General features: G+C 69.0%; 51 protein-coding genes (1 of these 51 only partly in view). 33 read left to right on the forward strand and 18 right to left on the reverse strand.

Annotation, left to right across the window (positions count from 1 at the left end):
- On the reverse strand, positions 1-192 hold the start of the coding sequence (locus tag KDK82_RS24290; RefSeq protein ID WP_013800015.1) for a LysR family transcriptional regulator. The gene continues 768 nt to the left of window position 1, outside the view; 192 of the gene's 960 nt are visible here — the first part of the coding sequence; it begins with the start codon at positions 190-192; its stop codon lies beyond the left edge, outside the window.
- A 141-nt stretch (positions 193-333) separates the two neighbouring features.
- Here KDK82_RS24290 and KDK82_RS24295 point away from each other — a divergent pair, with 141 nt between their 5' ends.
- Entirely contained in the window at positions 334-753 is a 420-nt protein-coding gene (locus KDK82_RS24295) for a hypothetical protein (RefSeq protein ID WP_047472899.1), read from the forward strand.
- A gap of 142 nt (positions 754-895) precedes the next feature.
- On the opposite strand, the gene KDK82_RS24300 is transcribed toward KDK82_RS24295, so the two are convergent.
- From KDK82_RS24300 to KDK82_RS24305, 3 genes are all read right to left on the reverse strand, one after another.
- Positions 896-2761, reverse strand: a complete 1866-nt coding sequence (locus KDK82_RS24300) for a phosphoenolpyruvate carboxykinase (GTP) (RefSeq protein ID WP_088166460.1) — start codon at positions 2759-2761, stop codon at positions 896-898.
- 325 nt (positions 2762-3086) lie between these two features.
- Positions 3087-3236: a hypothetical protein gene (locus KDK82_RS32875; protein ID WP_013800017.1), complete on the reverse strand. Its 150-nt coding sequence runs from the start codon at positions 3234-3236 to the stop codon at positions 3087-3089.
- Positions 3237-3341: 105 nt separating this feature from the next.
- A complete protein-coding gene (locus KDK82_RS24305; protein WP_065344929.1) occupies positions 3342-4541 on the reverse strand; it encodes a threonine ammonia-lyase in 1200 nt (399 codons plus the stop codon).
- Positions 4542-4676: 135 nt separating this feature from the next.
- On the opposite strand from KDK82_RS24305, the gene KDK82_RS24310 reads away from it, so the two are divergent.
- Together KDK82_RS24310 and KDK82_RS24315 are read left to right on the forward strand one after the other, a co-directional pair.
- The gene (locus tag KDK82_RS24310; RefSeq protein ID WP_088166461.1) at positions 4677-5705 is read left to right on the forward strand and encodes an AraC family transcriptional regulator; all 1029 of its coding nucleotides are present in this window, start codon (positions 4677-4679) and stop codon (positions 5703-5705) included.
- A gap of 146 nt (positions 5706-5851) precedes the next feature.
- The gene (locus KDK82_RS24315; RefSeq protein ID WP_088166462.1) at positions 5852-6979 is read left to right on the forward strand and encodes a siderophore-interacting protein; all 1128 of its coding nucleotides are present in this window, start codon (positions 5852-5854) and stop codon (positions 6977-6979) included.
- A 33-nt stretch (positions 6980-7012) separates the two neighbouring features.
- Here KDK82_RS24315 and KDK82_RS24320 read toward each other — a convergent pair whose 3' ends face one another.
- Positions 7013-8533: a class I adenylate-forming enzyme family protein gene (locus KDK82_RS24320; RefSeq protein ID WP_088166463.1), complete on the reverse strand. Its 1521-nt coding sequence runs from the start codon at positions 8531-8533 to the stop codon at positions 7013-7015.
- Between the two features lie 45 nt (positions 8534-8578).
- Entirely contained in the window at positions 8579-10285 is a 1707-nt protein-coding gene (locus KDK82_RS24325) for an acyl-CoA dehydrogenase family protein (protein ID WP_088166464.1), read from the reverse strand.
- 96 nt (positions 10286-10381) lie between these two features.
- On the opposite strand from KDK82_RS24325, the gene KDK82_RS24330 reads away from it, so the two are divergent.
- Positions 10382-10984, forward strand: coding sequence for a TetR/AcrR family transcriptional regulator (locus tag KDK82_RS24330; protein ID WP_256974546.1), 603 nt, complete (start codon positions 10382-10384; stop codon positions 10982-10984).
- A 26-nt stretch (positions 10985-11010) separates the two neighbouring features.
- On the opposite strand, the gene KDK82_RS24335 is transcribed toward KDK82_RS24330, so the two are convergent.
- From KDK82_RS24335 to KDK82_RS24345, 3 genes are all read right to left on the reverse strand, one after another.
- Positions 11011-12189, reverse strand: a complete 1179-nt coding sequence (locus KDK82_RS24335) for a cell wall metabolism sensor histidine kinase WalK (RefSeq protein ID WP_012202061.1) — start codon at positions 12187-12189, stop codon at positions 11011-11013.
- Positions 12174-12899, reverse strand: coding sequence for a response regulator (locus tag KDK82_RS24340; protein WP_088166466.1), 726 nt, complete (start codon positions 12897-12899; stop codon positions 12174-12176). Before KDK82_RS24340 ends, KDK82_RS24335 begins: the two co-directional genes overlap by 16 nt.
- Before the next feature lie 133 nt (positions 12900-13032).
- On the reverse strand, positions 13033-14037 hold the full coding sequence (locus tag KDK82_RS24345; protein WP_088166467.1) for a fimbrial protein: 1005 nt from the start codon (positions 14035-14037) through the stop codon (positions 13033-13035).
- Positions 14038-14381: 344 nt separating this feature from the next.
- On the opposite strand from KDK82_RS24345, the gene KDK82_RS24350 reads away from it, so the two are divergent.
- From KDK82_RS24350 to KDK82_RS24390, 9 genes are read left to right on the forward strand one after another with little or no spacing between them, the layout of a single operon-like run.
- Positions 14382-15854 (forward strand): efflux transporter outer membrane subunit, encoded by a 1473-nt coding sequence (locus KDK82_RS24350; protein WP_088166468.1) that lies wholly within the window; start codon positions 14382-14384, stop codon positions 15852-15854.
- Positions 15851-17005, forward strand: coding sequence for an ABC transporter permease (locus tag KDK82_RS24355; protein WP_012202065.1), 1155 nt, complete (start codon positions 15851-15853; stop codon positions 17003-17005). Before KDK82_RS24350 ends, KDK82_RS24355 begins: the two co-directional genes overlap by 4 nt.
- A gap of 15 nt (positions 17006-17020) precedes the next feature.
- Positions 17021-17779, forward strand: coding sequence for an ABC transporter ATP-binding protein (locus KDK82_RS24360; protein ID WP_013800028.1), 759 nt, complete (start codon positions 17021-17023; stop codon positions 17777-17779).
- A complete protein-coding gene (locus tag KDK82_RS24365; RefSeq protein ID WP_088166469.1) occupies positions 17776-18720 on the forward strand; it encodes an HlyD family secretion protein in 945 nt (314 codons plus the stop codon). The genes KDK82_RS24360 and KDK82_RS24365 overlap by 4 nt, the downstream gene beginning before the upstream one ends.
- Positions 18713-19417 carry an MtnX-like HAD-IB family phosphatase gene (locus KDK82_RS24370; protein WP_088166470.1) on the forward strand — a complete coding sequence of 235 codons (705 nt, stop codon included), beginning with the start codon at positions 18713-18715 and terminating at the stop codon, positions 19415-19417. The genes KDK82_RS24365 and KDK82_RS24370 overlap by 8 nt, the downstream gene beginning before the upstream one ends.
- Positions 19414-20355, forward strand: a complete 942-nt coding sequence (locus tag KDK82_RS24375) for a carboxylesterase (RefSeq protein WP_088166471.1) — start codon at positions 19414-19416, stop codon at positions 20353-20355. Before KDK82_RS24370 ends, KDK82_RS24375 begins: the two co-directional genes overlap by 4 nt.
- Positions 20345-20713: an EamA family transporter gene (locus KDK82_RS24380; protein WP_012202070.1), complete on the forward strand. Its 369-nt coding sequence runs from the start codon at positions 20345-20347 to the stop codon at positions 20711-20713. The genes KDK82_RS24375 and KDK82_RS24380 overlap by 11 nt, the downstream gene beginning before the upstream one ends.
- 1 nt (position 20714) lies before the next feature.
- A complete protein-coding gene (locus tag KDK82_RS24385) occupies positions 20715-21209 on the forward strand; it encodes a multidrug efflux SMR transporter (protein ID WP_012202071.1) in 495 nt (164 codons plus the stop codon).
- A complete protein-coding gene (locus KDK82_RS24390) occupies positions 21202-22428 on the forward strand; it encodes a DegT/DnrJ/EryC1/StrS family aminotransferase (RefSeq protein ID WP_088166472.1) in 1227 nt (408 codons plus the stop codon). The genes KDK82_RS24385 and KDK82_RS24390 overlap by 8 nt, the downstream gene beginning before the upstream one ends.
- Here the strand turns inward: KDK82_RS24390 and KDK82_RS24395 are convergent.
- The 4 genes from KDK82_RS24395 to KDK82_RS24410 all read right to left on the reverse strand — a co-directional run bounded on the left by KDK82_RS24395 (position 22391) and on the right by KDK82_RS24410 (position 27138).
- Positions 22391-23713: a cyclopropane-fatty-acyl-phospholipid synthase family protein gene (locus KDK82_RS24395; RefSeq protein WP_088166473.1), complete on the reverse strand. Its 1323-nt coding sequence runs from the start codon at positions 23711-23713 to the stop codon at positions 22391-22393. The genes KDK82_RS24390 and KDK82_RS24395 overlap by 38 nt on opposite strands.
- Before the next feature lie 77 nt (positions 23714-23790).
- On the reverse strand, positions 23791-24702 hold the full coding sequence (locus tag KDK82_RS24400) for an arginase family protein (protein ID WP_088166474.1): 912 nt from the start codon (positions 24700-24702) through the stop codon (positions 23791-23793).
- Complete coding sequence (locus KDK82_RS24405) at positions 24684-25757, reverse strand: GNAT family N-acetyltransferase (protein WP_088166475.1); 1074 nt, start codon at positions 25755-25757, stop codon at positions 24684-24686. Before KDK82_RS24405 ends, KDK82_RS24400 begins: the two co-directional genes overlap by 19 nt.
- 7 nt (positions 25758-25764) lie before the next feature.
- Positions 25765-27138 carry an aspartate aminotransferase family protein gene (locus KDK82_RS24410; RefSeq protein WP_034397609.1) on the reverse strand — a complete coding sequence of 458 codons (1374 nt, stop codon included), beginning with the start codon at positions 27136-27138 and terminating at the stop codon, positions 25765-25767.
- A gap of 278 nt (positions 27139-27416) precedes the next feature.
- On the opposite strand from KDK82_RS24410, the gene KDK82_RS24415 reads away from it, so the two are divergent.
- From KDK82_RS24415 to KDK82_RS24435, 5 genes are all read left to right on the forward strand, one after another.
- Positions 27417-29843 (forward strand): TonB-dependent hemoglobin/transferrin/lactoferrin family receptor, encoded by a 2427-nt coding sequence (locus KDK82_RS24415; protein ID WP_088166476.1) that lies wholly within the window; start codon positions 27417-27419, stop codon positions 29841-29843.
- 172 nt (positions 29844-30015) lie between these two features.
- Positions 30016-30504 (forward strand): hypothetical protein, encoded by a 489-nt coding sequence (locus KDK82_RS24420; RefSeq protein ID WP_012202078.1) that lies wholly within the window; start codon positions 30016-30018, stop codon positions 30502-30504.
- Between the two features lie 6 nt (positions 30505-30510).
- Positions 30511-31320, forward strand: coding sequence for a DUF4198 domain-containing protein (locus tag KDK82_RS24425; RefSeq protein WP_088166477.1), 810 nt, complete (start codon positions 30511-30513; stop codon positions 31318-31320).
- 80 nt (positions 31321-31400) lie between these two features.
- Positions 31401-31763: a type II toxin-antitoxin system RelE/ParE family toxin gene (locus KDK82_RS24430; protein WP_065344914.1), complete on the forward strand. Its 363-nt coding sequence runs from the start codon at positions 31401-31403 to the stop codon at positions 31761-31763.
- A complete protein-coding gene (locus KDK82_RS24435) occupies positions 31763-32083 on the forward strand; it encodes a helix-turn-helix domain-containing protein (protein ID WP_016452227.1) in 321 nt (106 codons plus the stop codon). Before KDK82_RS24430 ends, KDK82_RS24435 begins: the two co-directional genes overlap by 1 nt.
- A gap of 7 nt (positions 32084-32090) precedes the next feature.
- On the opposite strand, the gene KDK82_RS24440 is transcribed toward KDK82_RS24435, so the two are convergent.
- The 3 genes from KDK82_RS24440 to KDK82_RS24450 form a co-directional block, all read right to left on the reverse strand.
- Complete coding sequence (locus tag KDK82_RS24440; RefSeq protein WP_179217971.1) at positions 32091-34022, reverse strand: RecQ family ATP-dependent DNA helicase; 1932 nt, start codon at positions 34020-34022, stop codon at positions 32091-32093.
- Positions 34023-34242: 220 nt separating this feature from the next.
- Positions 34243-35394, reverse strand: coding sequence for an acyl-CoA dehydrogenase family protein (locus KDK82_RS24445; protein ID WP_088166479.1), 1152 nt, complete (start codon positions 35392-35394; stop codon positions 34243-34245).
- Between the two features lie 10 nt (positions 35395-35404).
- Entirely contained in the window at positions 35405-36646 is a 1242-nt protein-coding gene (locus KDK82_RS24450) for a CaiB/BaiF CoA-transferase family protein (protein WP_013800041.1), read from the reverse strand.
- Positions 36647-36740: 94 nt separating this feature from the next.
- Here KDK82_RS24450 and KDK82_RS24455 point away from each other — a divergent pair, with 94 nt between their 5' ends.
- The 13 genes from KDK82_RS24455 (at position 36741) to hutG (ending at position 51547) form a co-directional block, all read left to right on the forward strand.
- The gene (locus tag KDK82_RS24455) at positions 36741-37631 is read left to right on the forward strand and encodes a LysR substrate-binding domain-containing protein (RefSeq protein ID WP_034397621.1); all 891 of its coding nucleotides are present in this window, start codon (positions 36741-36743) and stop codon (positions 37629-37631) included.
- A gap of 274 nt (positions 37632-37905) precedes the next feature.
- Entirely contained in the window at positions 37906-38880 is a 975-nt protein-coding gene (locus tag KDK82_RS24460) for an ABC transporter substrate-binding protein (protein WP_013800043.1), read from the forward strand.
- 63 nt (positions 38881-38943) lie between these two features.
- The gene (locus tag KDK82_RS24465) at positions 38944-39783 is read left to right on the forward strand and encodes an ABC transporter permease (RefSeq protein WP_088166480.1); all 840 of its coding nucleotides are present in this window, start codon (positions 38944-38946) and stop codon (positions 39781-39783) included.
- Positions 39783-40562, forward strand: coding sequence for an ABC transporter ATP-binding protein (locus KDK82_RS24470; RefSeq protein ID WP_012202086.1), 780 nt, complete (start codon positions 39783-39785; stop codon positions 40560-40562). Before KDK82_RS24465 ends, KDK82_RS24470 begins: the two co-directional genes overlap by 1 nt.
- An 81-nt stretch (positions 40563-40643) precedes the next feature.
- Positions 40644-41360 carry a histidine utilization repressor gene (gene hutC, locus KDK82_RS24475; protein WP_034397623.1) on the forward strand — a complete coding sequence of 239 codons (717 nt, stop codon included), beginning with the start codon at positions 40644-40646 and terminating at the stop codon, positions 41358-41360.
- Between the two features lie 113 nt (positions 41361-41473).
- Positions 41474-43045 carry a histidine ammonia-lyase gene (gene hutH, locus KDK82_RS24480; protein WP_088166481.1) on the forward strand — a complete coding sequence of 524 codons (1572 nt, stop codon included), beginning with the start codon at positions 41474-41476 and terminating at the stop codon, positions 43043-43045.
- A 39-nt stretch (positions 43046-43084) separates the two neighbouring features.
- Complete coding sequence (gene hutU / locus KDK82_RS24485) at positions 43085-44818, forward strand: urocanate hydratase (protein ID WP_088166482.1); 1734 nt, start codon at positions 43085-43087, stop codon at positions 44816-44818.
- A 23-nt stretch (positions 44819-44841) separates the two neighbouring features.
- Positions 44842-45402 carry a HutD family protein gene (locus tag KDK82_RS24490; protein WP_088166685.1) on the forward strand — a complete coding sequence of 187 codons (561 nt, stop codon included), beginning with the start codon at positions 44842-44844 and terminating at the stop codon, positions 45400-45402.
- 30 nt (positions 45403-45432) lie between these two features.
- Complete coding sequence (gene hutI / locus KDK82_RS24495) at positions 45433-46728, forward strand: imidazolonepropionase (RefSeq protein ID WP_043823309.1); 1296 nt, start codon at positions 45433-45435, stop codon at positions 46726-46728.
- Between the two features lie 10 nt (positions 46729-46738).
- Positions 46739-48127 carry an FAD-binding oxidoreductase gene (locus KDK82_RS24500; protein ID WP_088166483.1) on the forward strand — a complete coding sequence of 463 codons (1389 nt, stop codon included), beginning with the start codon at positions 46739-46741 and terminating at the stop codon, positions 48125-48127.
- Complete coding sequence (locus KDK82_RS24505; protein ID WP_088166484.1) at positions 48124-49269, forward strand: histidinol-phosphate transaminase; 1146 nt, start codon at positions 48124-48126, stop codon at positions 49267-49269. Before KDK82_RS24500 ends, KDK82_RS24505 begins: the two co-directional genes overlap by 4 nt.
- Positions 49266-50666 carry a formimidoylglutamate deiminase gene (locus KDK82_RS24510; RefSeq protein ID WP_088166485.1) on the forward strand — a complete coding sequence of 467 codons (1401 nt, stop codon included), beginning with the start codon at positions 49266-49268 and terminating at the stop codon, positions 50664-50666. The genes KDK82_RS24505 and KDK82_RS24510 overlap by 4 nt, the downstream gene beginning before the upstream one ends.
- Positions 50667-50722: 56 nt before the next feature.
- A complete protein-coding gene (gene hutG / locus KDK82_RS24515) occupies positions 50723-51547 on the forward strand; it encodes an N-formylglutamate deformylase (protein WP_088166486.1) in 825 nt (274 codons plus the stop codon).
- Here hutG and soxR read toward each other — a convergent pair whose 3' ends face one another.
- Positions 51548-52051, reverse strand: coding sequence for a redox-sensitive transcriptional activator SoxR (gene soxR / locus KDK82_RS24520; RefSeq protein ID WP_088166487.1), 504 nt, complete (start codon positions 52049-52051; stop codon positions 51548-51550). It lies immediately after the preceding gene.
- Between the two features lie 223 nt (positions 52052-52274).
- On the opposite strand from soxR, the gene KDK82_RS24525 reads away from it, so the two are divergent.
- Positions 52275-52658 carry a hypothetical protein gene (locus tag KDK82_RS24525; protein WP_088166488.1) on the forward strand — a complete coding sequence of 128 codons (384 nt, stop codon included), beginning with the start codon at positions 52275-52277 and terminating at the stop codon, positions 52656-52658.
- Positions 52659-52688: 30 nt separating this feature from the next.
- The gene (locus KDK82_RS24530; RefSeq protein WP_034397632.1) at positions 52689-53522 is read left to right on the forward strand and encodes an AraC family transcriptional regulator; all 834 of its coding nucleotides are present in this window, start codon (positions 52689-52691) and stop codon (positions 53520-53522) included.
- Positions 53523-53542: 20 nt separating this feature from the next.
- Here KDK82_RS24530 and KDK82_RS24535 read toward each other — a convergent pair whose 3' ends face one another.
- Complete coding sequence (locus tag KDK82_RS24535; protein WP_088166489.1) at positions 53543-55519, reverse strand: reverse transcriptase family protein; 1977 nt, start codon at positions 55517-55519, stop codon at positions 53543-53545.
- Between the last annotated feature and the right edge of the window lie 190 nt (positions 55520-55709).

A 55709-nucleotide genomic window follows, 5' to 3' on the forward strand; every position in this document is an offset into this window, starting at 1 on the left:
CTCCACGCCCTGGCCCTGGCGCACCAGGAGCTCGTCGCCCAGGGCCTCGCGCAGGCGGCGCAGGGCGTTGCTCACGGCCGGCTGGGTGATGGCCAGCTTGTGGGCCGCCCGCGTCAGGCTGCGCTCTGCCATCACCTCGTCGAAGACGCGCAGCAGGTTCAGATCCAGTGTGCGGAAGTTCAGGGCAGACATGGCGGCGGGCGCTGAGTCATCACTGGCGTGAATGCTACAGATTCAAGATATAAATTTGAAGAGCTCTAGGGTAAACCCTATAGTTACACCTAGTCGCCCGCCACGCCGTCAAAAGCGGCTATTTAACTGGGTTTATCTGCCATGAGCAACTTCATTTACAACTCCTACTGTGTCGAGCACCCTGGTGTGGTGCATGTCTATCAAGCCGCCGATGACCGCAAGAGCGCTGCCAAGCGTTTCTCCGGCAAGCGTGGCGCCAGCGCCCTGCTGCTCGCTGCCCTGGTGGCCGCGCTGATGGTGGTGGTCAACGAGGTCGCCCACAACTGGACCGACGGCCACATGCTGGGCGCCTGGGTGGTGCTGTGGGTCGCCGCCTTCATGGGCTTGGCCCTGTTCTCCGCTCCCGCCCGCCGCGCTGCCATGATGGCCCGCGCCGGCTACCGCGCCTGGACCGAGAGCCGCCAGCAGGCCGCTGCCGACGAGCGCATCTGGAATGCCGCCCTGCAGGACGCCCGTCTGATGGCCGATCTGGCCCGCGCCATGGATCGTCAAGGCAACTGATCTCTGCCTGGGGCGCCTTTCGGCGATCCTCCAAAAAGGCCGCTGCCCACAAGGCGCGGCTTTTTTGTTGTCTGGGGGGCGTCGTTGAAACGCCACAAAAAAGCCTCGCACTGCGAGGCTTTTTCTATGGGCTGGCGCCGGATCAGGCCGCCAAGCGCTTTTCGAGTTCGGCCTTGGTCACCAGCAGCTCCTGGGGCAGCTTGTGGGCCAGCTTGTCGAAGTGCTCGGTGTGCAGCTGCATTTCCTCGGCCCAGGCGGCCTTGTCGATGCTGGTCACGCTGGCGAACTGGTCTGCGGAGAAGTCCAGGCCGGTCCAGTTGATCTCGGCGTACTGGGGCGCAATGCCGAAGGCGGTCTGCTCGCCCTGTGCCTGGCCTTCGAGGCGGTCGATCATCCACTTCAGGACGCGCATGTTCTCGCCGTAGCCGGGCCAGACGAACTTGCCGTCGGCGTTCTTGCGGAACCAGTTGGTGGTGAAGATCTTGGGCAGGACGGCGCCCTGACCTTCGATCTTGGCGCCCAGCGTGAGCCAGTGCTGGAAGTAGTCGCTCATGTTGTAGCCGGCAAACGGCAGCATGGCGAAGGGGTCGCGGCGCACCACGCCCTGGGCGCCGAAGGCGGCGGCCGTGGTTTCCGAACCCATGGTGGCGGCCATGTAGACGCCTTCGGTCCAGTTGCGGGCCTCGGTCACCAGCGGCACGGTGGTGGAGCGGCGGCCGCCGAAGATGATGGCGTCGATCTTCACGCCCTTGGGATCGTCCCAGGCTTCGTCCAGCGCGGGGTTGTTGGTCGCGGCCACGGTGAAGCGGGCGTTGGGGTGGGCGGCCTTGGCGCCGGTTTCGCGGGCAATCTGGGGCGTCCAGTCCTTGCCTTGCCAGTCGATCAGGTGATCGGGCTGCTTGCCGGTGTCCTTGTCCATGCCTTCCCACCACACGTCGTTGTCATCGGTCAGCGCGACGTTCGTGAAGATCACGTTCTTGTCGAGGCTGGCCATGCAGTTGGGGTTGGTGTGGTAGTTCGTGCCCGGAGCCACGCCGAAGTAGCCGGCTTCGGGGTTGATGGCGCGCAGCGAGCCGTCGGCCTGGGGCTTGATCCAGGCGATGTCGTCGCCGATGGTGGTGACCTTCCAGCCTTCGAAGACCTTGGGCGGCACCAGCATCGAGAAATTGGTCTTGCCGCAGGCGCTGGGGAAGGCCGCAGCCACGTGGTACTTCTTGCCCTGGGGGTTGGTCACGCCCAGGATGAGCATGTGCTCGGCCAGCCAGCCCTGGTCGCGGCCCATGGTGGAGGCGATGCGCAGCGCAAAGCACTTCTTGCCCAGCAGGGCGTTGCCGCCGTAGCCCGAGCCATAGCTCCAGATCTCGCGCGTCTCGGGGTAGTGGACGATGTACTTGGTCTTATTGCAGGGCCAGCTGGTCTGGTCCTTCTCGCCTTCGGCCAGGGGCGCGCCCACGGTGTGCACGCAGGGAACGAACTCGCCTTCGACGCCGATCACGTCATACACGGCACGGCCCATGCGGGTCATGATCTTCATGTTGACGGCCACATAGGCGCTGTCGGACAGTTCCACGCCCACGTGGGCGATGGGCGAGCCCAGCGGGCCCATGGAGAAAGGCACCACATACATGGTGCGGCCGGCCATGCAGCCGTCGAACAGCGGCTGCAGCGTGGCGCGCATCTCGTTGGGGGCCATCCAGTTGTTGGTCGGGCCCGCATCTTCCTTGTTGGCCGAGCAGATGTAGGTGCGGTCCTCGACGCGCGCCACGTCGGATGGGTCGGACCAGGCCAGGTAGCTGCCGGGGCGCTTGACGGGATCGAGCTTCTTGAAGGTGCCGGCATCGACGAGCTGCTGGCACAGCTGCTCGTACTCTTCCTGGGAGCCGTCGCACCAGTGGATCCGGGCGGGCTTGCACAGTGCGGCCATCTCGGCCACCCAGGCGATCAGTCGGCTGTTCTTGACGTAGGCAGGGGCCTGGATGTTCAGGCCTTGCATGACGGGTGCGTTCATCGCGGAGCTTCCTTCAATTGAAAAAACCAGTTTTTCAAAGGGGACGCGCCTGTTGCCGCGCCAACTTTGAGAAACGGGCTCTTGTTCAGTCGGCGCGCGAAGGAAGCTCTTCTCGGGGCGGCGAGGCGGCGCTGGCGGAAGCTGGCGGCGCACCGGCTGGGGATTCGATTCTAGGGAGCGGTCACGAATTTGTCAGCAAACGAATGGCAAAAACTATGCATTCTGTGCATTGAAATATGCAAGATGATCTGTCTGTTTGCCTATGCAATAGGCAAACAAAAAGCCCCGCAAAGCGGGGCTCGGTGCAGGGGGCGAAGGGGCCGTATCAGGCCATGTTGACGGCGATGAAGGCCAGCAGAAACATCATCACGGCGCCCGCCAGGGGCAGGATGACGGGCATGTAGGGGACGATGGCCTCGGTGGCGTCTTCGGGGGGCGACTGCTCGCCGTGGTTCGCTGCGGGATCATGCGACATGCAAAAGCTCCTGGCTGCCAATGGGATGCCCCATTCTAGGCAGGCCTGCCCGCCCGCGCCTTCGGGGAAAGCCATGACACAAGGGGCCAGGGGCCTGCTAGGGCTCTAGACGGCGTTGACCTGCATGCCTTCGGCCTGCAGGGCAGCGATGACCTCTTCGATATGGGCCTTGTTGCGGGTCTGCAGCACCAGCTCGATTTCCACGCTCTGCGCGGCCAGCATGGTGAAGGCGCGCTGGTGGTGGACTTCCTCGATATTGGCCCCCGCCGCCGCCACCGTGGCCGTGATGCGCGCCAGCACGCCGGGCACGTCGCGTGCGCTGACCTTGATGCGCGCCAGTCGCCCGGAGCGCACCATGCCGCGCCCGATGATGGCCGCCAGCAGCAGCGGGTCGATGTTGCCGCCCGACAGGATCAGCCCCACCTTCTTGCCCGCGAAGTGCTGCGGATGGCGCAGCAGCGCGGCCAGGCCTGCGGCGCCCGCACCCTCGACCAGGGTCTTCTCGATCTCCAGCAGCATGAGCACGGCCTGCTCGATGTCGCCTTCATCGACCAGCAGCATGTCGTCCACCAGGCGCGATACGACTTCCTGCGTGATCGCGCCGGGCTGGGTGACGGCAATGCCCTCGGCGATGGTCGAGGTGCCCATGGGCAGCCCGGCCTGGCGCACGGCATTGAACATGGACGGAAAGCGCTGGGTCTGCACGCCGATGATCTCGATGCCCGGGTTCAGTCCCTTGGCCGCCGTAGCCACGCCCGCGATCAGGCCGCCGCCGCCGATGGCCACGATGAGCTGGTCCAGGTCGGGCTGCTCGGCCAGCATCTCCAGCGCCAGCGTGCCCTGGCCCGCCGCGATCTGCTCGTCGTCATAGGGGTGGACGAAGCACAGGCCCTGCTGCTCGGCCAGCGTGTAGGCATGCTGGCGCGCCTCGGCCAGGGAGTCGCCGTGCAGCACGATCTCGGCGCCGAAGCCGCGCGTGCGCTCCACCTTCACGCCCGGCGTGAAGCGCGGCATGACGATGACGGCACGCACGCCCAGGCGCTGCGCGTGGTAGGCCACGCCCTGGGCATGGTTGCCGGCGCTCATGGCGACCACGCCGCGTGCGCGCTCCTCGGGCGAGAGCTGGGCCAGCTTGTTGAGGGCGCCGCGTTCCTTGAACGAGGCCGTGAACTGCAGGTTCTCGAACTTGAGGTAGACCTGCGCTCCCGTGATCTGGGACAGCGTGCGCGATTCCACACAGGGCGTTTCGAGCACGGCGCCGCGCAGGCGGTCGGCGGCGTTCTGGATGTCTTGGAGGCTGAGCATCACGCATTGTGGCGCACGGCGGCCCGGGCGCGCGGCAGGGCACGCCATGGATTCCCCGCAGAAAGCGCCGCACCGGCGCGATCCATAAAATGAGAATCATTCTTGTCTTTGGGGAGCACACCGCTCCGGCTGGCCATGGCTCTTTCCTCTGTCCAAACACCTGCACGCCCTCCGCGCTGGCTGGGGCGGGGCACGCTGCGTGCCTGTGACTTCAGCGGTCCCGACTACCGCATCCTCGACGCCGAGGTCACGGCCGAGGACGCGCTGCTGGCCGGGCACCTGCAGTCCTGGCAGGTCCAGCCCGGCCTGTGGCTGCATGGCGTGGAGGCGCGCGACCTGCGCACCATGAGCACGCGTTCGCCGGCCGTGCCGGGGCTGCACCTGGTCGTGCTGCTGGAGGGCTGCGTGGACGTGGCCTTCGGCAGCCAGGGCCTGCAGATGCAGGTGGCGCCCGCCAGCCCGGCCGGTGCCCATGTGCAGGCCTGCGGCGCCGTCATCCATTCGCGGCCCGGCGACATGTTCATGCGGCATTGGCGGCGCGGAAAGTTCGAGCGCAAGCTCAGCATCACCGTGCAGCCGCAATGGTTTGCCGCCCAGGCCCTGCCCATGGTCGCGCCACCGCTGCTGCGGCACTGGATGGAGCAGCAGTTGCTGGCCATACAGCCCTGGCAGCCATCGCCGCGCGCCGTGGCGGTGGCCGAGCAGATCATCCAGCTGGCGCGCGAAGGCTCTGCCCCCCTGCTGCTGGCCAGCCGCACGCTGGAGCTGGTGCACGAGGCTGTGCAGGCGCTCGACGCGCCCGAGCCCGACCCGGCGCAGACCGTGCCGGGCGTGCTGGGCGTGCGCGAACACCGGCGCATGGCGCGCCTCAAGGCCTTGCTGGACAGCGGCGGCGACGGCTGCCGCCCGCTGGCCGATATCGCGCGCGAGGTCGGCCTGAGCGCCAGCGCCCTGCAGCGCCAGTTCCGCCTGGCCTACGGATCGAGCATCGACGGGTACCGGCGCGAGCAGCGGCTGGAACGCGCCTGGGCCGCGCTGGAGCAGACGGGCTGCAGCGTCTCCGAGGTCGCGCATGCGGCCGGCTATTCCAGCGCCGCCAATTTCTCCACGGCCTTCAAGCGCCGCTTCGGCATCTCTCCCAAGCTGGTGCGCGCCAGGCTCTGAGGGCCTGATGGGCTTATGGGCTTATGGGCTTATGGGCTTATGGGCTTATGGGCTTATGGGCGCGCTGCGCAAACGTCGGCGGGGCTGGCGCAAACCCCGCGGGCGCTGCGCGATGCTGCAATCACCGAACGAAAGGACATCCGTCAATGACACAGCTGCAGGCACGCACTTCGGTGCGCATGGACAGGGCCGAGGAGGCCATCGCCGCCATCGTCGGGCACATGCAGGAGCACGACATCACCGTGCGCCGCGAAGGCACGCGCTGGGTGGCCGACTACGAAGGCGGCCGGGGACAGCTGTGGCTGGAGGGCGGGCAGGTCCATGCGGAGGTGGCGGCACCCGGCGTGGAGCTGCTGCAGGACATGAAGCTCATGCTGGCCCACCTGCTGCTGGAGGCCACGGGCGCCGCCGACGGCTCCCTGGCCTGGGAGGGTGACGGCGCCGCGCTGCAGCGCCCGCCGGCCTTCCGCGAACTGCGGGTGCTGGCCGTGCGCGATCTCACGCCGCACATGCGCCGCGTGCGCTTTGCCTGTGACGACATGGCGCGCTATGCGCAGGACACAAACATCCACGTCAAGCTGCTGTTCCCCCAGCCCGGCGTGACCGAGCCCGAATGGCCCACGCTGTCGGCCAGCGGTCTGCTGCGCCTGCCCGAGGGTGACATGCGCCTGGACATGCGCACCTACACCATGCGTGCGATGGGTGTGGATGGCGTGGACAGCGAGGCGGGCGGCGCCCATGGATGGATGGACGTGGACTTCGTGCTGCACGAGGACGCCGGCCCCGGGTCCGCCTGGGCCGCGCGCGCCCAGCCGGGCCAGCGCATCGGCATGACCGGCCCCGGCGGGCGCACGGCCACCCCGGCCGACTGGATGCTGCTGGCCGGCGACGACACCGGCCTGCCGGCCATGCTGCGCATTGCGGCCGCCCTGCCGGCGCACACGCGCGGCCATGTGTTTGCCGAGGTCCAGGGTCCGCAGGACGAGCAGCCCGTGCAGGCACCCGCAGGCCTGCAATGGCACTGGCTGCACCGTGGCGCTGCCGAGGCCGGCACCACCACGCTGCTGATCGATGCGCTGCGCGCCGTGCGCTGGCCGGATGCGTTGGCCGGTCATCCCGCCAGCCGCTTCGTCTGGGCCGCTGGCGAGTTCGACACCGCCCAGGCCGTGCGCCAGTGGGCGCGCGAGGAGCGCGGTCTGGAAAAGCACGAGCAGCTGGTCGTGGCCTATTGGCGGCGGGGCATGAGCGAGTCGGATTTCAAGGCCGCAAAGTAGGCCACGCAGGAGGCCTCGCAGGAGGCCGGCGCCTCAGGTGGCGCTGCGCTCCTGACGCAGCAGAAACTTCTGCAGCTTGCCTGTGGGCGTGCGCGGCAGGCTGGCCGCAAAGACGAATTCACGCGGGATCTTGTAGCGCGCCAGCCTGTCGGCCAGGAACTGCTGCAGTGCCTCGGCCTTCGGCGCGGCCTCGCCGCGCGTCACCACGTGGGCGACGACGGTCTCGCCCCATTCGGCGTGGGGCCTGCCCACGACGGCGACATCGGCGACCTGGGGATGGGCCGACAGCGCGTCCTCCACCTCCTTGGAATACACGTTCTCGCCACCCGTGATGACCATGTCCTTGGTCCGGTCCACGATGAAGAGATAGCCCGCGTCGTCCAGGCGCGCAAGATCTCCCGTGCGGTACCAGCCGCCGGGCGCGAAGGCGGCAGCCGTGGCCTGGGCGTCGTGCAGGTAGCCGTCCATCACGCTGCCGGTGCGCAGCCAGATCTCGCCGGTGTCGCCGGGGCCGGCATCCTCGCCGTCGTCGCGCACCACGCGCATGTCCACGCCGGGCAGGGCCACGCGGCCGATGGAGCCGGCCCGCTCCACCTGCTCCTCGGGGTAGAGCGTGGTGCCCGTGGGGCCGGTCTCGGTCATGCCGTAGACCTGGTAGAAGCGGTCGCTGCGGTAGGCCGTGGCCAGCTTGCGCGCCATGTCGGCGCCGATGGGGCCGCCGCCGTAGACCCAGGCGCGTACGCTGCTCAGGTCGTAGCGGGCAAAGTCGGGCAGCATCTGCAGCGGCGCAAAGTAGGAGACGGGGGCGCCGAAGTACAGCGTCACGCCCTCGTCCTGCACGGCCTGCAGGAAATGCTGCGGGTGGTACTCGCGCAGCAGCACCACGGTGCCGCCCATGTACAGCGTGCCGCCAAACCAGTTGTTGAGCGGCGAGGAATGCCAGATGGGCATGGCCATCAGCGTGCGTTCCTCGCGCGTGATGGACAGGCCCAGTGCGGCCGTGATCGCCGCCAGCGTGACGGCGCGATGGCTCAGCAGGCAGCCCTTGGGCCGGCCCGTGGTGCCGGAGGTGTAGAGCACCTGGGCGATGTCGCCATCGGCGGGCCGCGTGCCTTCCATGGGCCTGGCGGCCGCCACCAGCGTGTCCCAGTCCTGGACACCCGGGACGGCCTTTTGCGCCTCGGTCACAAGGCGGGCGCAGGGGTGTGGCGCGGCGGCAACCACGGGCGCGAGTGCGGCGTCAAACACCAGGGCCTTGCACTGCGCGTGGTCGAGGATGTACTGCAGCTCGGGTGCCTGCAGCTTGTGGTTGACGGGCACCAGCGCGGCGCCCAGGCGCCAGGCGCCGAACAGGGCCTCTACAAAGCCCGGCGTGTTCAGGCACATCAGGGCCACGGTATCGCCCCGGCCCACGCCCTGGGCCTGGAGCACGGCGGCCGCGCGCTGCGAGCGCCGCTGCATGTCGGCATAGCTGATGGAGGCGCCGCGGTCGCGCAGAAAGGCCTTGGCGGGCGTCTTGCGCACGGCGCTGTCGAAGGCGTCGAGCAGGTTCATGTCTTGTCTCCTTGTGCTTTGTTGTGTGGTGGGCCGGCGGCCGCTTCAGGCGGGCAGCGCGCGCTGCAGGATGGCGGCGATGTCCAGGCCTGCCGGGTCGAAGGCGCCCGCCACCATGGCGCCCTGCTGCGCCCCCAGGCGCGTGGCGATGAAGCCATCGGCCATGGCGGGCGGAGCATGGCGGCGCAGCAGGCAGGCCTGGGCCAGCAGCACCAGGTCCTGCACCAGGCGGCGTGCCTGGGCCTCGAGCTGGTCAGGCGGGCCGGACAGGCGCCGTGCCAGCGATTGCGCCTGCTGCTGCAGCGCGGGCTCGCCCGCTGCCGTGTCGATCAGGTCCTGCAGCAGCAGCTGTGCGCCGTCGGGCTCGCGCGAGATGGCACGCAGCACGTCCAGGCACATGACGTTGCCCGAGCCTTCCCAGATCGAGTTCACGGGCGCCTCGCGGAACAGGCGCGCCATCACGCCCGTGTCCACGTAGCCGTTGCCGCCCAGCACCTCCATGGCCTCGCCCGTCAGCTCCACGCCGCGCTTGCAGACCCAGAACTTGGCCGCTGGCGTCATGATGCGCTTCCAGGCGCGCTCCAGCGGATCGCCCTCGTCGCCTCCACGCTCATAGGCCTGGGCCAGGCGCATGGCGATCTGCAGCGCGGCCTCGCTTTCCAGCGCAAGGTCGGCCAGCACGGTGCGCATCAGCGGCTGCTCGGCCAGCTGCTTGCCGAAGACGCTGCGCCGGCGCGCATAGGCCAGGGCCTGCACCGTGGCCGAGCGCAGGATGGCGGCGCTGCCCAGCACGCAGTTCAGGCGGGTGTAGGTGGCCATCTCGATGATGGTGGGAATGCCCCGGCCTTCCTCGCCCATCAGGATGCCCCAGGCGTCCTCGAACTCCACCTCGCTGCTGGAGTTGCTGCGGTTGCCCACCTTGTCCTTCAGGCGCTGCACGCGCACGGCATTCCTGCTGCCGTCCGGGCGCCAGCGCGGTACGTAGAAGCAGGCCTGCCCACCGTGGTTCCCCTCGTTCGTGCCCATGCGCGCCACCACCAGGTGGGCATCGCACATGGGTGCCGAGAAGAACCACTTGTGGCCGCGCAACAGGTACTCGCCGCCACGCCCGCCGGCGTGCACCGGCATGGCCACCGTCGTGTTGGCGCGCACGTCGGAGCCGCCCTGCTTCTCGGTCATGCCCATGCCCAGCCACATCGATGCCTTGTCGGCCACGGGCAGGTCGCGCGGATCGTATTCGTGGCTGAACAGCTTGCCCTGCAGCTGCTGCCACAGCGCCGGTTCCTTTTGCAGCAGCGGGATGGCGGCCGTGGTCATGGTGGCCGGGCACAGCGTGCCCTGTTCGACCTGGCCGTGCAGGTAGAAACCTGCGGCCCAGGCGCTCCAGCGGCCCGCGCTGCTGTCCTCGAAGGGCAGGGAGATCAGCCCCTGCTGCCGGTATAGTCCCAGCAGCGTGTGCCAGCTCGGGTGGAACTCCACGGCGTCGATGATGCGGCCGCGCGCGTCGAAGCGGTGCAGCTCGGGCGTGTGGCGGTTGGCCTGCTCGGCCAGCTCCCAGGTGGCGCGCTCGCCCAGCTGCTGCGCATAGCGCGACAGCGAAGGGATGTGGCGCGCGGCGCCGTTGCGCTGAAGGGCCTCGGCCAGGGCAGGGTCGGCCTCCAGCAGGTTGAAGTCGGTGAGTTCGTCGACCTGGTTCAGGACGTCGTGCGTGTTCCAGGTGTGCCCTGTCTGCAATGTCTGGCCGGTGCTCATGCGTGTCTCCGTGATCGTTGGTCTCAACGCAAAAGTCTAGGAAAAATGCCCAGCAAAGGTGTTCGGGTTTCACGGCAGCAGCCGCAGCCGCCCAAAGTGCGGCGCCGCCCCCTGCAATCGCGCGCGCAGGCCACGTCGCAGGCGCTGCAGGACGCCTTTGTTCGGCTTGTGATCGAGCAGGGCTACGAGCGCACCACGGTGCGCGAGGTGGCCGCCGTGGCCGGCGTGGGCCTGGGCACCTTCTACGAATACTTCGGCAACATGGACACGCTGGCGGCCATGTGCATCCACCGCCAGGTGCAGGCCCTGCATGCCCAGGGGCTGCAAACGCTGCAGGACAGTGCCGGCATGCCGCTGGCCACGCGCGTGGACCGCCTGCTGGACACCCTGGTCGACGGCATTGCGCGCGAGGCGCCGATGTGGGCCGCGCTGTTCATGCTGGAGCGCAAGGTGTCCGCGCCCGAGCCCTTCCGCCGCCACTACCAGGCCTATGTACAGCTGTGGGGCACGGCATTGCAGGACTGCGATCCGCCGCTGCCCGCGCCGGCCCAGCCCCTGGCACGGCTGCTGCACACGCTGACCTATGGCTGGGTGTCGCAGTCGCTGCTGGCGCTGGGGCCGCAGCAGACGCTGCAGCAACTGCGCGAGCCGCTGGGCTGGGCCATCCATGCGCTGCTGCGCAAGGCGCAGGCTGCGTAGTCCCTCGGGGCTCAGGGGCCCGAGGCTCAGACGCGCGGAAAGCGCAGCGTGAAGCGGGCGCCGCCCTGCTCGGAGTCATCGGCCTCCACGCTGCCGCCCTGGGAGACGGTCAGTGCCTTGACGATGGACAGGCCCAGGCCCGAGCCCTCGCGGCGGCGCTTGCCGGGCACCTGGGCAAAGCGCTGGAAGGGGTGGGCGCGCAGCTCGCTGGGCAGGCCGGGACCGGCATCGCTGATGCGCAGCACGGCCCAGGCACGGCCTTCGATATCGGATTCCACCGTCAGCGCCACGCCCAGCCATGCGCCGCTGGCCGCATGGCGGATGGCGTTGCTGACGAGGTTGGAGAGGATCTGGCGCATGCGGTCGGCGTCGGCACGGATGTCGGCCATGCCGATGTCACTGGGCGCGGGCAGGTGCATCTCCAGCTGCATGCCATGCTGCAGGAGCTGGGGGTGCAGGTGGTCCAGCGTCTCGGCCACAAGTTCGGCCAGGTCCAGGCGCTGCTTTTGCAGCGACAGCTGGCCGGCATCGGCCATGGACAGCGTGTGCAGGTCGCCGACCAGCCGGCCCAGGTGCTCGACCTGGAACAGCAGCGTGTTCAGCTCGGTGTCGTCTGCGGCGATGACGCCGTCGCAGATGGCATGCAGGCGCGCCTGCAGCACGGTCAGCGGCGTGCGCAGCTCGTGCGAGATCGAGGCCGCCGTGGCGCGGCGCTCGGCCTCCAGCGTCTCCAGCGAATCGATCATGCGGTTGAAGGCCACCACCATCTCGGCCATCTCGCCATGGGCCTTGCCGGGCAGGGCGCGCGCGCTGAAGTCGCCCAGCTCCACGCGCTTGGCCACCTCGACCATGGACGCCAGGGGCCGCGTCACCAGGCGAGACACCCAGAAGCCCACGGCCAGCCCGAAGGGCAGGCACACCAGCAGGCCGATGACCAGGGACCATTTCTCGCCGAACAGCAGATCGCCCGTCCAGTACTGGCCGTAGATCTGCATGGCGCGTGGGCTGTCTTCCAGCGACTGGGCGTTGAGTTCGTCCAGCTCGATCTGCACGGCCGGCGGCAGGCTGCTGTAGAAGTCGCGGTACTGGATCTCGGAGAACACCAGCACGCCGATGGCCAGCAGGGCAATGGTGCTGAGCACGGTGGCCGTGATCCACAGGCCGAAGCGCACCCAGATGCGGTTGGGCCTCAGTCCCAGGGCCATAGCCGGTAGCCAATGCCGCGCACGGTCTCGATCAGGCCTTCCTGGCCGGCCAGCTGCAGCTTGCGGCGCAGCTTGGACAGATGGGAGTCGATGACGCGCTCCAGCGCATCGCTCTCGGGCAGGCAGTGCTCGATCAGGTGGGAGCGCGAGAAGCAGCGCCGGGGCTGGGCCGCCAGGCAGGCCGGCAGGCGGAATTCGGTCAGCGTCAGGGGCAGCGGCAGGGCGCGGCCTTCGTTGTCGTAGACCACGGCGCTGTGCGCCTCGGAGTCGATCTCGATGGGGCCCACGCGGATGGGCGCGGGCGCCGGGTTCTTGCGTGCCTGGGTGCGGCGCAGCACGGCGCGCACGCGGGCCACGACCTCGGGCGGATTGAAGGGCTTGACCACGTAGTCGTCGGCGCCCAGGCGCAGGGCCAGCAGCTTGTCCACATCATCGGCCAGCGCCGTGACCATGATCACGGGCGTCTGGCTGTCATCGCGGATCGCGCGCAGCACGTCGATGCCGTCCATGCCGGGAAGGTGGATGTCCAGCAGCACCAGATCGGGCCGCAGCAGGCGGAACAGCTGCAGCGCCTCCTGTCCGTCCGGGGCCATGCGCGAACGCAGCCCGTCCCGCTCGAGATAGGCCGTCAGGATGCTGGCGATGGCGGGCTCGTCTTCGACGACGAGCACGAGGGGGGTGGTTGCCGTTGGCTGTGCTGTGGAGTTCATGGGAAAGCTGGCAGGGCCAGGCGCACATTATGGTGCGATGCCCTGGATGCCGCCGCCCCTCCATATTGGCTCCACGAAGTCTGCAATCGCGCGCAAGGCTGGCGCTGTTCATTTCCTGCGGACCCATCAGCGGCTATTGGTAGCTCATCGTGAAGGTCGCCCTGCCATAGGCCATGCCAGGTGTCACGCTGCCGGCTGTCTGCACCAGGCGCGCGCTCAGCGGAATCTTCAGGCTGTTCTGCCCCTGTGCGACCTGGCCCGCATTCCATTGGTTGGCATTGCCCAGGCTGCCGGAGTCGGGGCCGAAGCTCACGGGCACGTTGTTTCTCAGTACCTGTATGCCGACACCCCGGGCCTTGGAATTTTGGGCCAGCGTCAGCGTGCTCGATCGGTTGGTTGCCTGGGTGGCATCCGTCAGCGTGATGAAGGCGGTCAGACGTGTATTGGCTTCGCCTCCCGCGCAGGTCAACTCGATGCTGAAGTCCTTGGCTGCCGTGACGGACCCGATTCCCTTGAAATCGGCGAACGGGGCGGGGGCCATGGTCACGTCGATCTTGCCCGTGGACACCCGACAGGTCGGCGGCCTGGGGCGGCTGCTGACGTTGACGGTGATGCCACTCGAAAAGAATACCGTGGCCAGCAAGTCACGGGCATTGCTGGTCCCTGAGTAGATTCGTGCGAAGCTGCCATTCAGGTAACCGCCAGATGTGAGTTCTCCGGTTTTCACGAGCTCGAGGGTCATGTTGTTGCTTGGCAGTGAATGGAACATACCCTGTTTCAGCATGGACCCCGAATAAGGCGCGGCTCTTTCCCATGTGATTTTCATGCCCAGGTTGGGGATGGAGGTGGAATATATTCCGCCGCTTTCCGTTCCAATGCCTTCTATGTAATAAAAATCATTGTCACAAGAAATATGGTAGCTGCCGGCGCCGGTATTCTGCAAAGCCATTGTCCTGGAATAGACAACGCTGCCAATCGGATAATTTTCATTGACGATGGTGGGGGTGTTGGCTGAACCTGGAAACTGGGCATTCCAGCCCTGGGAGGAACAACGGGCCCAGGATGAAATAGGGGCCATAAAGAAAATCAAGAGGAGAGGCGTGGCCAATGCATGGCGCAAGATGGCTGTGAAATACATGCTGTGAACTCCAGCCTGGAAGATATGGATCAATGCCTTGGGACAGGTGGCATAGGGCGCGATATCCGGTCAATGTACTGACCTGCATGTGGCCTTGGAATTGGAGCGTTCTGAAAATAAACTCGGAATCATCCGAGTCCACAGTGATCGGGCGGTCCGCAACTGGCTCTCGCCCGGGTTGGGGCAGAGAGGCTCCCGCAAGGCGCTGCGCTCTCCATGTTTCCTCCATAAAGCCTGCAACCTCGCGCAAGCTTGGCCGCGTCCAATGGCTATCCGGGGACATGGTTCCCTGGCCTCGTTTTCCCGGCCCTCCCCTCGATCATCCCCTCCCGCCTGTCCATCCCGTGAACCACGCCGCCGCGACGCATCGCCTCTCCAGCCTGTGCCTGGGCGCCGCCCTGGCGCTGGCCGGTTGCTCCTCGCCGCCTCCGGCGCAGCTTGACGGCTCGGTGCCCACGCAGTGGACGCAGCCCCTGCCAGCCGCCGCGCCGGGTGCACCTGGCTCGGCCGCAGCGCCCGACCTGCAGGGCTGGTGGAAGGCCTGGGGCGACGAATCCCTGAACACCCTGGTCGAGGAGGCGCTGGCCGCCAACCTCGACCTGTCCCAGGCCCAGTCGCGCCTGCGCCAGCAACGGCTGCTGGCCGGCACGGCCGGCTCGGCCTTCCGGCCCGTGTTCACGGCCGGTGCGCGCACGCTGCAGGACATTGCGGCCATCGACTCGTATTTCCACGCCAGCATCGACGTGAGCTGGGACCTGGGCCTGTTCGGCGCCCGCGAGGCCGGCGAGCGCAATGCCGCCGCCTCCGTGCTTGACGCACGGGGCCGACTGCAGGCGGCGCGCGTGGCCCTGGTGGCCGATGTGGTCCACCGCTATCTGGACATCCGCATGGCCCAGCGCCAGCGCGCCCTGATCGACGAACAGGCACTGCTGGATGCGCGTGCCCTGCAACTGGCACAGGTGCGCCAGCAGCAGCGCCTGGGCACGGCAGAGGCCGTGCACCAGCTGCAACTGCAGGCCGGCCAGAGCGCGGCCTTGCGTGCCAGCCTGCGCGAAACCCAGGCCCGCAGCGCCCACATGCTGGCCGCCTTGCTGGGCCGCACGCGGCCCGATGCGCAGTGGCTGCAGGCCGATGCCAAGGCCCCGCTGCCCGGTGCCCAGGCGCTGGGCGTGGCCGCCCTGCCGGCCGACCTGCTGCGCACGCGCCCCGACATCCAGGTGGCGCAGGCCGCCGTGGAACGCGCCGCGGCCGAGCAGGGCATTGCGCATGCGGCGCTGTATCCGCGCTTCGTGATCGGCGGCTCGCTGCTGTACTCGTTCAACATCACCCAGAACCTGCGTACCACGCAGGACAACGCACCCACCTTCGGGCCGCAGATCGACATTCCCCTGTTCGACTGGGGCCGCCGCCGCTCCCAGGCCGACGCCAGCGAGCTGGCGCTGCAGGCCGCCATCCAGGCCTACCGCCAGAGCGTGCTCGACGGCGTGGCCGAGGTCGAGTCCGCACTGGCCGCGCTGGACGCCCAGCGCGAGCGCATCGCCTCGCTGCAGTCCACCCAGCAGGTGCTGGCCGAGCGCGAGCGCGTGCAGGACCAGCGCCTGAAGCTGGGCCTGGACAGCGAATTCGGCGGCCTGGCGCCCCGGCGCGCCGCGCTGCAGGCGCGCAGCGAGCAGACCACGGCCCTGGCTGCCCATGCGCTGGCCTACGTGGCGCTGTACAAGGCCCTGGGCGGCGCGCCGCTGCCTGCCGAGGACAAGGACGCTGCCGACAGCGGCATGGCTCCACTGGCTCCGCTCGCACAAGGAGCGCCCTCATGATCGCCCTGGCACGCAAGACGCTGGTGCACGAGTGGCGCCGCTTCATTCCCTCCGTCTTCGCCGTGGGCTTCTCCGGCGTGCTGCTGGCCATGCAGGCCGCGCTGGTGCTGGGCATCTTCGGCTCGGCCGCGCTGTATGTGACGGCTTCCTCGGCCGACCTGTGGATCGGCTACCCGGGCACGCAGAGCGTGAACTTCGGCCGCACCATCGGCCGCGACGTGGACATGCGCCTGCGCATGGACCCCGATGTCGCGGCGGTCGAGCCCTATGTCTGGGTGGACGGCGACTGGCGCTCGGACTCGGCGGCCGGCGGCGCGGCGAGCGAGCACGGCGGCGGCGTGTCGGTCTACCTGTCGGGCATTGCCACCGATGACGCCTCCATGCTGTTTTCCCACGTGCTCCAGCCCTGGCAGCGCCAGCGCCTGCGCGAGACCGGCGCCGTGATCGTGGACCGGGCCGACCTGCAGACCCTGGGTACCAGCGAAGGCGGCGTGGCCTGGGTCAACAACCACCGCGTGCAGGTGGTGGCGGCCGTGGACGGCCTGCGTGGCCTGGGCGGCGTGAACGTATTGGCCTCGCTGGCCACGGCTCGCGAGATTGCGGGCGACCCCGGCCAGGGCAGCACCTATTTCGTGGCGCGCGTGCGCCCGGGCGCCTCGGCCAAGGCCGTGAAGCAGCGCCTGAACCAGCCCACACCCAGCTTCGGCCCCTACGAGGCCTGGACGGCCAGGGAATTCGCGCGGCGCTCGCAGCGCTACTGGATGTTCGACACGGGCGCCGGCGCGGGCGTGCTGTTCATGGCCGTCATCGTCTGCCTGGTGGGCTCGGTGGTCACCAGCCAGTCGCTCAAGGCCGTGGTGGCCGCTTCCTCGCGCGAGTACGCCGTGCTCAACGCGCTGGGCGTGAGCCGCGCGGCACTGGGCCGCGTGGTGGTCGAGCAGGCCTGCTGGATCGGCGGCCTGGGCTTTGTGATGGCCGCGCTGGCCAGCGCCGTATTGCTGGCCCTGGCCATGGCCTACCGCGTGCCCGTGGCGCTGAACGCATCGGCCGTGCTGGCCTGCGCCGTGCTGGTGGCCGTGCTGTCCCTGCTGTCGGGCCTGGGCGCCATGCGCAGTCTGCTGCGTGCCGACCCGGCCACGCTGCTGCGCTGAAGACGGCCAGACCCCATGAACGTGATGAATGCCCACTCCCCCGCGCCCACGGCGGCGCCCCGCACGGCACCCAGCCTGGAGGCCGTGCGCCTGTGCAAGTCCTTTCTGTCGGGCATGGTCAGCGTGCAGGTGCTGCAAGGCCTGTCCGTGTCGCTGTACCCGAGCGAGCTGAGCCTGATCTCCGGGCCCTCGGGCTGCGGCAAGAGCACGCTGCTGTCACTGATGTCGGGCCTGCAGGCGCCCGACAGCGGCCACGCCATGGCGCTGGGCGAGGACCTGGGCAAGCTGGGCACGCGGGCGCTGGAGAAATTCCGCCTGCGCCACACGGGCTTCGTCTTTCAGGGCTTCAACCTGTTCCCGGCGCTGACGGCCATCGAGCAGGTGCAGCTGCCCCTGGGCTACATGGGCCTGCGCAGCGACGAGGCCCTGCGCCGCGCGCAGCAGGCGCTGGACGAGGTCGGCCTGTCCCACCGCGCCCACATGCGTCCGGCCGAACTGTCGGGCGGCGAAAAGCAGCGCGTGGCCATCGCGCGCGCCATGGCCAAGGCGCCGCAGCTGCTGTTTGCCGACGAACCCACGAGTGCGCTGGATGCCGAAAGCGGCCAGCGCGTCATCGACATCCTGCACCGCGCGGCGCGCAACCATGGCACGACCGTGCTGTGCGTGAGCCATGACCCGCGTCTGGTGCGCCATGCCGACCGCGTGCTCGGCATGGAGGACGGCGCTATCCGCAGCGACTGGCGCCAGACCTCCCCGTTGAAGGAAAAAGAATGAAGTACCCCCTGAGCGGCCTTGCCGCGTCCACTGCCGGTCTGGCTGCGGCGCTGGCCGCCGCTGCGCTGCTGGCGGGCTGCGGTCCTTCGCACGATGCGCCTGCCAATGCCGGCCAGGCCAGCGCCAAGGCGCAGCAAAACGGCCCGGCGGCCGTGGCCGTGGCGCGCGGCAAGATCGAGGTGGAAGGCGGCCTGCTGGACCTGTCGCCCGCCGTGGCCGGCGTGGTGCAGCAGCTGTCCGTCAAGGAAGGCCAGTCCGTGCAGCGCGGCCAGTTGCTGCTGAGGCTGGCCGACGATACGGGCCAGGCCGACCTGGCCGTGGCCGAGTCCGAGGCCCAGCTGGCCAAGGCCCGCCAGAAGGCACGCGCCGCGCGCCTGCCCCAGCTCAAGCAGACCCTGTCGCGCTGGCAGGCCGCAGCGCGCGAGGGCGCCGCCGATGCGCAGAACGTGGACGAGGCCGCGCAGGCGCTGCGCGATGCCCAGGCCGAGATCGACGTGGCCGCGGCCGAGGCCCAGGTGGCACAACGCAAGCTCGAACAATTGCGCGCCCAGCACAAGCGCCAGGAACTGCGCGCGCCCGAGGCCGGCACCGTGGTGCGCCTGGCCACCCACGCGGGCAGCCAGGCCGTGCCCGGCACGCCGGCCGTGGTGGTGCTGCCGCAGCGCCCGCTGCAGGTGCGCGCCGAAATCAACGAAAGCTTCGCCGCCGCCGTGCGCGAAGGCATGCGGGCCACGGTGACGCTGGACGCCGATGGCGCCGCACAGCAGCAACTGCCCTCGGCACGCGTGCTGCGCATCAGTCCCGTCTATGGCACGGCGCGGCTGCAGGACGACCAGCAGCGCGGGCCGGTGCGTGTCATCGAGTGCGTGCTGGTCTTCGAGCAAGCTCCCGCCGCCGCCGTGCGCGTGGGTCAAAACGTAAGGGTGCAGTTTCATGAATAAGCGCATTCCCCTGTATCTGGACACCGCCGCCCCCGGCTGGATGGTGCAAAGCGACTTCGACGGCACGATCAGCCTGCTGGACGTGACCGACACCCTGCTCAACCGCTTCGGCAAGCCCGGCTGGCAGGAACTGGAAGACGCCTGGGAGCGCGGCGAGATCGGCTCGCGCGAATGCATGAAGGGCCAGGTCGCGCTGCTGGACATGGACGAGGCCGAGCTGCGCGCCCACCTGGACACCATCGAGATCGACCCCGGCTTTGCCGGCTTCGTGGCGGCCGCCCAGGCCCACGGCATGGTGGTGCAGGTGGTCAGCGACGGCATCGACTACGCCATACGCCATGTGCTGGAGCGCCATGGCCTGGGCGATCTGCAGGTCATCGCCAACCGCCTGGTGCAGACCGGCGAGCGCAGCTGGCGACTGGACTCCCCCTGGGCCAGCGCGCAGTGCGCGCGCGCCAGCGGCAACTGCAAGTGCGAGCGCCTGGCCGAGCAGCAGGCCCTGCACGGCCGCGTGCTCTACGTGGGCGACAGCACCTCGGACTTCTGCGTCTCGGGCCGGGCCGACTTCGTGCTGGCCAAGTACAAGCTCATCGCCCACTGCGAAAGCCGGGGCATCGCCCATGCGCCCTTCGAGCATTTCGAGCAGGCCACGGCCCTCCTCGACAAGGTCGTCCTGGGCCTGGAGGTGATGGCATGAACATGGCCGATGGATTCGACGCCGTTCAGCGCAGCGAGCCTGCCACGGGGCTGGACAATGTCTGCGTGACCGAGCATGAATTCGTCATGCCGGGCACGGGCGCGGCCGCGCGCACCGGCGTGCTGCTGGTGCACGGGCTTACGGGCACGCCTGCCGAGATGCGCCTGCTGGCCAAGGGGCTGAACAAGCAGGGCTTCACCGTCTATGCGGTCCAGCTGGCCGGCCATTGCGGCAGCATGGAAGATCTCGTGGACACGCGCTGGACCGACTGGCTGGCCAGCGTGGAGGCCGGCCTGCAGCGGCTGTCGCAGCACATGGACCATGTGGTGGTCGGCGGCCTGTCCATGGGCGCCGTGCTCTCCCTGGCCGTGGCCCAGCGCCACCCCGGCAAGGTGGACGGCGTCTGCGCCCTGTCCACCACCTTCCGCTACGACGGCTGGAGCATTCCCTTCTACACGCGCCTGGCCTTCCTGCTGCCGCTGTTCCGCGCGCTGGGCATTGGCCGCCACAGCGTGTTCATGGAGCAGCCGCCCTACGGCATCAAGGACGAGGCGCTGCGCGCACGCGTGGTCGAGCAGATGCACTCGGGCGACAGCGCGGCGGCCGGCCTGCCGGGCAATCCCTGGTGGTCCATCATCGAGCTGCGCCGCCTCTCGGCCCATGTGCTGGCGCGCCTGCCCCAGCTGCGCTCGCCCTGCCTGGTCATCCATGCGCGCAACGACGACATCTCGTCGGTGGCCAACGCCCATGACATCGTGCATGGCGCCAGCCAGGCCCATGTCGAGCTGGTGCTGCTGGACAACAGCTACCACATGGTCACCATTGACCGCGACCGCCGCACCGTGATCGCGCGCACCACCGAATTCGTGGCACGCATCGCCAGCGGTGCCGCCCCCCGCGAGGTGCGGGCTGCGGAGGCCGCACGGCATGGGCAGTGATCTCTCGCCGCTGGTCATCACGCTGTGGGTGCTGAACGTGCTGGTGGACAGCGGGGGCCAGCTGGCCTTCAAGGCCGCCGCCAGCCAGCCCGGTGACCTCGACGGCCTGGCACGCTGGCGCTTCATGGCCTCCAGGCCCTGGCTGTGGCTGGGCGTGGGCTGCTACGTGGCCGAGTTCGTGCTGTGGCTGGCCTTTCTTTCGCTGGTGCCGCTGTCCGAAGGCGTGCTGCTGGGCTCCATCAACATCGTGGCCATCATGATCGCGGGCCGGCTGCTGTTTGCCGAGAAGTTGGCACCCATGCGGGTCGCCGGAATTGTCCTCGTGTCCATAGGCGTCGCCATCGTGGGCCTGCATTGAAATGAAGCGCTTTTATTTCATCGGCTTTCTGGTGCTCATGGCCTTCGACACGCTGGCCCAGCTGAGCTTCAAGCAGGCCGGCAATGCGGCGCTGCCGCTGGAGTTCTCCACGGCCTGGCTGGCGCGCGTGTTCGGCCAGCCCTGGATCTATGGCGCCTTCGTGGGCTACATCGGCGCCTTTTTCTCGTGGATGACCTTGCTCAAGCGCGCGCCCATCGGCCCGGCCTTTGCGGCATCGCACCTGGAGATTCTTTCCGTGCTGGCGCTGTCGTACTGGTTGTTCGACGAGCGCATAGGCATGCCCCAGATCATCGGCTGCCTGTTCATCGTGGCCGGCATCGCCTGTCTGGCCGTCAGCGAGACGCAGGAGGCCGAGGGGCCCGGCGCAGACGATGACACGCCGGGCCATGCGGGCGGCAACCCGGGCGCGGGCTCGGCCAGCGCGGGCGCCGCGCATCTGGCGGCCTCGGCCGAGCACGGCACGCACCGTGGCTGAACGCGTGCTGCCGCCCACGGCGGGCCTGCCGCTGCGCGCGGCCGACCTGCTGCCCTGGGGCGACGCGGACCTGGCGACGGCGCTGGCGCAGTGGCTGGGCGTGCCCGCCGTGCAGCTTGAATGCTCGGGCACCTCGGCGCTGATGGTGGCGCTGCAGACCCTGCGCCGCCTGGCGCCGGGCCGCAGCGAAGTCATCGCACCCGCCTATACCTGCCCGCTGGTGGCCCTGGCCGTGGCGCACTGCGGCCTGCAACTGCGCCTGTGCGATCTGCATCCCGACACGCTGGACATGGACCCCACGCGCCTGCGCGCCCTGTGCAGCGAACGCACCCTGGCCGTGCTGCCCACGCATCTGTGCGGCCGCGTGGCCAACGTGGCCACGGCCGTGGACTGCGCGCGCGCCGTGGGCGCCTGGGTGGTGGAGGACGCGGCCCAGGCCCTGGGCGCGCGCCTGCGCGGCGAGCCCGTGGGCTGGCAGGGCGATGTGGGCTTCTACAGCCTGGCCGTGGGCAAGGGCCTGACCACCTTCGAGGGCGGCGTGCTGCTGGCACGCGACCTCGCGCTGCGCGAGGCACTGCGCGAGACACATGCGGCCAGCGTGCGCCAGGACCGGGGCTGGGAGTTGCGCCGCAGCCTGGAGCTGCTGGGCTATGCGGCGCTGTACCGCCCCGCCGGGCTGGAGCTGGCCTATGGCCGTCCCCTGCGCGATGCGCTGTCGCGCAGCGACTGGGTGCAGGCCGCCGGCGATGATTTCGACGACGCCATTCCCCGCCATGAACTGGGCGCCTGGCGCCGCCGCGTGGGCCGGCGCGCGCTGGCGCGGCTGGCGGATTTCCAGCAGCAACTGCAGCGCCAGGCCCGTGAGCGCGGCGCCTGGCTGTCGGCCATCGATGGGATCGAGGTGGTGGGTGACACCGTGCCGGGTGCGCAAGGCGTCTGGCCCGTGCTGCTGCTGCGCCTGCGCGATGCCGCCACGCGCGATGCGCTGCTGCGCGCGCAATGGGGGCGGGGCTGGGGTCTGTCGCTGCCCTTCGTCCATGTGCTGCCCGACTATGGCCGCTACGACCATGTGCTGGGCCTGGCGCGCCAGGACGTGGTGGACCAGGGGCGCGACTGGGCACGGCGCCTGGTGGCCGTGGGCAACAGCCTGTGGTTCGACGACGCGCGCTTCGAGGCCTTGCTCAGTCTGCTGGAGAGGCCGCACGCCGCGCCTGGCTGACGGCTGCGGCCTGCGTGGCGCCGGGTTGTGTCATGGCGCCGGGCGGTGGCTCGCGCCCGCGCAGGGCCTGGCTGCGTTCGGCGACATAGTCGCGCGTGAGCGGAACCGCTTCCTGGCAGCGTGCCAGCTGCACCTGGAAAATGGCGATGTCCTGGTAGCGGAAGGCGGCTTCCGACATGGACAGATAGAACTCCCACATGCGGCAAAAGCGCTCGTCGTAGAGCGCGGCAGCCTCGCCGCGGCGCGCCATGAAGCGCTCGCGCCACAGCCGCAGCGTGCGCGCATAGTGCAGGCGCAGCACTTCGATATCGGTGACCACCAGGCCGCTGCGTTCGATGGCCGGCGTGAACTCCGACAGGGACGGGATGTGGCCGCCCGGGAAGATGTAGCGCTCTATCCAGGGATTGTTGAAGTCGGGCACATCGCTGTTGCCGATGAAGTGCAGCAGCATCACGCCATCGTCGGACAGCAGCTCCCGGCACTGGCGGAAGAAGGCGTCGTGAAAGCGCGTGCCCACATGCTCGAACATGCCCACCGAGACGATGCGGTCGAAGGTGCCGCGCGTGTCGCGGTAGTCTTCCAGGCGGTAGCTGAGTCGGTCCGCGCACGGGGACTGGTCGGCACGCTGGCGGGCGCCCGCCAGCTGCTCGCCGGACAGCGTCACGCCCGTCACATGGCCCGCGCCAGCCACCTCGGCCAGGTAGCGCGACAGTCCGCCCCAGCCGCAGCCTATGTCCAGCACGCGGTGGCCGGGCTCCACGAGCAGCTTGGCGGAGATGTGGCGCATCTTGGCCCGCTGGGCCTGCTCCAGGCTTTCGTCGCCATGCTCGAAGTAGGCGCAGGAGTACTGGCGCTCGCCATCCAGAAAGAGCCGATAGAGCCGGTCGTCGAGGTCATAGTGGTGCGCCACGTTGGCGCGCGCCTTGCTGCGGCGGTTGTGCTGCAGCAGCGGGCGCAGCCGCATGCGCCAGGCATCGAGCAGCCGAACGCTGGCCGGCACGGGCAGGTTGCGCGCGTTGCGCAGCACGAGCTCCAGCACGTCGTAGATGCTGCCCCGCTCCACCACCAGGCGCTGCTGCATGAACATCTCGCCAAGGTTCAGGTCCGGGTCGCGCATCAGGGCCCACAGCGCGCGCCTGTCCGTGAAGCGGATGCGTGCCTGCGGCTGGCCGCCGTCGCCGAAGGCCAGCATGCGCCCCCAGGGCAGGCAGATTTCGAGCAGTCCCTTGCGCACCAGGGGGGTGAAACTGCGCTGCAGCAGTCTTTCGGTCAGCCGGTCGATCATGGGGTTGCCTCCTGTCTTGCGGTCGGCCGCGGTGCGCGGACGTGGGGTATGCGGGGTGTGCGGGGTGTGAACGGATCCTAGGGGCTGGTGCAGGTCTGGATGTATTCGACCAGCCGTTCGTTGAAGGCATGCTGGCCCAGCTGCCAGGTGGCCAGCGTCTGCGCGTCGATCTGCGTGTCCTGGCCGTCTCCGGCGCTCATCCAGCGCTTCCACCAGGTCGTGTAGCGCCAGGAGGACACATCGCCCGTGATGTCGCTGCCCACGATCTGGCCGGCCAGCGCGCTGATGATGTCCAGGGCCTCGCCTTCCTGCATGCGGCCCTGGTCCCAGTTGGTGCGCACCACCTCGGGCGCGAACACGTCCTTGTCGATGCTCAGGTAGGTGGGCTGGGCCTGCTCGCGCAGCATGCGCGCCAGCGTGCGGGACAGGTCGGCCACGCTGGCAAAGCCGCGAAAGGCGGCATCCACGCCCAGGCGGCGCGCCCAGCCCGTGTCCACGCCTGCGCTCCAGTAGCTCAGGCGGCCGGCGCGCAGCGGCGTGAGGTAGTTCTCCCAGGCGTGCGCGCGGCCGATGTCGCCGGAGGTGATGCCGGCCACATGCACATGCGAGACGGCCGGATGCAGGGCCACGCGCCGCACCCAGGAGCCGCAGTGCACGCCCCAGGGAAAGCGCATGTTGTCGGGGTGGTTGTCCAGCACGACCACGCGCAGCGGCCGGCCCGCGGACAGGGCCTGGGCGGTGATGCAGCGCTCGATCAGCGGCCAGCTCAGGTGGTGGAAGTCGCCACTGCCCATGAGGGCCGTGCCATGCGCGGCGGGCAGTTGCGCGTCGAGCGCCGCGCGGAACTGCGCAAAGCGGCGCAGGCCGCAGCCAAAGCGCACCTGCTCCTGCCAGTCCTGCAGCGGCAGGCGCAGCTCGCCGGGCAAGGTCCCCACCGAGCCATCCACATCCAGCACGACCGGCTGGGCATTCAGTTCTGTTCGCTCCATTGGCGATCGCTTTCGAAGTGGCCGGCAAAGCGCCGGCCCAGTGCGCGCAGCAGCGGATTGCGGATGAAGACCGCATGCTGCGTGAAGGTGAAGCTGGCGCCCAGCTGGGCCTTGACCTCGGGGTCGGTCCAGCCGGCCACGTAGTGGCTCAGGCCGCGTTCGATGGCGTATTCAAGGTTGACCATCCAGCTCACGAAGTAGAGATTGGCCTCGCGCGCGGCCGGGTAGGACAGGCCGATGTACTTGTCGATCAGCTTGCCGCCGTGCTCGAAGCACAGGTTCCAGCCCAGCAGCGCGCCGGGCGTGCCGTCGTCCTGCAGCGCGCGGTACTCGAACACGGTGCCGCCGTTGCCTGCATCGCGCAGCAGGGCCGCGAAGAAATCGCGCGTGAGCCTGTCGAAGTGGATCTCGCTTTGCGCATACACCGCATCGAACAGCGCGTAGTAGGCATCGACGCAGGCGTCATCGGCAAAGGCTGCGCCCGTGGGAATGCGCTGCACCTGCAGCTGCGCGCGGCTCCTGAGCTTGCGGCGCAGGTTCTGGCGGCGGCTCTTGGACAGGCGCGCAAGGTATTCGTCCAGGCTGGAGAAGTCGATGGGCACATGGGCCAGGGCCTGGCCTTCGACCAGGATGAAGCCCGCATCGGCCAGGGCCTGCGCCAGCGCCCGTGCGTGGGCGTTGTCGGCGTCCGGCAGCAGCGGTGAATCCTGGGGCAGGTCCTTGACGATGGTCAGCATGCGCCGGCCTGCGCACGCACGCAGCGCGGCAGCCTGCTGGGCGGCAGGGGTGCCCATGGGCAGCACGGCGTACTCGCTGACCGTGGTGCCCACGAAGTCGGTGGACAGGCGCAGCCGGCGCGACAGCCAGCCGCCACCGGGCAACGACAAAAGACGCGCCTTGAGCGCGTCGTCCGCCGTGGTCAGAAGATCGAAGGGCGCCGTGAAGGCCGGCGCCGGCCAGTCCTGCAGCAGTGCGAAGCCCTCGGGAGGATGGGCCGCGAACTGCGCGAGCAGGCCTGGGGGTTCGAGCTGGTTGTGCAGGCGCTCTGCGGGCATCGCGCCTTCAGGCCGCCTTGGCTTTCGTGAGCAACTGGTCCAGCAGGACCATGGCTTCGTCGATCTCGGGGCGCGAGATCATCAGCGAGGGCGCGAAGGTGATCACGTTCTTGTAGTAGCCGCCCACGTCCAGCACCAGGCCGCGTTTCTGGCCCTGGTATTCCAGGCCGCCTTCGAGGCCGATGTCCACCATCTTGTCCAGCAGCGCCTTGTTGGGCGTGAAGCCGTCTTCGGTGCAGATCTCGGCGCGCAGCGCCAGGCCCAGGCCGTCCACATCGCCGATTTCCTTGTGGCGCTTTTGCAGCTCCTTGAGGCCCTCGAGGAAGTAGGCACCCGATTCGCGCACCTGGCGGCCGAAGTCCATCTCGTGGGTCATCTTCATGACTTCCAGGCCCAGGGCCGTGCCCAGCGGGTTGGAGGCGAAGGTGGAGTGGGTCGATCCCGGCGGGAAGATGGTGGGGTTGATCAGCTCCTCGCGCGCCCACAGGCCCGACAGGGCGTTGAGGCCGTTGGTCAGCGCCTTGGCGAAGACCAGCACGTCGGGCTTGACGCCGAAGTTCTCCACCGACCACAGCGTGCCGGTGCGCCAGAAGCCCATCTGGATTTCATCGACCACCATCAGCACGCCGTGGTCGTCCAGCACCTTCTTGAGGCCCTTGAAGAAATTGGGCGGCGGCACGACGTAGCCGCCCGTGCCCTGGATGGGCTCCACGTAGAAGGCTGCGTACTCGCACTGGTTGGTCTTGGGGTCCCAGATGGCGTGGTATTCGTTCTCGAACTTGCGCGCGAATTCCCGGACGATGGAGTCCGCGTACTCCTCGGACGTCATGCCCTTGGGGCGGCGGAACGGGTAGGGGAAGGGGATGAACTGCGCGCGGTCGCCGAAGTGGCCGTAGCGGCGGCGGTAGCGGTAGCTGGAGGTGATGCTGGAGGCGCCCAGCGTGCGGCCGTGGTAGCCGCCCTCGAAGGCGAACATCAGGCTCTTGCCGCCGCTGGCATTGCGCACGACCTTGAGCGAGTCCTCGATGGCCTGGGCTCCGCCCACGTTGAAGTGCACGCGGCCGGCATGGCCCCACTTGCGCTCCGCATCCTGGGCGATGAACTTGGCCAGCTCGATCTTGGTGGGGTGCAGGTACTGGCTGGCGACCTGGGGCAGGGTCTGCAGCTGCTCGATCATCTTCTGCTCGAGGCGCTTGTTCTTGTAGCCGAAGTTCACGGCCGAATACCACATCTGCAGATCAAGGTAGGGCGTGCCGGCCTCGTCGTACATGTAGCTGCCTTCGCAGCCCGAGAAGATCTTGGGCGGGTTGACGTAGTGGACGGTATCCCCGAACGAGCAGTACTTGGCTTCGTCGGCCAGAAGTTGGGCGTTATTGATCACAGCAAAGGGCTCCAGATATTCAGCCGCCGCAGTGTGAGCGGGCAATCTTGCTGCGCTGTCGAGTCTTTGTGTGGGGTTTGTGGAGGAGGCCCGCGCGGAGCCTGGATCGGCCCCTGTGACGTAAATGAGACAAAACAAATGATAATCATTATCAATTGATGGGAGAATCGCGGAAAGCCAGCAGGAACAATCACACACGGGGGGAGCAATGGTCTCGCAAGAGCACTCCGCGGACAGGTCGGCAGCTAGCCAGCAACCCTCTTTCCCCGATTCCCGCCATGGCTGTGTCTTCGCGTTCGTCTTTCCTCTCCCTCTCCCGCAATCCCTCGCGCACGCCGGTATTGCGGCACAGCCTGCTGGCCGTGGCCGTGCAGGCCGCCGTGATCGGTCTGGCCGTGCCCGGCGCCTGGGCACAGACGCGGACGCAGACGCATGTGCAGACTGCGGACGATGAGGCCCGGCTGATGGCGCAGGCTCCCACCAAGGCGCTGGCCCAGGTCGATGTGGTCGATGCAGCCGAGCCCGTGCAGCGCACGCCGGGCGCCTCCACCACCGTCAGCGGCCCGGCGCTGGAGCAGGTCGGCAGCATGGCCGACGTGGTGCGCTACCAGCCCCTGGTCTCCGCGCCGGGCACGGCCTCGGGCACCAGCCGCAACCGCAGCAGCTTCGACCGCTCGGGCACCACGGGCTACAACATCCGCGGCATCGAGGGCAACCGCATCGGCATGGATGTGGACGGCGTCGAGATGCCCGACGCCACCACGCGCCCCTATGTGAGCCGTGTCGGCGCCAACACCTTCGGCGTGGGCCGCGACTTCATCGACCCCGAGATGTTCTCGGCCGTGGACATCCTCTCCGGCACCACCACGGCGCGGCGCGCGGCCGGTGGCATCGGCGGCTCGGTGGGCTTTCGCACCAAGTCCGCCGAGGACTACCTGGTGGGCGGCAAGACCTCCTACCTGGGCGGCAAGATCGGCCACGACACGGCCGACCGCTCCTGGAACGAGAGCTTCACGGCCGCTGGCCGCTCGGGCGACCTCGACGGCCTGATCGCCTACTCGCGCCGCGACGGCCACGAGACGCGCAACCACAGCGCCATCGTCAACAGCTATCCCGATGACTGGAACTCCAACGCGCTGCTGCTCAAGGGCGGCCTGCGCATAGCCCCGGCCCACCGCCTGGTGCTGTCGGCCGACCTGTACCGACGCAAGAACGACACCTCCTTCCACGGCTGGGACACCACCAACACCAGCATCACCGAAAGCTCGCGCCAGAACAGCGACACCAGTCGCAACACGCTGCAGCTGCAGCACCTGTGGACACCGGCCGGCGCCTGGGTGGACCAGCTGGACACGCGGCTGTACTTCCAGAACACGGACACCAACGACGTCACCGACACCACCACGCTGGCCACGGGCGCCAAGGTGCACAACGTCTCCGGCAATGAGACGCGCACCTGGGGTTTCTCGAGCACGGGCGACAAGCGCATCGACCGCCACCGCCTGAGCTTTGGCGTCAATGCATCGACACAGGACACGGAGCGGCCGTGGAACGTTTTCGCTACCGGCACGCCCGTTATGAAGCCCCAGCCCGACACCACCACCCGCCGCTACGGCGCCTTCCTGCAGGACGAGATCAGCTTCCAGGCCGGCGGCCGCCGCCTGGCGCTGATTCCCGCGCTGCGCGTGGACCGCGTGGAGATCAAGACACGCGACCTGGACAACTTCGTCTCGGGCGTGCTCACGGCCGCCGATGTGGAAAAGATTTACGGTGGCACGCGCGGCAACACCATCCTCAGCCCCAGCCTGGCCCTGGTCTATGACCTCACGCCCACGTTCAGCGCCTATGCCCAGTTCAAGCGCAGCGGGCGCGCGCCCTCGGCCGGCGAGATCTTCGGCTCGTGGAACATGGCCAGCAACTACAACGCGGCAGGCCAGTACGCCCTGGTGGGCAACCCCAACCTGAAGGAGGAAAGCAGCAATGCCTTCGACTTCGGCCTCAAGGGTTCGCCCACGCCGGGCGTGACCTTCAACAGCTCGGTCTTCTATACCAGGTACTCCGACTTCATCGCCTACACGCGCTACCTGCGCGCGGGCCGTCCCGACCTGTTCGTCAACGTGCCCGCCCACATCGGCACCATCTACCAGGCCGAGAACCGCGACAGCGCAAAGATCTACGGCTTCGAGGCCAGCGCGCGCCTGGACCACGGCCAGTGGATGCCCGCCGCCAGGGGCCTGTACTCCACCTGGGCGCTGGGCATCAGCCGCGGCACCTCCAAGTCCTACTACGCAGGCGACAAGGATGTGCCGCTGGACAGCGTGCTGCCGCGCAAGGCCATCGTCGGCGTGGGCTATGACGCACCGGCCCGGCAATGGGGCCTGAACCTGACCGGCACCTTCGTCGCGGGCAAGCAGGCCGTGGCCACCAACCGCGACAGCTACCAGAACGCGGGCACCGGCCTGACCGACTCGACCACCGAGCTGTTCCGCGTGCCCGGCTATGCCATCTTCGACCTGGCCGGCTACTGGCAGGTCGCAAAGAACGTGCGCCTGAACGCCGGCATCTACAACCTGGGCGACAAGCGCTACTGGGACTATTCCAGCACCCGCAGCCTGCAGCCCGGCGTGGCGCGCGACCGCCGCGACATCGAGCTGCTGAGCAACCCGGGCCGCACCTTCGCCGTGTCCATGAACGTTGCGTTCTGAGCACCCTGCGCACCATGCCATTGCATCCACGCCACCTTCACTTGCCGCGTGGCGCGGATCCGAGGAGTTTCTCCAGGGGCCGGCCGGCCTTCCCTACAGCGGCGGTGTCGGCCGGAAAGCCTCCACCACCATCGCAGCCGCCGCTGTATCTGCCTACTTCAGGAGTCGTTTCATGATCGAGTTCTCTCTGTCCCACCGCATGCTGGCCGCTGCCGGCCTGGCGGCCCTGCTCACCGCCTGCGCATCGCCCACGGCACCGTCCGCCAGCGGCCCGGCCCAGCCTGCGGGCGGGCATGGCCAGTCTGCCTTCATGGGCAGCTACGACGCCAACCGTGATGGCGTGGTCACGCGCCAGGAGTACGACACCGTGCGCAAGCAGCGCTTCCTGGCCGGCGACACCAATGGCGACGGCTGGCTCAGCGAGAAGGAGTACGTGGACGAGTTCGAGGCCCGCCTCAAGCAGCAGTACGCGGGCCGCCAGCCTGACGAGCGCTATGCCCAGTCCATGAAGCAGGCCCATGTGCGCTTCGGCATCGTGGACAGGAACCGCGACGGCAAATACACCGTGGAAGAAGACATGGCCATCGCCGAACGCAGCTTCAAGGAAGCCGACGTCAATGCCGATGGCGTCGTGGACAAGAACGACGTCAAGAAGCCCTGAGCGGACATGGCCAAAACCCCATCCAAGCGATTGGCCTGGTGGCTGCCGCTGCTGTCGGCCGTGTGCATCTCCGCCCAGGCCCATACGCCCTACCTGCTGCCCACCAGCTTCGAGGCTTCGCCCCGGGCCGTCATCAGCGTGGACGCCAGCTTTGCCGACAAGTTCTTCATCCCCGAAGTGGCTTTTGGCGAAACGCGCTTCACCGTGACGGCGCCCGACGGCTCGGTCACGCCCATGGCCGATGTGCGCCAGTTCAAGACCCGCACCGTGGCCGAGCACCAACTGCCCGACGAGAAGGGCACCTACCGCGTGAGCACCGGCCCGCGCCTGGGCGCCGTCTTCCGTTCGTGGGAGCGCAACGGCAAGGTGGAGACGGCGCGTGATCCCGCCACGCCCACGCCGGCCGATGCCAAGCTGCTGAGCCACTACCAGTCGCTGTCGGTCTCCGAGACCTACATCACGGTGGGCAAGCCCAGCCGGGCCGCGCTCGCGCCCTCAGGCAAGGGCCTGGAGATCGTGCCCGTCACGCATCCCGCCGACCTGTTCGTGGGCGAGAAGTTCGACTTCACCGTGCAATACGACGGCAAGCCGCTGGCCGCGCAGAAGGTGGAAATCTTCCGCTCGACCATGGACCTGGCCAGCCAGCACAGCGTGGATGCACTGACCACCGATGGCGAGGGCCGCATCTCCTACGCCCTGCCCAAGTCCGGCATCTACCTGGCCCTGGTGCGCTACCGCGCCGACGCCCCCGCCGGCGCCGCCGCGCCGCAGTACGGCAACAACTACACGCTGACCTTCAGGGTGCTGGCGCAGTGATGAAGAGAGCCCGCTGATGCGGGCTCTTCTTTTTGCTGGATGCAAGCATGGAGAAATTTATATCTGAACGGATATAATTCATGACGAACCAACGCAAACTGCTGTACTGGGAAGGCTCATCGAAGAAGGACTTCAAGGACTTCCCCATCGGCGTTCAGAAGGATATGGGCGTGGCGCTGTTCGTTGTCCAGTTGGGCGGCATGCCGAACTCGGCCAAGCCGTGGAAAGGGCTGGGCCCAGGCGTATATGAGTTGGTCGAAGACCACAGGGGAGACGCTTTCCGTGCCGTCTACAGTGTCCGTATCGGCGACGCCGTCCATGTGCTCCATGCGTTTCAGAAAAAATCAAAATCCGGCATTGCCACGCCGCAGCCCGACGTGGATCTGATCGAGAAGCGTTTGAAGTCCGTACTGGCCCGCTATGGAGCGGGCGGGAGAACATGATGCATCGCCAGGATTCTTCGCAGGGAACAGCCAATGTGCTGGTCGATCTGGGCTTCGAGGACGCACAGGAACTGTCGGCCAAAACTGTGCTGGCCATGAAGCTCAACGAGCTGATGGACAAGCGCGGGCTCAGTCAGACCGAGGCTGCAGGCATCACGGGCATGACGCAGCCCAAGATTTCCCAGGTCCGGCGCTACAAGCTGCAGAACATCTCTCTGGAGCGCCTGATGCAGGCGCTGGTGTCGCTGGACCAGCAGGTCGAGATCGTCGTGCGGCCTGCGCGCCGTGCGCACGCGGCCGGCATCACGGTGGCGCCCTGAACCTCACTCAACCCGTGGCCACCACCCGCAGCACCTCGGCGCCATAGGCGTCCAGCTTCTTGGCGCCCATGCCGCTGATGCCCTGCAGGTCGTCCAGCGATGCCGGGTTGCGTTCGGCAATGGCGGCCAGCGTGGCGTCGTGGAAGATCACATAGGCCGGCAGGTTGTGCTCGCGCGCGACCTCGGCGCGCCAGGCCTTGAGGTTGATGAAGCGCACCTGGGCATCGGGGCCCAGGCTGGCAGCGGCCGCGTTGGGCTGGGTGGCGCGCTTGGAGGTGCGCGTGCGTGGCGCGGCCACGGCCTCGCGCAGCTGCACGGGCACATTGCCGCGCAGCACGTCGCGCGAGCCATCGGCCAGGCACAGGGTGTCGAAGCTGTGGTCGCTGTTCTCGCTGGTGATCTTGTGCAGGCCCAGGGCGCCCGTGGCCAGCAGCTGGCGCATCACGCCGCGCAGCTGTGGCTCGCTGTAGTCCTTGCCCAGGCCGAAGGTGGAGATCTTGTCGTGGCCGTACTGGCGCACCTTCTCGGTGTCCTTGCCGCGCAGCACGTCCATGATGTGGCCCGCGCCAAAGGTCAGCTGGCTGGCCTCGTGCACGCGGTAGATGGTGGACAGCAGCTTGCGCGCGGCGTCCGTGCCATCCCACAGGGCCGGGGGCTCCATGCAGTTGTCGCAGTTGCCGCAGGCGGTCTTTGCCACGCGCTGCAGCGGCCTGCCTTCAAGGTCCGTCTCTGCGTCTTCTCCCGGTGCGCCCAGGCCGTACTGCTCTCCGAAGTAGGCCAGCAGCCGCACGCGGCGGCAGTCCGTGGCCTCGGCCAGGCCCAGCAGGGCATCGAGCTTGCCGCGCATGACCTGCTTGAAGGTGTCCTCGGCCGGGCTTTCGTCGATCATGCGGCGCTGGTTGACCACGTCGGACAGGCCGTAGGCCATCCAGGCATCGGCGGGCAGCCCGTCGCGGCCTGCGCGGCCGGTTTCCTGGTAGTAGCCCTCGATGTTCTTGGGCATGTCCACGTGGGCCACGAAGCGCACATCGGGCTTGTTGATGCCCATGCCGAAGGCGATGGTGGCGACGATGACGATGCCGTCCTCGCGCAGGAAGCGGTCCTGGTGCAGCTGGCGCGTCTCGAAGGGCAGGCCCGCGTGGTAGGGCAGGGCGGGCACGCCGGCCTGGCTCAGCGTCTGGGCCAGCTCCTCCACGCGCTTGCGCGACTGGCAATAGACCACGCCGGCCTCGCCCTCGTGCTCGCGCTCTATGAAGCGCAGCAGCTGGTTGCTGACGTCCTTCTTCTCGGCGATGCGGTAGCGGATGTTGGGGCGGTCGAAGCTGCTGACGAAGTGCCGCGCGCTCTCCAGCTGCAGCCGCTCGACGATGTCGGCGCGCGTGAGTGCATCGGCCGTGGCCGTGAGCGCAATGCGCGGCACGCCCGCATAGCGCTCGTGCAGCACGCTCAGCGCGCGGTACTCGGGCCGGAAGTCATGGCCCCACTGGCTCACGCAGTGCGCCTCGTCGATTGCGAACAGCGACAGCTTGCCCTGGGCGTGCAGGTCGTCGAGCAGGCCCAGGAAGCGCGGCGTGTTCAGGCGCTCGGGCGCGGCATACAGCAATGTGATGTCGCCGCTTTGCAGGCGCCATTCGACTTCCTGCGTCTCGTCATAGGACAGCGTGGAGTTCAGGTAGGCGGCGCTCACGCCGGCCTCGTGCAGCGCGCCCACCTGGTCGTGCATGAGCGCGATCAGCGGCGACACCACCACCGCCACGCCGTGGCCCTGCTGCTGGCGCACGATGGCCGGCACCTGGTAGCACAGGCTCTTGCCGCCGCCCGTGGGCATGAGCACCAGCGCATCGCCGCCGGCGACCACGTGCGAGACGATGGCTTCCTGCGGACCGCGGAATTGTTCGTAGCCGAACACGGCTTGCAGGACGGAATGCGCGGCGGACAACGGGGACTTCTTTCGGCAGAGGCGGCTGGCGCGGGAGGGAGCGGGATGCGGGCGCTTCCCGCAAAAAATGCGCTGCGGCCCGAAGGCCGCAACAGCCGCCATTTTGCGCCCCCTCGCAAGGTCCAGGGAAGACCTGGGGTTTGAGCCGCTCTGCATCAACGGCCTTTTCCGGGCGCGAGGGTGCCATTTTCAGATTTCTCCTAGCCACCCGCTGCTGCATTCAGCTGCCGCCCAGCACCCCGCGCGCAATGATGCTGCGCTGCACTTCGGACGAGCCTTCGTAGATGCGCAGGATGCGCGCATCGCGCACCAGGCGCTCCAGCGGCATCTCGCGCGTGTAGCCGTAGCCGCCGTGGATCTGCAGGGCTTCGTCGGTGACGAAGCCCACCATTTCCGAGGCATGCAGCTTGGCCATGGCCGAGTGCTGGGTGAAGGGCTGGCCGGCCTGGCGCAAGGCCAGGGCCTGCATCGTCAGCGCCCATGAAGCTTCCAGGCGCAGCTTCATGTCGGCCAGCTTCCACTGGATGCCCTGTTTCGTGGCCAGTGGCTCGCCGCCGACCAGGCGCTGATTGGCCCATTGCGCGGCGGCGGCCAGGGCGGCCTCGGCCACGCCCAGGGCGGTGGCCGCCACGTCCAGGCGGCTGTTGTCCAGCACCTTCATGGCCGTCTTGAAGCCCGTGCCCTCGGCGCCCAGCCGGTGGCTGGCGGGCACGCGCACGCCGTCCAGCGATACCTCGAAGGCATGGCCGCCGCGGATGCCCATGAGTTTTTCGGGCGCCGAGACCTGGATGCCGGGCAGATCGCGCGGCACGATGAAGGCGCTGACGCCGCGCGCGCCGGCCTCCATGTCGGTCTTGGCGAAGACCACCATGAAGCGTGCCTCGGCGGCGTTGGAGATGAAGTGCTTGACGCCCGTGATCAGATAGTCGTCCCCATCGCGCACGGCGCGCGTGCGCATGTCGGCCGGGTGGGAGCCGCCGCGCGGCTCGGTCAGCGCAAAGGCGGCCAGCCATTGGCCGCTGGCGCAGCGCGGCAGCCACTGCTGGCGCTGGGCGTCGTCGCCGCCGATGAGCACGGCGTCCGTGCCCAGGTAGTGGGCGCCGATCATGGACGAGGTGGCCGCGCAGGCGCGCGAGATGGCCACCAGGGACAGCAGCATGGCTGTGGGCGTGACGCCGGGGCCGCCCAGGGCCTCGGGCAGGTTCATGCCCATCACGCCCAGGCCCGATAGGCCCGGCACATGGCAGGTGGCGGACAGTGCCTCTTCGTCCATGCGCTGCGCCAGCGGGGCGAGTGCGTCGTCGGCAAATCGGGCCACGGCATCGGCAATGGCGTGGTCGTCGGCGGTGGTGCCCAGTCGTTGGAAGTTCATGGAGGTTCGCTCAATGTGATGGGGAAGAGGGGGCCGCGCCTGCAGTGCCCAGGGCACCGGATGCGCGCAGCGCGGCAATGGCTTCGGCGCCCCGGCCCAGCCACTGCGAGAGCAGGGCCTCGGTGTGCTCGCCCAGGGCCGGTGCGCGCTCGGCGCGGTTGGGTGCGGCGCCGCTGAAATGCACGGGCTGGGTGGGCAGGCGCAGGCCGGGCAGGCGCTCGTCCTGCACCGCGCCGAGCAGGCCGCGCGCCTGGCTTTGGGGCGACTCCAGCGCCTGGGCAATGTTCCAGATGGGGGCGGCGGGCACGCCGGCTGCATCCAGCGCGGCCACCACCTGAGCCACTTCATGCCGGCCGGCCCAGGCCTCGATGGCCGCGCGCAGCGCGGGTTCGTGGGCCGAGCGTGATTCATCGCTGGCAAAGCGCGGGTCGCCGGCCAGGCTGCCCAGTTCCATGGCCTGCAGGGCGGCGGCGAACAGCTTGTTGTTGAGCACCGCCAGCGCGAAGTGGCCGTCGCCTGCGCGGTACACGCCGAACGGCGCGGACAGCGGATGGCGGTTGCCTACGCGGCGCGCGGGCCGGCCCGTGAACAGGTAGCGCGCCACCGAGGTGGCCAGAAAGCTCAGCGTGGTGTCGAACATGGCCACGTCCACCTGCTGGCCCTGCCCGGTGGCGCGCGCCTGCAGCAGCGCGGCCAGCGTGGCCCAGGAGGCGAACAGGCCGGCCACCACGTCGCTGACGGCCTCGCCCACGACGGTGGGCGCGCCATCGGGCTCGCCCGTGGCCTCCATGAGGCCGCTCATGGCCTGCACGATGATGTCGTAGGCCGGCCGGTGGGCCAGCGGCCCGGTCTGGCCGAAGCCCGAGACGCTGACATAGACCAGGCGCGGATTGAGCGCCCGCAACTGGCTTGCGCCTATGCCCAGGCGCTCGGCCACGCCGGGCCGGAAGTTCTCCACCACCACGTCGGCCTGGGCCGCCATCTCGTGGACCAGGGCCACGGCCTCGGGGTGCTTGAGGTCCAGCACCAGGCTTTGCTTGTTGCGGTTCATCACCGTGAACAGCGCGCTTTCGCCGTTGTTCATGGGGCCGATGGCGCGGTAGTCGTCGCCCTGCGGCGGCTCGATCTTGACGACCTCGGCGCCCAGGTCGGCCAGCAGGGCCGTGGACAGCGGCCCGGCCAGCACGCGCGTGAAGTCGAGAATGCGCACGCCGTCCAGCGGGCGGGCGGTGAGGGGGGTGGACTCGGTCATGGGGGCAGCCTTGGACGGGTGGTCTATGGCTGCATGCTGGCGCGTGATTGAATCAATGGAAAATATTCATTCCTGATTCACTGCATTCAAAAAGATGATCCAAATCAGCCTGCGCCAGCTGGAGTATTTCGTGGCCGCCGCACGCCATGGCAGCACGGCGCGCGCGGCCGAGGCCATCGGCGTGTCCCAGCCGTCCATCTCCAAGGCGATTGCCGACCTGGAGGCGCTGTGGGGCGAGGCACTGTTCGTGCGCCGCCATGCCAGGGGGCTGGATCTCACGGCGGCGGGCGCGGTGCGCAGCCGCGAGGCCCAGGCGCTGCTGGACGGCGCACGCAGCCTGCAGGGGCCGCGCACGGCGGCGATGGCGGGCGTGCTGCGCCTGGGCTTTCTGAGCACGCTGGGCGCGCGCTGGGTGCCTGCCCTGCTGGCGCAGATGCAGCGCCTGCACCCCGGCATTGCGCTGGAGCTGGTGGAGGGCGATATCGCCTCGCTCACGCAGCAGGTGGAGCGCGGCGAGCTCGATGCGGCCCTGCAGTACGACACGGGCCTGGCGCGTCCCCGCATGGAGCTGCTGCCCGTGGCGGCGCTGCCGCCCTATGTGCTGCTGCCGCAGCGCCATGCGCTGGCGGCCAGGACCAGCGTGGGGCTGGCCGAGGTGGCCCGCTACCCGCTGGTGCTGATCAACCTGCCGCACAGCCGCGAGTATTTCCTGTCGCTGTTCCGCGAGGCCGGCGTGACGCCGCTGGTGGCCCATGAGTTCGCCTCCATCGAAATGCTGCGCTCCATGGTGGCCAATGGCCACGGCCTGAGCGTGCTGACCACGCGGCCGGTGGTGGACCGCGCCCACGATGGCCAGCGCCTGGCCTGCCGCCGCATCCGGGGCCGCGTGGCCCCCCAGGGCGTGGTGCTGGCCGTGCCGGCGGGCAATGCCTCGCCGCTGATTGCACCGTTCTTGAAGGTGGCGCGTGCCGTGATTGCACCGTAGCGGCGCGCAGCCCCGTGGCATGCACCACGGTGGTGAGCTGTTACCCGGGATTTTCCCCAGGTTGTATGGACAAGCTTGGTTGGCACGGCATTTGCTGTTGCTCTCCGTGTTGATCGCAGGTAGATGCAGGATGCTCGCTCCATCACCGGTTTGCCGGGTAATCCTGTATATACATGTCCGGTCGGCAAAAACACACTTCGGGCTCCCGCACTGGTCTGCCTGCGGACCCCGAAACTGCCATCGCCAACTTGCTTTCCCGACCGAGGAGTGCCACATGAGTTCGATCCCCACGTTCCGCCGCCTGCCCCTGGGGCCGCTGGCCGCCGCCCTCTGCCTTGCCGCCGCACTGCAGCCCGCTGCAGCGCAGGAGACCAAGATCACCCTGGGCATGTCGGGCTGGACCGGCTTCGCGCCGCTGACCCTGGCCGACAAGGCCGGCATCTTCAAGAAGAACGGCCTGGCGGTGGACCTGAAGATGATTCCGCAGAAGGACCGCCACCTGGCCCTGGCCTCGGGCGCCATCCAGTGCGCGGCCACCACCATCGAGACGCATGTGGCCTGGAACACGAACGGCGTGCCCATCGTGCAGATCTTCCAGATGGACAAGTCCTATGGCGCCGACGGCATCGCCGTGCGCAATGACGTCAAGGGCTTCGCCGACCTCAAGGGCAAGACGGTGGCCGTGAGCGCGCCGGGAACGGCGCCGTACTTCGGCCTGGCCTGGATGCTGCACAAGAACGGCATGACCATGAAGGATGTGAAGACCGTCTCGCTGGAGCCCCAGCCCGCGGCCCAGGCCTTCGTGGCCGGCCAGAACGATGCGGCCATGAGCTACGAGCCCTACCTGTCCACCATCCGCGCCAACCCGGCGGCGGGCAAGATCCTGGCCACCACCATCGACTACCCCATGGTCATGGACACCGTGGGCTGCGATCCCAAGTGGCTCAAGGCCAACGCCGCCGCCGCCAAGGCCCTGGCCCAGTCGTATTTCGATGCGGTGGCCATGATCGAGGCCGACAAGACCAAATCCTTCGAGATCATGGGCACGGCCGTCAAGCAAAGCGGCGAGCAGTTCGGCAAGTCGGCCTCCTACCTCAAGTGGTCCGACAAGGAGGCCAACCAGAAATTCTTCGCCAACGAGCTGGTGCCGTTCATGAAGGAATCGGCCGTGATCCTCAAGGAGGCCGGCATCATCCGCTCCATCCCCGAGAACTATGGCGTGATGTACGACGCCAGCTTCATCCAGTAAGCCCGTCAGGGGATGACCATGCAAGCCGCATCCACTTCCGCACTCCAGCCGGCTAACAAGCCCATGACCCACGCCACATCGCACGCTCCCGCGCCCGCCGCAGCGCCAGCCCCCGTCCGCCGCCGCCGCATGGCGCCGCTGGAGCCCGTCAGCCCCACGGCCAAGTGGGTGCTGGGTGTGGCCTTCTTCGTGCTGTTCTTTCTCGTCTGGGCGGCTGTGACGCTGGGCGGCTTCGTCTCCCCGACCTTCCTGGCCAGCCCCATGACCATGGCGCGCGAGGGCGTGCTGCTGTTCACCGAGTACGGCTTCCTGCACGACATCGGCATGACGGTCTGGCGCGTGATGGGCGGCTTCATCCTGGCCTCGGTCGTGGCCGTGCCCCTGGGCATTGCCATGGGCGCCTGGAAGCCGGTCGAGGCCTTCTTCGAGCCCTTCGTGTCGTTCTGCCGCTACCTGCCGGCCTCGGCCTTCATCCCGCTGCTGATCCTGTGGGCCGGCGTGGGCGAGACGCAGAAGCTGCTGGTCATCTTCATCGGCTCGGTGTTCCAGATCACGCTGATGGTGGCCGTCACCGTGGGCGGCGCGCGCAAGGACCTGGTGGAGGCCGCCTACACGCTGGGCGCCTCCAACACCGGCGTGGTGCGCCGCGTGCTGATCCCGGGCGCCGCGCCCGGCATTGCCGAGACGCTGCGCCTGGTGCTGGGCTGGGCCTGGACCTATGTGATCGTGGCCGAGCTGATCGGCTCGTCCTCGGGCATCGGCCACATGATCACCGACAGCCAGGCGCTGCTGAACACGGGCCAGATCATCTTCGGCATCATCGTGATCGGCCTCATCGGCCTGGTGTCCGATTTCATCTTCAAGACCGTCAACCGTCGCATGTTCGAGTGGAGCACCCTGTGATGAATCTGCTGTCCATTCAAGGTGTTTCGCGCACCTTCACCAGCCACAAGGGCACGAGCACGCAGGCCTTGCTGCCTGTGGATTTCGAGGTCCGCGAGAACGACTTCGTCACCATCCTCGGCCCCTCGGGCTGCGGCAAGTCCACCATGCTGCGCATTGCGGCGGGGCTGGATTTCCCGACCACGGGCCAGGTGCTGCTGGACGGCCGCGCCGTGGACGGGCCAGGCGCCGACCGGGGCATGGTGTTCCAGAGCTACACGCTGTTCCCCTGGCTGACCGTGGCCCAGAACATCCGCTTCGGCCTGCGCGAGAAGGGCGTGAGCGAGGCGCTGCAAAAGGAGCGCAGCGACTACTTCATCGCCAAGGTGGGGCTGCGCGGCTTCGAGAACCACTTTCCCAAGCAGCTGTCGGGCGGCATGCAGCAGCGCACGGCCATTGCGCGCGCGCTGGCCAATGATCCCAAGATCCTGCTCATGGACGAGCCCTTCGGCGCACTCGACAACCAGACCCGCGTGCTCATGCAGGAGCTGCTGCTGGGCATCTGGGAGGCCGAGCGCAAGACCGTGATGTTCGTCACCCACGACATCGACGAGGCCATCTTCATGGCCAACCGCGTGGCCGTGTTCAGCGCGCGCCCGGGCCGCATCAAGGCCGATATTCCCGTGAACCTGCCGCATCCGCGCCACTACACGGTCAAGACCTCGCCCGAGTTCATGGAGCTGAAAGCCCGGCTGACCGAAGAGATTCGCGCAGAGTCGCTGGCCGCTGCTGCACACTGACGCTTTTCCATGACCACTGCCCACACCATGTCTTCGCGTTCCACGGCTTCCCGACTTTCCGCAACGACGGCGGAGGTGCCCATGGCCCTGTACCAGCAGGTCAAGGACCACGTGCTGCGCAAGATCGCCGATGGCTCGCTGTCGGCCGGCGAGCGCGTGCCGTCCGAGCAGGAGCTGGTGCAGGAGTTCGGCGTGGCCCGCATGACGGCCAACCGCGCTCTGCGCGAGCTGGCCGAGCAGGGCGTGATCGTGCGCGTGGCCGGCGTGGGCTCCTTCGTGGCCGAGGAAAAGCCGCAGTCCACGCTGCTGCGCATCGCCAACATCGCCGAGGAGATCCGCCAGCGCGGCCATGACCACCGCTTCGAGCTGATCAGCGTGCGCCGAGAGTCGGCCTCGCCCGAGGCGGCGGCTTCGCTGCAGCTGTCTGCGGGCAGCTCGGTGTTCCACCTGCAGGGCGTGCATTTCGAGAACGACGTGCCCGTGCAGCTGGAAGACCGCCATGTGAACCCGCGCATGGCGCCGGACTTCATGGAGCAGGACTTCTCGCTGATCCAGCCTTCGGTGTATCTGGTGCGCAACGTGCCCTTCGACCAGATCGAGCATGTGGTGGACGCCATGCTGCCCACGCCCGAGCAGGCGCGCTGGCTGCAGATGGACGCCGACCAGCCCTGCCTGACGCTGACGCGCCGCACCTGGTACCTGGGCACGCCCGTGACCTGGGTGCACTGCGTGCATCCGGGCATGCGCTACCGGCTGGGCAGCCGCTTTCGCACCGACGGCGGATCGCACGACGGCTGAGGCCTGAAAGGCGGGGTTCCCGCTCTTGCGCTGTTCCGCTTCGATTGATATTGTATAGACAGGCATAGACATCCATCCCGGCACACCCTCCCAGACACCGACAGGGCATCACCATGAACACCATCACGACTCCCGGCCTCACCTCCCGTCCCGGCACCGCGCTGACGCTGCAGCCCGGCCAGGTCAGCCTGGCCCAGCTGCGGGCCATCCAGCAGGGCGGCGTGCGCCTGTCCATGGCGGCGCCCGCCTACGAGCGCATGCGCGCCGCCCAGGCCCATGTGCAGCACATCGTGGATGAGGACCAGGTCGTCTATGGCATCAACACCGGCTTCGGCAAGCTGGCCTCCACCAAGATCGCCCATGACCGCCTGGCAGAGCTGCAGCGCAACCTGGTGCTGTCGCACAGCGTGGGCACGGGCGATCCGCTGCCCGACGCCGTGGTGCGCCTGGTGCTGGCCACCAAGGCCGTGAGCCTGGCGCGCGGCCACTCGGGCGTGCGCCCCGAGCTGGTCGATGCGCTGCTGGCCCTGGCCAACGCCGACGTGCTGCCCGTGATTCCCGCCAAGGGCTCGGTGGGCGCCTCGGGCGACCTGGCGCCGCTGTCGCACCTGGCCTGCGTGCTGATCGGCGAAGGGCAGGCCAAGATCGACGGACAGGTGGTGTCCGGCACCGAGGCCATGCGCCACGTGGGCCTGGAGCCCTTCGTGCTCGGCCCCAAGGAAGGGCTGGCCCTGCTCAACGGCACCCAGGTGTCCACGGCCCTGGCCCTGGTGGGCCTGTTCCAGGGAGAGAGCGTGTTCGCGGCCGGCCTGGTGGCGGGCTGCCTGACGCTGGAGGCCATCAAGGGCTCGGTCAAGCCGTTTGACGCCCGCATCCATGAGGCGCGCGGCCAGCTTGGCCAGATCGCCGTGGCCGCCGCCGTGCGCGAACTGCTGGACGGCAGCGCCATCGACACCTCGCACCCCCACTGCGGCCGCGTGCAGGACCCGTACTCCATCCGCTGCGTGCCCCAGGTGATGGGCGCCTGCCTGGACAACCTCAGCCATGCGGCCCGCGTGCTGGTGATCGAGGCCAACGCCGCCTCGGACAACCCGCTGGTCTTCGACAACGGCGACGTGATCTCGGGCGGCAACTTCCACGCCGAGCCCGTGGCCTTCGCGGCCGACATCATCGCCCTGGCTCTGGCCGAGATCGGCGCCATCTCCGAGCGCCGCATGGCCCTGCTGCTGGACACCGGCCTGTCGGGCCTGCCGGCCTTTCTGATCGCCGACAGCGGCGTGAACTCGGGCTTCATGATCGCCCAGGTCACGGCCGCCGCCCTGGCTGCCGAGAACCAGTGCCTGGCCCATCCCAGCAGCGTCACCAGCCTGCCCACCTCGGCCAACCAGGAAGACCATGTCTCCATGGCCACCTACGGCGCGCGGCGCCTGGGCGAGATGGCGCGCAACACCGCCGTCATCGTGGGCGTGGAAGCCATGGCCGCCGCCCAGGGCATGGACTTCGACCGCAGCCTGAACAGCTCCGAACTGATCGAGGCGCAGTACGCGCTGATCCGCAGCCAGGTTCCGCACCTGGACCGTGACCGCTACCTGGCACCCGACATCGAAACCATGCGCCAGTGGGCGCTTGCCACGGACTGGCCACAGGCCATCGTCCGCCACCTGCCCAGCCACCAGGCTGCCTGAACCCCGCAACCGCTCACCCCCCGCATCCAGGAGATCGCCATGAACGCCAACGACGCCATCCTCAACGCCAACGCTGCCACGGCTGCCACCAATCCCCGCTATGACGCCAGCCGCGTCATCCGCGCCCCGCGCGGCAGCGAACTGCACTGCAAGAACTGGCTGGCCGAGGCCGCCTACCGCATGCTGCAGAACAACCTGGACCCCGACGTGGCCGAGAACCCCAAGGCCCTGGTGGTCTACGGCGGCATCAGCCGCGCGGCGCGCAACTGGGAGTGCTATGACCAGATCCTGGAGTCGCTCAAGAAGCTGGAGGCCGACGAGTCGCTGCTGATCCAGTCGGGCAAGCCCGTGGGCGTGTTCAAGACGCACGAGAACGCACCGCGCGTGCTGCTGGCCAACTCCAACCTCGTGCCCCAGTGGGCCAACTGGGAGCACTTCAACGAGCTCGACCAGAAGGGACTGTTCATGTACGGCCAGATGACGGCCGGCAGCTGGATCTACATCGGCGCCCAGGGCATCGTGCAGGGCACGTTCGAGACCTTCGTCGAGGCCGGCCGCCAGCACTACAACAATGACCTCACGGGCAAGTGGATCCTCACGGCGGGCCTGGGCGGCATGGGCGGCGCCCAGCCCCTGGCCGGCGTGCTGGCCGGCGCCTGCGTGCTGGCCATCGAATGCCAGCAAAGCAGCATCGACTTCCGCCTGCGCACGCGCTACCTGGACAAGCAGGCGCGCGACATCGACCACGCGCTGGAGCTCATCGCCCAGCACACGGCTGCGGGCGAGGCCATCTCCATCGGCCTGCTGGGCAATGCCGCCGAAATCCTGCCCGAGCTGGTGCGCCGCGCAAAGGCCGGCGGCGCCCGTCCTGACATCGTGACCGACCAGACCTCGGCCCATGACCTGATCAACGGCTACCTGCCCGTGGGCTGGACCGTGGACGAGTGGCGTGCCGCCGCCGCCGACCCGTCGCGCCATGCCCAGCTCAAGGCCGCCGCCGCCCAGGGCTGCGCCCAGCACGTGCAGGCCATGCTGGACTTCCAGGCCATGGGCATTCCCACGGTGGACTACGGCAACAACATCCGCCAGGTGGCCCTGGACCAGGGCGTGAAGAACGCCTTCGACTTCCCCGGCTTCGTGCCCGCCTACATCCGGCCGCTGTTCTGCGAGGGCAAGGGCCCGTTCCGCTGGGTGGCCCTGTCCGGCGACCCCGAGGACATCTACAAGACCGACGCCAAGATCAAGGAACTGTTCCCCGACAACAAGCACACCCACCGCTGGCTGGACATGGCGCGCGAGCGCATCAGCTTCCAGGGCCTGCCCGCGCGCATCTGCTGGCTGGGCCTGGGCGAGCGCCACAAGGCGGCCCTGGCCTTCAACGAGATGGTGAAGAACGGCGAACTCAAGGCCCCCATCGTGATCGGCCGCGACCACCTGGACTGCGGCTCGGTGGCCAGCCCCAACCGCGAGACCGAATCCATGAAGGACGGCACGGACGCCGTCAGCGACTGGCCGCTGCTCAACGCCCTGCTCAACACCGCAGGCGGCGCCACCTGGGTCAGCCTGCACCACGGCGGCGGCGTGGGCATGGGCTACTCCCAGCATGCGGGCGTGGTCATCGTGGCCGATGGCACGGACGAGGCCGCCGCCCGCCTGGGCCGCGTGCTCTGGAACGATCCGGCCACCGGCGTGATGCGCCATGCGGATGCGGGCTACGACATTGCCGTGGCTGCGGCCAAGCGCCACCAGCTGAACCTGCCCATGGTCAAGTGAGCCGCTTGCAGGACACCACGGCCATGCAGCGTTTCGACCTGAACCAGATCGCCGCCAGCCCCTGGAAGAACGGGGGCGGCAGCACGCGCGAGATCGCCTGCTGGCCGCCCGGGGCCGGCATGGAGGCCTTTGGCTGGCGCATCAGCGTGGCCACCATTGACCAGCCCGGCCCGTTCTCGGCCTTTGCGGACGTGGACCGGCAGATCATGCTGCTCGATGGCGACGGCGTGCACCTGCGCGGCGAAGGCATCGACCATGTGCTGGACGCGCGCTGGCAGCCGTTTGCTTTCTCCGGCGATGTGGCGCTGGGCTGCTCGCTGCTGGGCGGCACTTCCACCGACTTCAACGTGATGGCGCGGCGCGGCCGGTGGCGGGCGCAGGTCCAGGTGCTGGACAGCGCTGCCGACGCCGGCCGCGCCGACGCCGGCCTGTGCATGGTGCTGCAGGGCGACTGGCAGGCGGATGGCGCTGCGCTCATCCCCGGCCAGGGCCTGTGGTGGAGCGCGCAGCAGCCTGACCCGCAGCAGCTGGTGCCGCAGACCGACGACGCGCGGCTGGTGCAGGTGCTGCTGCAAGCCTGCTGACGACCCACGACATCCAAGGAATCACCCGCCATGACCGAGCCCCACGCACCCGCTTCTGCATCCGCTTCCGCACTCGCTCCATCCTCTTCGGCCGACGGCTGCTGGCAGAACCTGCGCCTGGCGCCTGACATGTTCGAGGCCGGCCAGGCCGTGGGTGACGGGGAGGATGCCTGCATCGTGGTGCAGCAGGGCCGCGTGGCCTGGGTGGGGCCGCAGCAGGCCCTGCCGCCCGCATATGCGTCCCTGCCGCGCCATGACGGCCAGGGCATGCTGGCCACGCCGGGCCTGGTCGATTGCCACACCCACCTGGTCTATGGCGGCGAGCGCGCCAACGAATTCGCCATGCGCCTGGACGGCGCCAGCTACGAGGAAGTGGCACGCGCCGGCGGCGGCATCGTCTCCAGCGTGCGTGCCACGCGCGAGGCCAGCGAGGACGAGCTGTTCGCCCAGGCCCTGCCGCGCCTGCAGCAGCTGCTGGACGAAGGCGTCTGCGCCATCGAGATCAAGTCGGGCTACGGCCTGGCGCTGGAGCACGAGCGCAAGCAGCTGCGCGTGGCCCGGCGCCTGGGCCAGGCCCTGGGCGTGACCGTGCGCACCACCTTCCTGGGCGCGCATGCGCTGCCGCCCGAGTACGCAGGGCGCAGCCAGGACTACATCGACTTGGTCGCCGGCACCATGCTGCCCGCGCTGGCGGCCGAGGGCCTGGTCGATGCGGTCGATGTGTTCTGCGAGCGCATCGCCTTCTCGCTGGCCGAGACCGAGCAGGTCTTCCAGGCCGCACGCCGCCTGGGCCTGCCCGTCAAGCTGCATGCCGAGCAGCTGTCGAACATGGAGGGGGCGGCCCTCGCGGCCCGCTATGGCGCGCTGTCGTGCGACCACATCGAGCACCTGTCCGAATCCGGCATCGCCGCCATGCGCGGCGCGGGTTCCGTGGCCGTGCTGCTGCCCGGCGCCTACTACACGCTGCGTGACACCCACATGCCGCCCATCGCGGGCCTGCGCGCCGCGGGCGTTCCCATGGCCGTCTCTACCGATCACAATCCGGGCACCTCCCCCTGCCTGAGCCTTTTGCTCATGGCCAACATGGCCTGCACCCTGTTCCGGCTCACCGTGCCCGAGGCCCTGGCGGGCATCACCCGCCATGCCGCGCGCGCCCTGGGCCTGCAGGATGAGCATGGCCTGATCGCGGCCGGCCGTCCCGCCCACTTCGTGCTCTGGCCCGTGCGCCATGCGGCCGAGCTGGCCTACTGGTTCGGCAACCGGCCGGACTGCACCATCGTGCGCCAGGGCCGCATCGTGCGGACCCGCAGGCAGGGGAGCCACTGAAAGCCTGCTCATGCCCCATGCACTGTTTCTCGATGAATTGATTTCCACCCTGGGCGCCGAAGTGGCGCAGCGCGGCGACGATGTGCCCGCGCGCTACCACACCGACTGGAGCGGCACGCCGCCCCAGCGCCCGCTGGCCCTGGTGCGCCCGCGCAGCACCGACGAGGTCAGCGCGCTCATGCGCCTGTGCACGGCCCACCGCGTGCCTGTCGTGCCCCAGGGCGGGCTCACGGGCCTGGCCGGTGCGGCCGTGCCCGTGGCGGGTGCCGTGGCCGTCTCCATGGAGCGAATGAACGCCATCGAGGACGTGAACGCGCGCACCGCGCTGATGACCGTGCAGGCCGGCGCCACGCTGCAGGCCGTGCAGGAGGCGGCCGTGGCCGCAGGCATGGTCTTCGGCGTGGACCTGGGCGCGCGCGGCAGCTGCCAGATCGGCGGCAACGTGGCCACCAATGCGGGCGGCAACGGCGTGCTGCAGCACGGCATGATGCGCGAGCAGGTGCTGGGCCTGGAGGTGGTGCTGGCCGACGGCACGGTGCTGCCCATGCTGCGCCCCATGCTCAAGAACAACACGGGCTACGACCTCAAGCAGTTCTTCATCGGCTCGGAGGGCACGCTGGGCATCGTCACGCGCGTGCTGCTGCGCCTGCGCCCCGCGCCCCAGGCCCGCGCCACGGCCCTGGTGGCCGTGCCGGACTTCGATGCGGCGCTGTCCGTGCTCTCGCGCATGCAATCGCGCTTTGGCAATGGCGTGGCGGCCTTCGAGCTGATGTGGGACAGCTTCATCCAGGCCTCCATCCGCTGGCAGAAGCTGCAGCCGCCCTTTGGCCAAGCGCATGCGCTGCTGGCCCTGATCGATGTGGACGGCAAGGACGAGGCCACGCTGCGCGCCGACGTGGAAGAGGCCCTGGGCGAGGCCATGGAGGCCGGCGAGGTGGCCGATGCCGTCATCGCCCAGTCCGTGGCCCAGGCGCGCCAGCTGTGGAAGCTGCGCGAGGCGCCGGCCGAGCTCAACACGAACATGCATCCGCCCGTCAACTTCGACGTCAGCCTGCCCCAGGCCGACATCGGCCGCTTCGCCGATGCCTGCCGCGCCGCGTTCGACGCGCGCTGGCCCGGCCACCACACGCTGTTCTTCGGCCATGTGGGCGACGGCAACCTGCATGTCTCGGTGGACGGTGCCACCGCCAACGGCGACTGCGAAGGCGTCGAGGCCGCGCTGTACCACCTGGTCGGCGAGTTCGGCGGCAGCGTCTCGGCCGAGCACGGCATCGGCCTGCACAAGAAGCCCTATCTCGGCGCCAGCCGCACGCCGGCCGAACTGGCCGTGATGCGCGCCATCAAGCAGGCGCTGGACCCCCTGCATCTGTTCAACCCCGGCAAGGTATTCGACCTATGAACGCTCCCGCCCTCCACGCGATCCACACCCTGGCACGCCCCGAAGTGCCGCCGCTGCCGCCCTACAACGCAGGCCTGTCCTCCGAGGCCGTGCGGGCGCGCTACGGCGTCACCGAGATCGCGCGGCTGGCGAGCAACGAGAACCCCTTTGGCGCCAGCCCCGCCGTGGCCCGCGCCCTGGCCGACCTGGCCCTGCATGTGGGCACCTATCCCGATGCGCAATGCACGGCGCTGCGCGCGGCCATCGCGGCGCGCACTGGCGTGCCGGCCGAGGCCATTGCCGTGGGCAACGGTTCCGAGGACATCCTGCAGATGCTGTGCCAGGCGTTTCTCTCGCCCGGCGACCGCGTGCTCACCCAGCGCCCGGCCTTCGGCCTGCACGAGATCTACCCGCGCATGATGGGCGCCCGCGTCGAGCTGCTGGAGCTGACGCCCGCGCTGGACTTCGATGTCGCTGCCTGGTGCCAGGCGCTGGCGCGCGGCCCCAAGATCGCCATGCTGGCCAATCCCTCCAATCCCGTGGGCTGCATGTTCAGCGCCGGGGATTTCGCGCGCCTGCTGGACGCCACGCCGCCGCAGACCCTGCTGGTGGTGGACGAGGCCTACTACGAGTACGCCCTGCACGCCGACGGCTACCCCGACGTGCTGGCCCTGCTGCGCGGCCGCGCCATGCCCTGGATCGTGCTGCGCACCTTCTCCAAGGCCTGGGGCCTGGCCGGCCTGCGCGTGGGCTACGGCCTGGCCAGCGACGCGGCCCTGGTGCAACTGCTGGACCGCGTGCGCACGCCCTTCAACGTCAACCAGGCGGCCCAGGCGGCGGCGCTGGCGGCCTGGGGCGACGAGGACTTCATGCAGCGCGGCGTGGCCGAGACCGTGCGCCTGCGCGATGTGCTGGCGCAGCGGCTGGCCGCCCTGCCTGCCCTGCCCGCACTTCGGATAGCGCCTTCGGCCGCCAACTTCCTGTTCATCGACATCGGCCGCCCCAACGGCCCCGTGAACGAGGCGCTGCTGGCCCGGGGCCTGATCGTCAAGCCCTGGAAGGAGCCGGGCTTCGAGCACTTCATCCGCGTCTCCGTGGGCACGGAGGCCGACAACGAACGCTTCGTGCGCGCGCTGGCCGAGATCCTGGAGGCCGTGCAATGAGCGGCATCGACCCGACACCCGACAGCCGCACGCTGTTCGCCGAGCATGCGCTGCTGCCCACGGGCTGGGCGCGCAATGTACTGCTGCGCTGGGATGAAGCAGGAACCCTGCAGGCCGTACAGGCCGACGCCCAGCCCGGCAGCGCGCCGCGCGCGCCCGGCCCCGTGCTGCCGGGCATGCCCAACCTGCACTCGCATGCCTTCCAGCGCGCCTTTGCAGGCCTGACCGAATACCGCGCCGAGGCCCAGGACAGCTTCTGGAGCTGGCGCGACCTCATGTACCGCTTTGCCGCGCGCATCACGCCCGAGTCGCTGGAGGCCATCGCCACCTGGCTGTACGTGGAGATGCTGGAGGCCGGCTACACCTCGGTCTGCGAATTCCACTATGTGCACCACGACCGGGATGGCCGGCCCTATGCCGACGACGCCACGCTGTCCCTGGCCCTGCTGCGCGCCGCGCGCAAGGCCGGCATGGGCATCACCCTGCTGCCCGTGCTCTACCAGACCAGCGGCTTCGGCGGCAAGCCGCCACGCGCCGACCAGGCGCGCTTCATCCGCAGCACCGACAACATGCTGGCCCTGCTGCAGCGCCTGCTGCCCGAGGCGCGCGCACAAGGCGCGGCCCTGGGTCTGGCGCCGCACTCGCTGCGCGCCGTGCCGCCCGACAGCCTGCGCGTGGCCGTGGAGGGCCTGACGGCGCTGGACGCGCGCGCGCCCATCCACATCCACATTGCCGAGCAGACCCAGGAAGTGGACGACTGCCTGGCCTGGAGCGGCCAGCGCCCCGTGCAATGGCTGCTGGAGCATGCCCCCGTGGACGCGCGCTGGTGCCTGGTCCACGCCACCCACATGACGCCCGGTGAATACGCGGGCGCCGCGCGCAGCGGCGCCGTGGCCGGCATCTGCCCCACCACCGAGGCCAACCTGGGCGATGGCATCTTCGACATGCCGCAATGGCTGGGCCACGGCGGCGCCTGGGGCGTGGGCTCGGACAGCCATGCCTGCGTCAACGCGGCCGAGGAACTGCTGATGCTCGAATACAGCCAGCGCCTGTCGCTGCGCCAGCGCAATGTGCTGGCAGGCCCCGACCCGCAGGTGGGCACCGCGCTGTGGACCGCCGCCGTGCAGGGCGGTGCCCAGGCCGCAGGCCGCCCCGTGGCCGGGCTGGCCGTGGGCCAGCAGGCCGACTTCCTGGCGCTGGATGCAGACCATGTGGCGCTGGCCGGCCTGCCGGTGCAGGCCATGGTCTCGGCCCATGTCTTCGGCAGCCACCGCAGCAGCGCGCTGCACAGCCTCTGGGTGGGGGGCGAACGCCGTGTGCAGGGGGGCCGCCATGCCCTGCACGAGGCGGCGGCCCGCGGTTTTGTCGCAGCGCGCACGGCCACCCTGCAATCCTGAGGCCCCCGCATGCCACGGGCCCGCAAAACCCGCCAGAAACGTTCCAGAATCACACCATGACCGATACCGCTCCCCCTCCCTTCGTCTTCCACCAGGGCACGGCGCCGCTGCTAATCTCCATGCCGCATGCGGGCACCCATGTGCCGCCCGACATCGCCGCGCGCCTGACCGAGGAAGCCCGCCACGTGCCCGACACCGACTGGCACCTGCCGCGCCTGTACGAGTTCGCCAAGGCCATGGGTGCCTCCATCCTCGTGGCCACGCATTCGCGCTATGTGGTGGACCTGAACCGTCCGCCCGATGGCGCCAGCCTCTACCCGGGCCAGAGCGTCACCGGCCTGTGCCCCGTGGACACCTTCGACGACACGCCGCTGTACGCCGACCCGGCCGATGTGCCCGCGGACGCCGAAATCGCCGCGCGCCGCGAGGCCATCTGGGGCCCGTACCACGCACAGCTGCGCGCCGAGCTGGACCGCCTCAAGGCCGTGCACGGCACCGTGGCGCTGTGGGACGCGCACTCCATCCGCTCGGTGCTGCCGCGTTTCTTCGAAGGCAAGCTGCCCGACCTGAACCTGGGCACCGGCAAGGGCACGAGCTGCGCGCTGGAGCTGGCCGAGCATCTGCTGGCCATTGCGCAGACCGCGCCGGGCCACACCGCCATACTCAACGGCCGCTTCACGGGCGGCTACATCACGCGCCACTATGGCCAGCCCGAGGCCGGCATCCACGCCGTGCAGCTGGAGATGACGCAGTGCAGCTACATGCAGGAAGCCCTGCCCTTCGACTACCTGCCCGAGCGCGCCGAACAGATCCAGCCCACGCTGCAGCGCATGCTGCAGGCGGTGCTGGACTTCGTCACGACACGGCGGCGCGTGTCCTGATCAGCCTTCGTCGTGGCAGTGGCCCGGGCAGGGCCCGCCCATGGCCACGGGCGGCGGGTCGCCCAGCCAGCGGCGCGGCCCGGGGCCGTTCTGTGCGCACAGGTCGCCGGGGTTGTGCAGCACGCAGTGGCGCAGCGACAGGCAACCGCAGCCAATGCATTGGTCCAGGCTCTCGCTGAGCCGCTGCAGCTCGCCTATGCGGTCGTCCAGCCGCTGCTTCCAGACCCGCGACATCTTCTGCCAGTCCCCGCCCGTGGGGACATGGCGGCTGGGCAGCTTGGCCAGCTGCACGGCGATCTCCTCCAGCGTGAAGCCGATGCGCTGGGCGAACACCACGAAGGCGATGCGCCGCAGCGACGAGCGGTGGTAGCGCCGGTGGCCGCTGGCGCTGCGCACGGACTCGATCAGGTTCAGCGACTCGTAAAAGCGCAGCGCCGAGGCCTTGACCCCGCTGCGCTGCGCCACGTCGCCGATGCTGAGCAGCGGATCATCCTCGGTTTTCATGGTGGCTTTCCTTTGTGGCTTGACTTCAAGTTCACTTGAACTCGAAGAATGCGGCCATTCTGAGCGAAAGCGCAGGAACAGGGCAACCGGGTCTGTACCGCCCATGCGAGCGTCCTGGCCGGACTGCGAAATTCTTTGGCTGAGTGCTGCAATGACGCAGCTGCCGTTCATTCATACAGTAATGGGTCTCATTTGTATTGAATGGCATCGGCCGGAGGTTTCCATGTACATCGACAGCAGCAGCTTTCCCCTGGTCCGCATGGGCTACGAGCGCGACAAGGCCGTGCCCGTGGACCGCTTGCTGGAGGACTTCTCGGCCCTGCTGGCCCGCGGCCAGGCCTTTGTCTTCTTCAGCGACGGCGACATGGCCCAGGAGGAGCGCTCACCTGAGGAGCGCAAGCAGGTCGTGCTGTGGATGAAGGCCCGCCGCCTCGAGCTCAAAAGCCTGGTGCGCGCCCTGGTCCACGCCGAGCCCGATGCGCAAAAGCGCGCCGAGGCCGAGGCCTTCGCACAGATGTTCGGCAAGGCCTGGGGCTATCCCATGCTGCTGGTGGCCTCCCTCGAGGAGGCGCAGCAGCGTGCACGGGAGCTGCTCGGGTCCGATTGATGACCGATGACATGAACTGAGAGAAACACCATGAATGCCGTGGATTCCGCCCTGCTCAAAGTCCTGCCCGAGAGATGGGACCCCGACCATGTGGACCGTCCCGTGATCGTCCTGCCCATGCGGTCGGGCCCCGGCGACTGGGGGATGAACTTCCATGCCCACCGCAAGAGCCAGCTCATGGTCACCCATGCGGGGCTCATCACGCTGGAGACCGATGCGGGCGTCTGCGTGGTGCCGCCGCGCAGCGCCGCCTGGATTCCGGGCGGCACGCTGCACCGCGTCAGCTGCAGCGGTGCGGCCAGCGGCTACGTGGTCTTTGTCGAGGCAGGGGCCGTGCGCCCCGTGCCCGGACCCTGCCATGCGCTGGCCGTCTCGCCCTTTCTCAGTGCGCTGCTGGACCGCGTGCAGGGCCTGCCGCAGGACTACGAGCCCGACAGCGGCGATGGCCGGCTCATGCAGGTGCTGCTCGACGAGATCCAGGCGGCGCAGCCCGAAGGACTGCACCTGCCCCTGCCGCACGACCGGCGCCTGCGCCGCATGACCAACGCCCTGTGCGAGCAGCCGCAGCTGCAGGCACGGCTGGCCGACTGGGCCCAGCGCATCGGCATGAGCGAACGCAGCATGACGCGGCTGTTCCTGGCCGAGACCGGGCTTACGGTCAACCAGTGGCGCCGCCAGCTGCATGTGCTCACCGCACTGCAAAAGCTGTCCGAGGGGCTGCGCATACAGACCGTGGCAGATGCCCTGGGCTACGAGAGCGCACCCGCCTTCGTGACCATGTTCCGCAAGGCGGTGGGCACCTCGCCGCGCCGCTTCCTGGCGCTGCGCAGCGCACCCGTGGCGGGCGGGGCAGCAGGCCTCTGAGGCCTGCGGCCCCGTGAACATCACGACAGCCGCAGCCCCAGGCCCAGCAGCACGGCCACCACCATCGCAGCGGCAAAGACATCCCAGCGCCGTATGCGCCGGTAGCGCAGGAGCAGGACCAGCACGATGCCGATCAGCGTGATCAGGCGCGCCTGGAACACCGTGCCCAGCAAGAAGCAGATCACGATCTGCGCCCAGTAGGTCAGCAGGCCGGGCATCGGCGATGGGCCGGGTGCCTGGGCGTCGGGGCTCGGCGCCTGTGCGGGCTGCTGCTGCGGCGTGTCCACGGCCGGCCGTGCGGCCGCAGCTGCCTGGGCGCGTGCGGCCTCGCGCTCCTGCAGCCGCTGTTCGCGCCGCTGCTGGTCGGTCTTCTCGATCACGGGTGCCGCCGGCTCGGCCGGCTGCCACCACGTCTTGCCGCTGGCCAGCGCAGGCGCCTGCCCGCTGGCGGCCAGACGCCGGAACTGTGCGCTTGCGGGCGGCTGCGCACGCGCCGCCGCGCGGTCCTGCCGGCTGGCTTGTAGCAGGGCATCGTTGGCGCGGTCGATGGGGCTGCGCGTGAGCTGGCGGGCCTGGCCCAGCAGCGGGCCGCCCTGCACGGGGTCGACCTGGTACACGAACTGCGCCAGTCCCAGCAATTGCGAGGGCTGGGCTGCTTGCCCCTGCCAGTGCGCCGGCTTGCCGGCGCTGGCCTGCGTGGCGCGGTGCAGGGCGGCGCGCAGGCGCCTGCGCGTCTCGCGCGATACGCCGGGCTTGTCCGCGTTCACCACCAGCCCCGTGACCTCCTGGCGGCGGCCCTTGCGCATCACGCGCTCTTTGTCGGGGTGGGGCGTGAAGCCTTCGTCGCGCAGTATCCAGCGCACGCGGCCCAGCAGCCGGCCCACGTTGTCGCGCGCGGCCTCGCCCGAGGCGGAGAAGGTCAGGTCGTCCGCATAGCGCGTGTACACAAAGCCCAGCTGCCTGGCCAGGCCCAGCAGGCGGCGGTCCAGGCGGCGGCACAGCAGGTTGGTGAGCATGGGGCTGGTGGGCGCGCCCTGGGGCAGCACGCGCTCGCGCGCCTTGCCGCCGACGAAGAGCTTCTCGCCATCCACCTGCCAGGCCTGGGCGCGGTTTTCGCTGCACAGCAGGGCCAGGAGGGTGGCCATGGCCTCGCCATAGCCCAGATGACGGAACACGCCCTTGATGCGGCCGAAGTCAATGCTGGGAAAGAAGTCCTTCACGTCCAGGTTGATGACCACGTCGTGGCCCGCATGCGGCGCGGCATTGCTCACGATGGAGCGGCCGGCCAGGAAGCCGTGCGCGGCATCGTGCGCGGGCACCTTGGCGAGGATGTTGTCCAGCACCCAGTACTGCGCGCGCTTGAGGCGCGGCATGGGCGCGGAGATCAGCCGCTCGCCGCCGGTCTTCTTGGGCAGGGTGAACGAGTGGTAGTGGTGGGTGCGGGCCACCTCGCGGTGAAAGCCCAGGAAACGCAGCTCGGCCACGGTGATGCCCATGGCATCGGCCAGCTGCGCCGCATCGGCAAGTTCCGGCAGGCCATGCCGGGCCAGCCTTTGCGGGTCGGCCTGCCGGCGTTCCCCGGCAGCAGGCGGTGCCTCACCGGCCTGCGGCCCCTGCAGGGCAGCGGAGACGCCGGGGCCCAGATAGCCCACGTGCGTGGCCCGCTTCGCATGCCAGGCCAGCGCCTTGTCGTGGCGCTCCTGGGCCTGGCGGCGTTTGGTTTCCTCGCGCTGGGCCAGCGCCTTTTGCATGCGCTCCTTGCGCATCTGGCGCAGTGCGCGCTCGGGGTTCTGGCGCACGGCGATCTGCTGGCGCAGCTCGGCCAGCTCGCGCTGCAGCTCGCCCTCGCGCTGGATGTGGGCTGCGGCCAGCTGCGGCTGCCCCTCGCCCTTGGGCCAGAAGCCCAGGCGCTGCATCTCGTCGAGGATGACTTCCTGTTTGCTGGAGGCCTTGATGCGCTCGTAGATCTCGGCGCGTGTGGGTTGCGGCTGGCTCATGCGGCCACCCCGGCAAGGCGGGCCCGGCCGCCGTGCGGCGGGCAAAGAAATGGAGCGACGCGCTTCTCGTCGAAGAGCCCGCAGGGCTCACGGGACGGGAGCTGTTCGCTCGACGCCACCCCGCGACGGTATGCGTGTTTCGCTTGTGGCAAGCCACTCAGGAAAACGCATACCGTCGCTGGGGTGGCAC

Origin of the sequence: Delftia sp. K82 (genome assembly GCF_002193035.1) — a bacterium.
GTDB classification, from domain to species: Bacteria; Pseudomonadota; Gammaproteobacteria; order Burkholderiales; family Burkholderiaceae_C; genus Comamonas; species Comamonas acidovorans.

What these genes read in the sequence shown, in the direction of transcription:
- KDK82_RS24490 (WP_088166685.1), top strand. Translation starts at nt 44,842, where the DNA reads ATGCAGCGTTTCGACCTGAACCAGATCGCCGCCAGCCCCTGGAAGAAC.
- KDK82_RS24430 (WP_065344914.1), top strand. Translation starts at nt 31,401, where the DNA reads ATGACGAACCAACGCAAACTGCTGTACTGGGAAGGCTCATCGAAGAAG.
- KDK82_RS24310 (WP_088166461.1), top strand. Translation starts at nt 4,677, where the DNA reads ATGGCTCTTTCCTCTGTCCAAACACCTGCACGCCCTCCGCGCTGGCTG.
- hutG (WP_088166486.1), top strand. Translation starts at nt 50,723, where the DNA reads ATGACCGATACCGCTCCCCCTCCCTTCGTCTTCCACCAGGGCACGGCG.
- KDK82_RS24325 (WP_088166464.1), bottom strand. Translation starts at nt 10,285, where the DNA reads ATGAGCACCGGCCAGACATTGCAGACAGGGCACACCTGGAACACGCAC.
- KDK82_RS24425 (WP_088166477.1), top strand. Translation starts at nt 30,511, where the DNA reads ATGGCCAAAACCCCATCCAAGCGATTGGCCTGGTGGCTGCCGCTGCTG.
- KDK82_RS24370 (WP_088166470.1), top strand. Translation starts at nt 18,713, where the DNA reads ATGAATAAGCGCATTCCCCTGTATCTGGACACCGCCGCCCCCGGCTGG.
- KDK82_RS24415 (WP_088166476.1), top strand. Translation starts at nt 27,417, where the DNA reads ATGGCTGTGTCTTCGCGTTCGTCTTTCCTCTCCCTCTCCCGCAATCCC.
- KDK82_RS24295 (WP_047472899.1), top strand. Translation starts at nt 334, where the DNA reads ATGAGCAACTTCATTTACAACTCCTACTGTGTCGAGCACCCTGGTGTG.
- KDK82_RS24380 (WP_012202070.1), top strand. Translation starts at nt 20,345, where the DNA reads ATGGGCAGTGATCTCTCGCCGCTGGTCATCACGCTGTGGGTGCTGAAC.
- KDK82_RS24340 (WP_088166466.1), bottom strand. Translation starts at nt 12,899, where the DNA reads ATGAACTCCACAGCACAGCCAACGGCAACCACCCCCCTCGTGCTCGTC.
- KDK82_RS24360 (WP_013800028.1), top strand. Translation starts at nt 17,021, where the DNA reads ATGAACGTGATGAATGCCCACTCCCCCGCGCCCACGGCGGCGCCCCGC.
- hutI (WP_043823309.1), top strand. Translation starts at nt 45,433, where the DNA reads ATGACCGAGCCCCACGCACCCGCTTCTGCATCCGCTTCCGCACTCGCT.
- KDK82_RS24345 (WP_088166467.1), bottom strand. Translation starts at nt 14,037, where the DNA reads ATGTATTTCACAGCCATCTTGCGCCATGCATTGGCCACGCCTCTCCTC.
- KDK82_RS24375 (WP_088166471.1), top strand. Translation starts at nt 19,414, where the DNA reads ATGAACATGGCCGATGGATTCGACGCCGTTCAGCGCAGCGAGCCTGCC.
- KDK82_RS24335 (WP_012202061.1), bottom strand. Translation starts at nt 12,189, where the DNA reads ATGGCCCTGGGACTGAGGCCCAACCGCATCTGGGTGCGCTTCGGCCTG.
- KDK82_RS24445 (WP_088166479.1), bottom strand. Translation starts at nt 35,394, where the DNA reads ATGAACTTCCAACGACTGGGCACCACCGCCGACGACCACGCCATTGCC.
- KDK82_RS24505 (WP_088166484.1), top strand. Translation starts at nt 48,124, where the DNA reads ATGAACGCTCCCGCCCTCCACGCGATCCACACCCTGGCACGCCCCGAA.
- KDK82_RS24405 (WP_088166475.1), bottom strand. Translation starts at nt 25,757, where the DNA reads ATGCCCGCAGAGCGCCTGCACAACCAGCTCGAACCCCCAGGCCTGCTC.
- KDK82_RS24470 (WP_012202086.1), top strand. Translation starts at nt 39,783, where the DNA reads ATGAATCTGCTGTCCATTCAAGGTGTTTCGCGCACCTTCACCAGCCAC.
- KDK82_RS24365 (WP_088166469.1), top strand. Translation starts at nt 17,776, where the DNA reads ATGAAGTACCCCCTGAGCGGCCTTGCCGCGTCCACTGCCGGTCTGGCT.
- KDK82_RS24510 (WP_088166485.1), top strand. Translation starts at nt 49,266, where the DNA reads ATGAGCGGCATCGACCCGACACCCGACAGCCGCACGCTGTTCGCCGAG.
- KDK82_RS24500 (WP_088166483.1), top strand. Translation starts at nt 46,739, where the DNA reads ATGCCCCATGCACTGTTTCTCGATGAATTGATTTCCACCCTGGGCGCC.
- KDK82_RS24465 (WP_088166480.1), top strand. Translation starts at nt 38,944, where the DNA reads ATGACCCACGCCACATCGCACGCTCCCGCGCCCGCCGCAGCGCCAGCC.
- KDK82_RS24320 (WP_088166463.1), bottom strand. Translation starts at nt 8,533, where the DNA reads ATGAACCTGCTCGACGCCTTCGACAGCGCCGTGCGCAAGACGCCCGCC.
- hutC (WP_034397623.1), top strand. Translation starts at nt 40,644, where the DNA reads ATGGCCCTGTACCAGCAGGTCAAGGACCACGTGCTGCGCAAGATCGCC.
- KDK82_RS24435 (WP_016452227.1), top strand. Translation starts at nt 31,763, where the DNA reads ATGCATCGCCAGGATTCTTCGCAGGGAACAGCCAATGTGCTGGTCGAT.
- KDK82_RS24305 (WP_065344929.1), bottom strand. Translation starts at nt 4,541, where the DNA reads ATGCTCAGCCTCCAAGACATCCAGAACGCCGCCGACCGCCTGCGCGGC.
- hutH (WP_088166481.1), top strand. Translation starts at nt 41,474, where the DNA reads ATGAACACCATCACGACTCCCGGCCTCACCTCCCGTCCCGGCACCGCG.
- KDK82_RS24420 (WP_012202078.1), top strand. Translation starts at nt 30,016, where the DNA reads ATGATCGAGTTCTCTCTGTCCCACCGCATGCTGGCCGCTGCCGGCCTG.
- KDK82_RS24385 (WP_012202071.1), top strand. Translation starts at nt 20,715, where the DNA reads ATGAAGCGCTTTTATTTCATCGGCTTTCTGGTGCTCATGGCCTTCGAC.
- KDK82_RS24535 (WP_088166489.1), bottom strand. Translation starts at nt 55,519, where the DNA reads ATGAGCCAGCCGCAACCCACACGCGCCGAGATCTACGAGCGCATCAAG.
- KDK82_RS24455 (WP_034397621.1), top strand. Translation starts at nt 36,741, where the DNA reads ATGATCCAAATCAGCCTGCGCCAGCTGGAGTATTTCGTGGCCGCCGCA.
- KDK82_RS24300 (WP_088166460.1), bottom strand. Translation starts at nt 2,761, where the DNA reads ATGAACGCACCCGTCATGCAAGGCCTGAACATCCAGGCCCCTGCCTAC.
- KDK82_RS24530 (WP_034397632.1), top strand. Translation starts at nt 52,689, where the DNA reads ATGAATGCCGTGGATTCCGCCCTGCTCAAAGTCCTGCCCGAGAGATGG.
- KDK82_RS24525 (WP_088166488.1), top strand. Translation starts at nt 52,275, where the DNA reads ATGTACATCGACAGCAGCAGCTTTCCCCTGGTCCGCATGGGCTACGAG.
- KDK82_RS24395 (WP_088166473.1), bottom strand. Translation starts at nt 23,713, where the DNA reads ATGATCGACCGGCTGACCGAAAGACTGCTGCAGCGCAGTTTCACCCCC.
- hutU (WP_088166482.1), top strand. Translation starts at nt 43,085, where the DNA reads ATGAACGCCAACGACGCCATCCTCAACGCCAACGCTGCCACGGCTGCC.
- KDK82_RS24460 (WP_013800043.1), top strand. Translation starts at nt 37,906, where the DNA reads ATGAGTTCGATCCCCACGTTCCGCCGCCTGCCCCTGGGGCCGCTGGCC.
- KDK82_RS24450 (WP_013800041.1), bottom strand. Translation starts at nt 36,646, where the DNA reads ATGACCGAGTCCACCCCCCTCACCGCCCGCCCGCTGGACGGCGTGCGC.
- KDK82_RS32875 (WP_013800017.1), bottom strand. Translation starts at nt 3,236, where the DNA reads ATGTCGCATGATCCCGCAGCGAACCACGGCGAGCAGTCGCCCCCCGAA.
- KDK82_RS24355 (WP_012202065.1), top strand. Translation starts at nt 15,851, where the DNA reads ATGATCGCCCTGGCACGCAAGACGCTGGTGCACGAGTGGCGCCGCTTC.
- KDK82_RS24315 (WP_088166462.1), top strand. Translation starts at nt 5,852, where the DNA reads ATGACACAGCTGCAGGCACGCACTTCGGTGCGCATGGACAGGGCCGAG.
- KDK82_RS24400 (WP_088166474.1), bottom strand. Translation starts at nt 24,702, where the DNA reads ATGGAGCGAACAGAACTGAATGCCCAGCCGGTCGTGCTGGATGTGGAT.
- soxR (WP_088166487.1), bottom strand. Translation starts at nt 52,051, where the DNA reads ATGAAAACCGAGGATGATCCGCTGCTCAGCATCGGCGACGTGGCGCAG.